The organism is Sandarakinorhabdus sp. FBCC-B8862, assembly GCF_059745315.1.
The window spans coordinates 1,855,071-1,908,648 of record NZ_CM185574.1; the positions used below are offsets into that span (position 1 = coordinate 1,855,071).

The window sequence follows — 53,578 nt, forward strand, 5'->3', positions numbered from 1 at the left end:
CGGCCAGCCGGCGGCGCATCCACCGTCACGCCGGGCAGGGCGGCAGCGCCATCGGCAAACAGATGCACCAGCGCGCGCGACTTGGCCTCGGCCTGCGCCAGATCGATGCCGGCAAAGCTTGCCACCCCGGCATCCAGCGCGCGCATGGCGAGGATCGGCGGCGTGCCGGTGAGCAGGCGGCGGGCACCGGCCGCCGGCACATAATCCCCGGCAAAATCAAAGGGCGCCGCGTGCCCCATCCAGCCGGTGAGCGCCGGCAGCGCCGCATCCCAATGCCGGCGCGCCAGATAGGCAAAGGCCGGGGCGCCGGGGCCGCCATTCAGATATTTGTAGCCGCAACCGACGGCAAAATCGGCACCATCCGCATCCAGCCGCACCACCAGCGCCCCGGCCGAATGCGACAAATCCCACAGGGTCAGCGCCCCTGCGGCATGGGCCGCCGCGCTCATCGCCGCCATGTCATGCACATGGCCGGTCACATAATGGGCGTGGGCCAGCAGCAGCAGCGCCACATCATCGTTCAGGGCGGCCAACAGATCGGCGCGCGCCACCCGTTTCAGCGTCACGCCGGCCAGCGTGCCGAGCCCCTGCATCACATAGGCATCGGTGGGGAAATCATCCGCCTCCATCAGGATGGTGCGCCGGCCCGGCCGCAGGCCAAGCGCCGCGCTGGCCAGCTTGAACAGGTTGAGGCTGACCGAATCGCAGGCCACCACGCTGTCCGGCTCTGCGCCGACGATCGGCGCGATGGCCGCGCCCAGCTGCACCGGCAGATCGATCCAGCCGGCATCATTCCAGCTGCGGATCAGCCCATCGCCCCATTCCCCCGCCACGGTTGCCGCCAGCACATCGGGCAGGGCGGCCGGCAATGGCCCCAGCGAATTGCCATCAAGATAGACGAGGCCATCGGGAAGCCGGAACCGGCCACGGGCGTGGGCCAGGGGATCAGCCGCATCAAGGGCGGCAAGCTGTGCGGGCGTGGGCTGCATATCGGCCGCCCTTGCGCCACAGCCCGCCCTCCATTACAAGTCCCCCTGTCCAGCCGTCCCCCCCGGGGCGGCTGTTTCCATTTCCGGGCCCGCGCCCGCCGAACCAGGAGCCACGATCATGGCCGCTGCCAACCTGCCGCTGATGCCCCACGCCACCGCCGCCTGGCTGGTCGACGAAACCGGCCTGACCTTCTCGCAGATCGCCGAATTCTGCGGCCTGCACATCCTGGAAATCCAGGCCATCGCCGACGACACCGCCGCCACCAAGCTGAAGGGCCGCGATCCCATCCGCGCCGGCGAGCTGACCAAGGAAGAGCTGGCCAAGGGCGAAGCCAATCCGGATCATGTGCTGCGCATCTCGCGCCTACCGGAACAGGCCCGCCGCACTTCGGGCCCGCGCTACACCCCGGTGTCGAAGCGGCAGGACAAGCCGGACGGCATCCTGTGGATCATCAAGAATCACCCGGAAATCACCGATGCGCAGATTTCCAAGCTGATCGGCACCACCAAGACGACGATTGCCGCCATCCGCGACAAGAGCCACTGGAACTATGCCAATCTGCAGGCGCGCGATCCGGTGACTCTGGGCCTGGCCAGCCAGCGCGAGCTGGACGCCATGGTCGCCACCGCCGCCAAGAAGGCCGGCATCGATACCAGCGTGGACCCGGAAAAGGCCGAAGCCCAGCGCGCCGCCCTGATCAACCAGCTGCAGGCCGAACGCCACGCCGTTGGCACCATCCCGACCGAAGCGCTGACGGCGGAAACGCTCTTCAAGAAGTAAGGCTGCGATCCTCCCCCCACTGGGGGAAGTGGCACGCGAAGCGTGACGGAGGGGGCCGGCAAGCACGACCCTCTCCGGCGGCGCATTAGCTTCCTATTCCTCGCGCCCGCCCAGCGGCAGCGGCAGCTCGCGCGGCGGCTCACGATCCAGCAGGCCGGCTGCCTTCAGATCAGCCAGGCCGGGCAGATCGCGCCGGGTGGCGAGGTTGAAATGCGCCAGAAATTCCGGCGTGGTGGCATATTGCAGCGGCCGCCCCGGCGTTTCGCGGCGGCCGGCCGGGCGCACCCAGCCCGCCTCCATCAGCACATCGATGGTGCCACCTGAGACCGCAACGCCGCGAATCTCCTCGATTTCCGGGCGCGTCACCGGCTCGTGATAGGCAATCACCGCCAGCGTCTCGACCGCGGCGCGGGAAAGCTTTTTCACGGTTTCGCGGGACGTGCGCAGATAATGGCCCAGATCAGGCGCGGTCTGGAACTGCCAGCGCCCGCCGCGCTCCACCAGGTTGATCCCGCGCGGGGCATAGGATTCGGCCAGCGCCCGCAAGCTGGGCAGCAGATCGCCGCGCTCACCGACATGCCGTGTCAATTCGGCCAGCGTCATCGGCGCTTCGGCGGCAAACAATATCGCCTCCAGCGCGCGGGTCAGCGCCAGATCGCCAGTTTCATCCATCAGTCCGGGCCTTCAGCAGGATGGGGGCAAAGGCAGCGCCCTGGCTCAGGGTCGCCTTGCCTTGCCGCGTCAGTTCCAGCGCGGCGACAAAGCTGGATGCCAGCACCGACCGGGCATAGGATTCGTCCACCAGGTCGCTGGGCAGGAAGCGGGACAGCTCGGTCCAATCGAGGCTGCGGCCCAAGAGATGCTCCAGCCGCTCCATCGCCTCATCCAGCGCCATCACCGGCCGCCGCCGCACCACATGCACCGATTTCGTCCGCCGCGCGGTGATGGCGCCATAGGCGGTGATCAGCTCGTAATAGCTGCAGTCATACACCGCGCGCCGTTCCTCGGCCAAACCTTCCGGGTTGGGCCGGCGGAACATGTCCCAGCCCAGCTGCGGGCGGGCCAGCAGCTTTTGCCCGGCCTCGCGCATCGCCTCCAGCCGCTGCAGCTGGAACTGCAGCTTCAGCGCCATCTCGGCCGGATCGGGCTCGGCCTCCGGGTCCTTGGGCAGCAGCAGCAGGCTTTTGAGGTACGCCAGCCAGGCCGCCATGACGAGGTAATCGGCGGCCAGCTCCAGGCTCAGCGCCTTGGCCTCGCGGATGAAATCCAGATATTGATCGACCAGCGCCAGGATCGAAATCTGCGCCAGATCAACCTTTTGCGCCCGCGCAAGGGTGAGCAGCAGGTCAAGCGGGCCTTCCCAGCTGCCCAATTGCAGGATCAGCGTGCCCGGCGCCACGGCGGCGCGCACCGGCTCGCTGAAATCCTCCGCCTCGCTCATGCAAGCGCCAGCAGCGCATCGCGCGCGGCGGCCCATTCGGCCACCGGCGTGTCATCCCCGCTGCCGATCCAGGCCATGGCGGCGGCCAGCCGCGCGGCGGCCGCCTCCCCCATCACCGGCGCGGCTTCGACAATCGAGCGCATTTCGGCGAAATCGCCCGAACAATGCAGGGCGATGTCACAACCGGCATCGATGCTGGCCAGCGCCCGGGCGCCAAAATCGGCCAGCGCGTTGCTGCCCGGCGGATGCCCACCCGATTGCGGATTGCCCAGCGCGTGCATGCCCAGATCGTCCGACATCAACAGCCCACCAAAGCCGATATCCTGCCGGATGAAATCGATCACCGCCGGTGACAGCGTTGCGCAGCGCTCCGCATCCAGCGCGGTGTAGGTGATGTGCGCCGTCATCGCCATCGGGGCGTTCGCCAGCCGGCGGAAGGGGATGAAATCCCGCTCCAGCTCTTCGCGGCTGGTCGTCACAACCGGCAGTTCCAGATGGCTGTCCGCCCGGGCGCGGCCATGGCCGGGGATATGCTTCACCACTCCGCAGATGCCGCCGGCCTGAAAGCCATCCAGCACCGCCTTGCCCAGCGCGGCGACCACCAGCGGCTCGGTGCCAAAGCTGCGGTCGCCGATGATGTCGTGGCCGCCGGGGTCGCGCACGTCGAGCAGCGGCAGGCAATCGACATTGATGCCCAGATCCCGGAGCAGCGCCGCCAGCGCCAGCGCGTTCAGCCGGCACGCCTCGATCGCGGTGATCGGCGCCTTGTCATACAGGCGGCCAAACACCTCGCCGGGCGGAAATTCCGGCCAGTGCGGCGGCCGCAGCCGCGCCACCCGGCCGCCTTCCTGATCGATCAGGATCGGCACATCGCGCCCGGCCAGATCGCGCAGCGACGCGGTGAGCGCCCGCACCTGGTCGGGCGTGTCGATGTTGCGCTTGAACAATATATAGCCGGCCGGGTCCGCCGCCTTGAACAGTGCCACCTCATCGGCCGACAGCGTCAGGCCAGTCAGGCCGAAAAACACCGGCTGCATCATTTCTTCACCACTTCACACGCGCCCTTGGCGGCAAGGATCGCCTTGCACGCCTTGTCGGCATCGGCCGCCTGGCCGCGCACGCGCCACAGCGTCTTGCCGGCGCTGTTGGTCAATTTCTGCACCTGTTTGCCGGTCAGCCCGGCCTTGCCGGCCACCCGCGCCCATTCCTCGTCGGCCTTGGCCTCGCTGGAAAAGGCCCCGATCTGCACGGTCACCGCACCCGTGGCCGGCTTGGCGACGGCAGGCGGCGGCACGGCCGGCTTGGGCGGCGCGGCCGCCGGTTTGGTCGGCACCGGCACCACCGGCTTCACCACAACCGGCGCGGGCTTTGCCGCCGGCGGGGCAGCCGGTTTCGCCACCGGCGCGGCTGGCCGGGCCCCGGCGGGCGGCAGCATCTGCACCTGCACCGGCTGCCCGGCGGGCGCCGCAGCCGGCGAAGCAGCAGGCGGCTGGGCCAGCGGCGGGGCCGATGGCGGCGGGGCGGGGCCGGTTTCGGGCGGCAACAGATCACGCGGGCGGCCGATCGGTTCTTCCGGCACGGCGCTCATATCGATCACGCTGCCCAGATCCTGGCCGCGCACCGCCTCGTGAATCACCTCGCCGTCGCCTTCCACCTCCATGCCGGCACGGTCGGCCGGCGGCACCTTCCACGGGCCGGGATCGGCTTCGATCAACGGGGCCTGGTCAGGCTCCATATAGCCTTCGCTGCTGCCATTGTCCTTGCGGCCCAGCAGCATCAGCAGCGCCACCGCCGCCACCGCGCCCAGCGCCAGCACGGCAATCGCGATGTTCAGCCAGCCGCGTTTCGGCGCCGGCCCGGCGTTCAGCGGGGCGGCCTCCGCCAGCCAGGGGGCATCCTCATCGCGATTCGCCATCTCAGTGCAGCTCCTCGGCAGCGGCAACACCAATCACGCCAAGGCCGGTGCGGATCACCTGGCCCACCGCCCGCGCCATCGCCAGCCGCGCCGCCGTCAGGTCCGGCCGCTCGGCCAGCACGAAGCGTTTGGCGGGATCATCATTGCCGGCATTCCACTGGCTGTGGAAGGCGGCGGCCAGATCGCCCAGCCAGAAGGCGATGCGGTGCGGTTCGCGCGCCTCGGCCGCCTGCTCGACCAGCCGCGGGAAGGTCGCCGCCAGCTTCACCACCGCCAGTTCGTCGCCGTCCAGCAGCGCCAGGTCCGGTGCCGGCAGGGCGATGCCCGCTTCGGCCACCTTGCGGCCCAGGCTGGCGATGCGGGCATGGGCATATTGGACATAGAAGACCGGGTTGTCGCGGCTCTGCTCCACCACCTTGGCGAAATCGAAATCCATCAGCGATTCGGGCCGCTTGGTCAGCATGACAAAGCGCACCACATCCTTGCCGACTTCCTCCACCACCTCGCCCAGCGTCACGAAGGTGCCGGCCCGCTTGGACATTTTCACCGGCTCCCCGGCGCGCAGCAGCTTCACCAGATTGACGATCTTGATGTCGAGCGGAACCTTGCCGTCCGACAGCGCCTTCACCGCCGCCGTCATCCGCTTCACATAGCCGGCGTGATCGGCGCCAAAGATGTTGACCAGCGCATCGAAACCCCGGGTCAGCTTGTCCCAGTGATAGGCGACATCGCCGGCAAAATAGGTCCAGCTGCCGTTCGATTTCATCATCGCCCGGTCCTGGTCGTCGCCGAAATCGGTCGAGCGGAACAGGGTCTGCGGGCGCGGCTCCCAATCGTCGGCGGCCTCGCCCTTCGGCTTTTCCAGCACGCCTTCGTAAATCAGACCCTTGCCCTTCAGCGAGCCCAGCGCTTCGCCCACCTTGGCGCCCAGCGACGCTTCGGAGAAGAACATATCCTGTTCGATTCCCAGCAACGCCAGATCGGCGCGGATGCGCTCCATCATCAGGGCGACAGTGCGGGTGCGGAACAGCGCCAGCCATTCGGATTCGGGCGCGGTCACATAGGCATTTCCGAATTCGGCGGCAAAGGCTTGGCCGACGGGGACGAGATAATCGCCCGGATAAAGACCTTCAGGAATTTCAATGGTTTCGCCCAGCGCCTCGCGATAGCGCAGATGGGCAGAGCGGGCGAGCGTATCGACCTGGCCGCCGGCATCGTTGATATAATATTCGCGTGTCACATCCCAGCCGGCAAAGGCCAGCAGCCCGGCCAGCGCATCGCCCACCACCGCGCCGCGGCAATGGCCCATGTGCATCGGCCCGGTTGGATTGGCCGAGACATATTCGACATTGATGCGCTTGCCGGCACCCGCCGTGCTGCGGCCATAATCGGCCCCGGCGCCCAGCATCGCGTTGATCTGATCATGCCACACGCTGTCAGCCAGCTTCAGGTTGATGAAGCCCGGCCCGGCGACCTCGGCGGCCAGGATCCCCGGCGCGCTGCGCAGCTCCGCCGCCAGCGCTTCGGCCAGGGCGCGCGGGTTGGTGCCTGCCGGCTTGGCCAGCACCATGGCGGCATTGGTGGCCAGATCGCCATGCGACGCATCACGCGGCGGCTCCACCGCGACATTGGCAAACGACAGGCCATCGGGCAGCGTTCCAGCCGCCACCAGACGGCCGAGCGCGGCGTGGACGATGGTGGTGAAATGGGCAAACAGGTTCACGGGCAGGGGCGCAATCTTCGCTGGATACAGGTTTGCCGTTCCCTAACGCGGGCGGGGGGCGGCGTCCATGGGGGTGACGATCCTCCCCCTCTGGGGGAGGTGGCGCGACAAGCGACGGAGGAGGCCGTGCGTGGGCTTCACAGCACGAGCCAAGCCGCCGAGTCCGTTTCAGGGGGACACGAAAAGGAAGGAAGGGCGCGGCAAAGCCGCGCCGTCAGACGAGTCAAAAAAAGCGGCCCGAAGGCCGCTTTTTTCGCTCGCTGTCCGAGCTTGATCGATTCTGGCTGCGGCACGCAGCCAGCCGATCTGCGCAGCGACTGGAGCGGGTGAAGAGATTCGAACTCTCGACTTCAACCTTGGCAAGGTTGCGCTCTACCCCTGAGCTACACCCGCTCACCCGTCGCCGGGAAGCGCGCCTCTAGCACCGGCCTTCGCGGACTTGCAAGCCCCTTTTTTCCAGATATCTGCGCCCAAGCGCCGTCTTGGCAAACCACCCCTGCCGCCCCCATATGGCAATCACGTCATCCAACCGGAGCATCCTCTTGGCCAGCATTCCCAATCCGGCCGCCGAAAAGGCCAGCATCGAAGCCTTCCGCCGCGACGTGATCGAGGCGTCGAAGGGCGCGCTGGTGCTGGTGGATTTCTGGGCCGAATGGTGCGGCCCCTGCAAGACGCTGGGCCCCCTCATCGAAAAGGTCGTCGCCGCCCGCGCCCCCAAGGTGAAGCTCGTCAAGATCGATGTCGACAAGAACCAGATGCTGGCCGCGCAGTTCCGCATCCAGTCCATCCCCACCGTCTATGCCTTCTTGGACGGCCGCCCCGTCGATGGCTTCCAGGGCGCGCTGGGCGAACGCGAGCTGACCGCCTTTGTCGATCGCCTGCTGGCCGGCGTGCCCGCCAGCGAAGACGAAGCCGCGCTGGAAGAACAGATCGCCGCCCTGATCGCCGCTGCGGCCGAAGCCACCGCGGCCGGTGCCCATGATGATGCCGCCGCCATGCTGGGCGCCCTGGTGCAGGAACTGCCGGAGCGGGAAGATCTGGCTGGCCACTATGCCCTGGCGTTGATCGCCGCCGGCAAGCTGGATGGCGCCACCGCCGCGCTCGCCGCCGTGCCCGAAACCTCGAAGGACGAGGTGGTGGCCCGCGCCCGCGCCGCCCTTGCCCTCGCCGCCGATGCGCCGGCCGATGACGAACTCGCCCCGCTGATGCAGGCGGTGGAGGCTGATCCGGCCAATCACGAGGCCCGCTTCGAGCTGGCCAGCGCGCTGGCCGCCCGCGGCGACCGCGATGCGGCGGCCGATCACTTGCTGGTCATCATCAAGGCCGATCGCACCTGGAACGAGGGCGCGGCGCGCGAGAAGCTGCTGAAGATGTTCGAGGCGGTGGGCCTGGCCGATCCGTGGAGCGTCAAGACCCGCGCCGCCCTGCGCGCCATCTGGTTTGCATGACCGAGAGCGAAGCCTTTGAGCCGTTGCCGGCCGCGGTACCGGTCTTCCCCTTGACCGGCGCTGTGCTGTTCCCGCGCGGCGTGCTCCCGCTCAACATTTTCGAACCGCGCTATCTCGCCATGGTCAAGGATGCCATGGCCGCCACCGGCGCCGCGCACCGCATCATCGGCATGATCCAGCCGAAAGGCGGCGGCAAGAATGGTGCGCCGCCGGCGCTCTACAAGGTGGGGTGCCTGGGGCGCATCACCGAATATCGCGAAACCGATGATGGCCGCATCCTGATCGCGCTGGTCGGCGTCAGCCGCTTCCGGGTGGGGGCCGAGCTGGAGCGGGACACGCTCTACCGCCAGGTGATGACCGATTATCACGGCTTTGCCGATGATCGCCACGAACCTGCTGCGCTCGATCCCGCCACCCGCGCTGGCCTTGAAGAGGCGTTGCGCCCCTATCTCGATGCACGCGGCCTGTCCGCCGATTGGGACGCGGTGCAAAGCGCCGATGACGAGGCGCTGGTGACGACGCTGGCCAGCGTGCTGCCGTTCGAACCGGCGGAAAAACAGGCGCTGCTGGAAACCATCACGCTGGCCGAACGCGCCCAGACGCTGGCCACGCTGATGAGCTTTGCTGCCTCCAGCGGCCCGACCGGATTGCAATGATGAGCAGCACCGCGCTTGATCCCCGGCTGCTGGCCATCCTGGTCTGCCCCGTCACCCGTCAGCCGCTGCGTTACGACGCATCCGCCCAGGAACTGGTCAACGACACCGCCGGCCTCGCCTACCCCATCCGCGACGGGGTGCCGATTCTGCTGGCCGACGAAGCGCGGGAATTCCTGCCGCCCACCGGGTGATCATGCCTGATCCTCCCCCTCTGGGGGAGGTGCCGACCGCAGGGAGGCGGAGGGGGCGCGCACGCCGACACATTTGAGCCCCCTCCGCCCTGCGGGCACCTCCCCCAGAGGGGGAGGATCCGAAGGTTGCGGGGTCAGCCGAACCGCAGCCCCTTGAACTGGCCGCCGCTGCGCCAGCCCTTCATGTAACTGAAAAATGCATTCGGCCCGGCCGGATAGCCCACGGCATATTTCGCCCGCTCGTCCACGGGCAAGCCTTCGTTGTTGTAATATCCGGGCGTGCAATCCGGATTGTTGATCATCATGCCGGGCCCCTGCAACAGCAGCTGCACCCAGGCGGCCTGGGCGTCTGCCTCGGCCTCGACGGTGGCAAGGCCGGCGTCGGTCATGTGGCGCACGATGCTGGCCACCGTGGTGCCGGTTTCCATCCAGTTGTGCGGCACATTCACGATGAAATTGGCGGCCTGTGCAAACTGGATCAGGAACAGGTTGGGAAAGCCCGCCGTGTTCAGCCCGTGCAGCGTGCGCATGCCGTCGGCCCAGGCCTGCGACAGCGTCTGCCCGCCAATGCCCACCGGATCAAAGCCGGCGCGCTCCTCGGTGGGGGTGCCGACTTCAAACCCGGTCGAATGGATGATGCAGTCCACCGCATAATGCTGGCCGCCGGCCCAGATGCCGGTTTCATCGATGCGTTCCACCCCCTGGCCATCGGTGTGGACCAGCGTCACCGTCGGCCGGTTGAACGCCTGCAGATATTGATCGTGGAAGCACGGCCGCTTGCACAGCTGGCGGTACCAGGCCTGCAGCGCCTCGCCGGTGGCACGGTCCTCCACCACCGTCACCGCCCGCTCGCGGATCTCGCTCATCTTCTCATGATCGGCCATTTCCCAGACCTTCATGATGTTATCCGGCGTCCATTCGGTGGGCGGCAACTGCATCACCCGGGCGCGGATGCGGCGCGACAGGTCGGTCCAGCCATCCTGCACCCAGTCCTCGGCCGCGCCGCCCATGCCGACATTGGCAGCGAAATTCTCCAGCCAGCGGGTCTGCCAGCCCGGCGTGGCGATGGACTGGAACCAGTCGGGGTCAATCGGCGCGTTGGCGCGCACGTCCACCGATGAGGGCGTGCGCTGGAACACGAACAACCGGCCGGCATCGCGCGCCAGGTGCGGCACGCACTGCACCGCGGTCGCCCCGGTGCCGATGATGGCGACCCGCTTGGCCGCCAATTTGTCCATCGGCGCGCCCTCGGCACTGCCGCCGGTATAGCCATAATCCCAGCGGCTGGTGTGGAACTGGTGGCCCTTGAACGTTTCGATGCCGGGGATGCCCGGCAGCTTGGGCACGTTCAGCGGCCCGGTGCCGACGCCGACAAAATCGGCGGTGAACTTGTCCCCCCGATCCGTCTCGATCAGCCAGACCTTGCGCGCCGCATCCCAACTCAGCCGCTCCACCTCGGTGTGGAACAGCGCCTTGTCATACAGGTTGAAGGTCCGTGCGATCTTCTTCGCCTGCGCCAGGATCTCGGGGGCATGGGCATATTTCTCGGTCGGCACATGCCCGGTTTCCTCGAGCAGCGGCATGTAGATGATCGAGGCCGTGTCACACTGCGCGCCCGGATAGCGGTTCCAATACCAGGTGCCGCCGACATCGCCGCCGGCCTCGATGATGCGCACATCGGTGATGCCGGCCTGGGCCAGCCGCGCCCCGGTGCACAGCCCGGCAAAGCCGCCGCCCACCATGGCAAAGCGCACATGGTCGGTCACCGGCGCCCGCTCAGCGCGCGGCGTGTAGGGATCGTCCAGCATGTGCGGAAAATGCGTCGCCACCCGCACATATTGCGCGTTGCCGTCGGGCCGCAGCCGCTTGTCCCGCTCAAGCCGATATTTCGCAAGGAGTGCGTCGCGGTCGATCATGGCCGCACCCTGCGAGCACCAGCACCTGCCGACAACGCTGCAATCTGTTAGACCAGTTCGCCCTTCAACAGCGCCGGCAGCTTGCCGGTCTCGCCGCGCGCCTGGTTCATGAAGAATCGCTTCAATGGCGGCAGCCGTTCCACCGCCGACAGGCCGATACGCCGCACCCGGCTGGGCACCCGGCCGGGAATGGCAAACAGGCGGTTCAGATTGTCGGTCACCGCGCACACCAGGCTGTTGTCAAACATCCGCCACGCCGAAACCTGGGCCAGCACATCCGGGCTGCCCAGATCAAGGCCGGAGCGGGCAGCGTTGGTGATCACCTCGGCCGCCGCCGCCACGTCGCGGAAGCCCATGTTGAGGCCCTGGCCGGCAATCGGGTGGATGCCGTGCGCCGCATCGCCGAGCAGCAGCAAGCGGTCATCGGTGTAGCGCGCGGCGTGGTGGAAACCCAAAGGCCACACCGTCTGCGGCGCGATCACCTCGATCTCGCCCATGGTGCCGTCGCAGCGGGCGGCAATCTCGGCGGCGAGCGCCTTCGGCCCCAGCTTCTTCGCGGCGGCCATATGCTTGCCGTCCACCGTCCACACGATGGCGGTGCGCGGCCGGCCATCATCGGTGTCGGTCATCGGCAGCAGCGCCAGCGGCCCTTCCGGGTAAAACAGCTCACACGCCACATTGCCGTGCGGCACCGTGTGGGCGACCATGGTGATCAGCGCGGCATGCGGATATTGCCACTGGGCAATCGGAATGCCCGCCGCATCGCGCGTTGCCGAACGCCGGCCATCACAGGCCACCACCAGCGCGCTGCGGAACACCCGGCCATCAGCCAGCGTCAGCGTCGCGGCATGCTCGCCGCGTTCCAGCCCTGCCACCGTCACCGGCGCCAGCAACTGCACGTTGGGCTCGGCCCGCACCGCGCGCAGCAGGCCGATGCGCAGCATGCGGTTTTCCAGCATGGTGCCCAGCGGATCATTGCCCTCGCCGGCATCGAAATGCAGGAACTGCGGGTGGGTGCCGTCGGTCACGCGAATCTCGCGGATCGAGCAGCCATGGGCATCCAATATGTCGCCCAGCCCCAGTGCCCGCAGCATGCGGCCAGAGGCGCTGGCAATGGCGCTCGCCCGCCCGTCAAAGGCCGGCAGCGTGGTTGAATCCAGATCCTGCGCATCAACCACGATGCTCGTCACATCGCCCTTGGCCAGGGCCAGCGCCAGCGTGGCGCCCACGAGGCCGCCACCAATGATGATCACATCGGCATCATGAGTCTGCATAAGCACGGCTTTAGACCACAGCAGCCCTTCCCCCAAGCGGGACATGATGTCATCCGCATTGAACCGGGTGCCACCTTGACCAAAAGCCCGGCTTGATTCACACTTTGTTCGCTTTGTCCGCTCCGATTCAACCGGCCAAACCCCAGCGAAAGGCACCGCACGCATGGCTTCCAGGGCGACTGCCGCCGCCGCTCCCCGCCGCAGCCCCGCCCCCGCCGGCCGGCTGGCGGCCGGATCGGCGCTGCTCACCCGGGCCCGGGTCGCCGCGGCGCTGGCGCTGCGCACCGCCGTCCGGCTGTGTGGCGGCGGCCTGATTGCCGCGGCCGGCGTCACGCTCGCCATCGCCATCGTCAGCTACTCGCCGCGCGATCCGTCGTTCAACACCGCCACCGCCCGCGTGGCCGGCAATGCGCTGGGCGATGTCGGCGCGCATCTGGCCGATCTGCTGCTGCAACTGGCCGGCTGGCCGATGCTGCTGCTGGTGCCGGCCATCGTCATCGCCGGCTGGCGTGTCGCCACTGAATCGGCCGTGCCGGTGCTGCGCATGATGGGCGGCACACTGGTCGGCGCGCTGTGCCTGGCGGGGGCGGCCGGCGGCTTTGATCTGCCGGCGCTGGGTGCCCCGGCCGGGCCCGGCGGCCTGATCGGCCATGGCCTCGCCGGTGCGGCCAGCGCGCTGGAAACCCTGCCGGGTTTTGACAGCGTGCCCGCCGGCGCGGTGCTGGCGCTGCTGCTGTTGCCGCTGGGGCTGGCGCTGATCGCCTGGGGCACCGGGATCAGCCGCGATGGCTTTGCCGATGGCATGGCCACCCTGCGCGGCCTGTGGCCCGGCCAGGCGGACGACAATGATGATGGCAGCCTGCCCCTGCCGCAGGCGCCCGCCGCCGGCCTTGGCCGCCGCCGCCGCACCGCCGAGACAGAGGACGACAGCGCCGAAGAGATTGTCCTGCCCGGCCCCACCGTGGTGGAACCGGTGGCTGCGCCCGTCGCCAGCAAGCGCGTGCAGAAGGCGAAACAGCAATCGCTCGATCTGGGTGATGCCGCCATCCTGCCCGGCCTTGATCTGCTGCGCCCGCCGCCATCGGCGCCGCGCGCCCGCATCGATGCCGCCGCCCTGGAACAAAATGCCCGGCTGCTCGAAGGTGTGCTCGAAGATTTCGGCGTGCGCGGCCGCATCGGCGAAGTGCGCCCCGGCCCGGTTGTCACCATGTATGAACTGGAACCGGCGCCGGGCATCAAGGCCAGCCGCGTGATCGGCCTGGCCGACGACATTGCCCGCTCCATGTCCGCCCTGTCCGCCCGTGTCGCGGTGGTGCCGGGCCGCAACGTCATCGGCATCGAACTGCCGAACCAGACGCGCGAAACCGTGTCGCTTTCGGAACTTCTGGCCAGCGCCAGTTTCGACAGCCGCAATGTCACCCTGCCGCTGGTGCTGGGCAAGGATATCGCTGGCGAGCCGGTGGTGGCCGATCTCGCGCCGATGCCGCACCTGTTGATCGCCGGCACCACCGGTTCGGGCAAGTCCGTCGGCCTCAACGCCATGATCCTGTCGCTCCTGTATCGCATGACGCCGGCCGAATGCCGGCTGATCATGATCGATCCCAAGATGCTGGAGCTGAAGATGTATGACGGGATCCCGCATCTGCTGGCCCCCGTCGTCGTTGATCCGCCCAAGGCCATCCGCGCGCTGAAATGGGCGGTGGAGCAGATGGAGGACCGCTATCGCAAGATGAGCGAGCTGAACGTCCGCTCCCTCGCCAGCTTCAACCAGAAGGTGCGCGATGCCAAGGCGGCGGGCAAGCCGTTCATCCGCCGCGTGCAGACCGGCTGGGATCCGGAAACCGAACTGCCGATCATCGAGGAGGAGTTGCTCGATTTCGAACCGCTGCCGCTGGTGGTGGTGGTGGTGGACGAGCTGGCCGATCTGATGATGACGGCCGGCAAGGAAGTGGAATTCCTGATCCAGCGGCTGGCGCAAAAGGCCCGCGCCGCCGGCATCCACCTGATCATGGCGACGCAGCGCCCGTCGGTGGACGTGATCACCGGCGTCATCAAGGCCAACCTGCCCACCCGCATCAGCTTCCAGGTCACCAGCAAGATCGATTCGCGCACCATCCTCGGCGAACCCGGCGCCGAACAGCTGCTGGGCAAAGGCGACATGCTGTGGATGGCCGGCGGCAAGCTGGTGCGCGTGCACGGCCCCTTCGTGTCGGACGACGAGGTGGAGGCCGTGGCCGATTTCTGGCGCGCCCAGGGCGAGCCCGACTATGTCGAAGCCGTCACCGAGGAACCGCCCGATCTCGACGGGCAGCTGGATCTGGCCAACGCCGGCCTGTCGGGCGGCGGCGGCCGCGGCGATGACGAAGCCGACAGCTATGCCCAGGCCATCGACGTGATCGCCCGGCATCAAAAGGCCAGCACCAGCTTCCTGCAGCGCCACCTGCGCATCGGCTACAACAACGCCGCCCGCCTGATCGAGCGCATGGAGCAGGACGGTTTCGTCTCCCGCCCCGACCATGTCGGCCGCCGCGAGGTGCTGATCGACGAGAATGGCCAGCGGCGGTGAGCCCCGCGTCTTAGTGTCAGTGGTGGGCCATTGCCGCGACCGCTACAGCTGAACCGCCGGTGGGGGAGCGCCGGCGCGTGGCGGGAGCAGCGGGGATGAGCATCACCCCAGACCATCAGGCCATCTGGGCGGCCGTGCGGGCGCAGCGCGAAGCGGTGCCGGCGCTGTGGGGCGATTTCGATTTCGACGCCCCGGCAGAGCGTTTCACCACCGATCCCGACGCGCCCTCCACCATCCCGCCGGCCCATGCCCACAAGCGGGCGCGAATCCTTGCCAATGATGATCTCGTCGAACGCTTGCGCGCCTATGCGATGATGGGCGATCCGCCGGCCGATGCCTATGCCGCGCTGATGGCCACCACCAAGTTCCGCACCCTGATCGACCTGCTGGAAGCCGCCTGTGACCGGGGAATTGACGCGGTGCCGGATGCACCGCCGGAGCTGGCCGCCTTCATCGCCGATATGGAACAGACGCCCGACTGGCTGGACATGGCGCTGGTGGAACGCGGCGCCAGGCTGGAGCGCAACGGCACCGCGCACATCGCGCCCTTTGCCGTGCGCGGCGCCTTCATCGCCACCTTCATGAACGAATATGCCGCGCTGCCGATGGCACTTACCGGCACGCTTTCCGATCATGCCGCTGCCCGCCGCGTGAAGGAAACCGCCAATTTCTTCGCCGTCACCACCCTGCCCGGCGCGCTGGAACGCTTTGGCCCTGGCTTCAAGGCGGCAGCGCTGGTGCGGCTGATGCACTCGATGGTGCGCTACAACATTGCCCGCCGCCCGCAGCTGTGGGACCGGGCCAAATATGGCTTCCCCATCCCGCAGGTGGATCAGATGCCGGCCGGCCTCATCAACATCTTCCTGCTCTCCTATCGCCTCATCGCCGAAGGCCGCACCCAGTTCACGCCCGACGAACGTGCCATTGTCGAATTCGCCCGCTATCGCTGCCGCCTGCTCGGCCTGCCCGAAGCGCTGCTGCCAACGACACCGCAGGGCATTGTGGACATCATGAACGTGCGGGCCGCCACGCTGCGCGCCGGCTTTGACGATCGCACCTGCGGCAGCCTGGTGCGCGCCACCATGGCGGCCAAGCTTTGGGAAGGCGATGGCCTTGCCATCCGGCTGTTCCGCCGGGTGGAAATCAGCTTCAGCCGGGTGTTCTTCCTCAAGAATTTCATGAACAATGATCGTGCAGCCGCCGCAGCCGTGGGGGTGCGGATCAGCGCGGGCGATCTGGCGCTGGCCGGCCTGGCCGGGCTGTGGATCGCTGCCACCATGACCGCCTATCGCCTCGCGGCCCGCATCCCCGGCCTGTCAGCGCTGGCGGACCAGCGGCTGATCCGCAAGATCGGCGGCCTGCTCAAGCATTATGGCCACGCCGAGTTCGTGGTTTATGAACATCGGCCGGCCAACGCACAGCCGGCGACGGCCTAACCGCGCAGGAACAGGCCAAGGCTGAGCGCCAGGCCAATGAAGATCACCGCGATCTTCAGCGCCTTTTCCGGCACCACGGTCAGCGCGCGGGCGCCCAGCCAGCCTCCAACGATGGCCCCGATGCCGACCACCAGCGCATGCCCCCAGGCCACTGTGCCGGTGAAGGCGAACAGCAGCGCCGCCGTGGTGTTGGAGAGCGCCAGCAGCACATTCTTGGTGCCGGCGGCGTTGCGCACCGGCATGCGGGCGATGGTCAGGCTCGCCATGGTCAGGATGCCGGCACCGCCACCGAAAAAGCCGGCATAAAGCGCAATCAGCGACTGGCTGGTCACCGTCATCCAGCGCGCCGGCGGCGGCCGGTCAGCCGATCGCTTGGGCCCGAACACCCCCCAGGCAAAGGCCAGCGTGGCCAGCAGCACCAGCCAGGGCACCAGCGCCGCAAAGACCCGGGTTGGCGTGGCATTCAACAGCGCCGCGCCGGCCACCCCGCCGACCAGCGCAATCCCCGCCAGCCAGCGGAAGCTCAGCCGCTCCGCCCCGGCCACCAGCTTGCGCCCGGCAATGCCGGTTGTGATCTGGCCCGGAAACAACGCCATGGTGGAGGTGATGTTGGCCAGCTTGGGATCCAACCCGGCGGCAATCAGCGCCGGCAACGTGATGAAACTGCCGCCGCCGGCCAGGGCATTCTGGGCGCCCGCCCACAGCCCGGCCCCGGCCAGAAGCGCCATCATCGCGGGTTCGGGAAACATCATCACAATCGGCCACCAATTCCCAGGGCGCGGTCACCGGCGGCCTTTGTGCGGTCACCGCGCGGACGCGTGCGGGCACCGGACTGCGCCGAATTGGCACGATTTTCCATCTTTTTTCACATGGCTCAGCCTTGGCGCTGTCACCATTTGCGGGTAGCGTGGCCATGCATGCAATTATCGCGCCAGTTGCCGGAGTGTTGAATCCCATCATGAGCAGCACCGAAACCCTGCCCCGCACCGACACCGCCGCCCCGCTGCGCGGCCTGTCGGTGGACGGCATTGGCAAGCGTTACGACAAACGGGTTGTCCTGCGCGATGTCTCCCTGTCGGTCAGGCGCGGCGAAGTCGTTGGTTTGCTTGGACCAAATGGCGCCGGCAAGACGACCTGCTTCTATTCGATCATGGGCCTCGCCATGCCGGATTCGGGCCGCATCCTGCTCGATGGCCACGATATCACCGGCCTGCCCATGTATCGCCGGGCTGCACTGGGTCTGGGCTATCTCCCTCAGGAAACAAGCATTTTCCGCGGGATGACGGTGGAACAGAACATCATGGCCGTGCTGGAAGTGGCCGAACCCGATGCCGCCGCCCGCGCCGCCCGGCTGGAAGAATTGTTGAGCGAATTCAACATCGCCCGCCTGCGCGCCGCCCCGGCCATGGCGCTTTCCGGCGGCGAACGGCGCCGCGCCGAAATCGCCCGGGCGCTGGCCGCCAACCCCTCCATCATGCTGCTGGACGAGCCGTTCGCCGGCATCGATCCCATCTCCATCGCCGATATCCGCGCCCTGGTCGTGCAGCTGCGCGCCCGCGACATCGGGGTGCTGATCACCGATCACAACGTCCGCGAAACCCTTGAAATCGTTAACCGCGCCTGCATCATCTATGATGGCCGCGTGCTGTTTGAAGGCACGCCGGAAGCGCTGGTGGCGGATGAAACCGTGCGCCGCGTCTATCTGGGCGAGGATTTCAGCCTGTGATGCAGGGCGGCTGACATGGGTTTGGGGCCCCGCCTCGAAATCAGGCAGTCCCAACAGCTGGTGATGACGCCCCAGCTGCAGCTGGCGATCAAGCTTCTCACCCTCACCAATGTCGAGCTAGAAGGCTGGATCGGCGAGGAACTTGAACGAAATCCGTTGCTTGCCAGCGGCGGTGACGCCGAGCCGGCTGAACCCGTGGCCCAGTCCAGCATCGATGACAGCCGCGAGCCGCTGCCAGCACCGGTGGAGGCCAGCAGCGCCGGGCTTGAACAATTGCTGCGCGATGGCGTCCCGTCGGGCGACGGCACGCCGCTGGAAGCCGATTACACCGGCGAACGCTTCCACCACGACTGCGCCAGCGACCAGCCCGCCGACTGGAGCGAGCGACCCGGCATCGGCAGCGACGAGGAAGGCTTTGATTTCGATCGGGTTTCCGGCAGCGGACCGACATTGGCTGAGGTGCTGGAACAACAGGCCGCCAGCCGGTTTGACGGCCTGGATCTCGCCATCGCCCGCTTCATTATCGATGGGCTGGACGAGTGTGGTTACCTGGTGGAACCAGTGGACGAGATCGCCGACCGGCTCGACATCAGCCCCGCCGCCGTGGAGGTTGTTCTGGCTGAGGTGCAGATGTTTGACCCGGTTGGAGTCGCGGCGCGCACCTTGTCGGAATGCCTGATCGCCCAGGCCCGCGCCGCTGACCGCTGCGACCCGGCCATGCACAAGCTGTTGATGAATCTTGATCTTGTCGCTCGCGGCGACATGAACGGCCTGATGCGGCTGATCCGGCTGGATCGGGAGGATATCGTGGACATGATCCGCGAGCTGAAATCCTATGACCCCAAGCCGGGCCTGCGCTACAGCGGTGAGCCGGCAACACCGGTGGTGCCCGACGTGTTCGTGACACGCGGTGCCGACGGCGCCTGGCAGATCAGCCTGAACCAGGCCACCCTGCCCCGCCTGATCGTTGATCGCGACTATCATGCCGAGCTGGCCAGCGGCGCCGACAAGGCGACCAACAGCTTCCTCAACGAATGCGTGTCCAGCGCCAACTGGCTGCTCAAGGCATTGGATCAACGTGCAAAAACCATCGTGAAGGTGGCCACCGAAATCGTGAAGCTGCAGCAGGGCTTCTTTGAGAACGGGGTCAGCCATCTGAAACCGCTGACTCTGAAGACCGTCGCGGATCTGGTCGAAATGCATGAATCGACCGTGAGCCGGGTGACCAGCAACAAGTATCTGCTGTGCGAACGCGGCCAGTTCGAGCTGAAATATTTCTTCACCTCAGGCGTTGCCAGCGGCGACGGCGAGGCCGCTTCGGCGCTGGCCGTGAAGGACCGCATCGCCAGGCTGATCGCGGCTGAAGGCGATGATGTCCTGTCTGACGACAAGCTGGTCGAGCTGCTGCAGGATGAGGGTTTTGACATCGCCCGCCGCACCGTCGCCAAATATCGCGAGGCGCTGGGCCTTGGGTCATCGGTGCAGCGGCGGCGGGCCAAGGCGATGCGGGCGGCGTGATGCCCGCTTCACCCAGGGTTAAACCATGATGGGACAGGGCTGGCGCATGCCCCGGTTCATTCTTGCCTTGCTGGCACTGGTGCTGCTGGCCCTCCCCCGGCCGGCGGCGGCACAATCCATCCTGCGCGATGCCGAGACCGAGGCATTCCTGCGCGATATCAGCCGCGACATGGTGGTGGCCGCCGGGCTCGACCCCCGCAATGTGCAGTTCGTGCTGGTGGGCGATCCCAGCATCAACGCCTTTGTGACGGGTGGGCAGAATGTGTTCATCCATTCCGGCCTGTTCATCGCGGCCGACAATGTGAACGAGCTGCAGGGCGTGATCGCCCACGAACTGGGCCATATCACCGGCGGCCATGCCGTGCGCTTTGGGGAGGGCGCCACCCCGGCCAGCCGCATTTCGCTGCTCAGCCTGCTCGGCGCGGCGGCCGCGGTGGCAGCCGGCGCGGGTGAGGCGGGCATGGCCATTCTGGGCCTCGGCCAAACCGCAGCACTCGCCAAGTTCTTAAGCTTCACCCGCGATCAGGAAAGCCGGGCCGACCAGGCCGGTGCCAGCTTCCTGGCCAAGGCTGGCTTGTCGGGGCGCGGCTCCATCGCCTTTTTCCGCAAGCTGCAGGGGGAAGAATATCGCCTCGCGATCCCGCAGAATAACGAATATGCTCGTACCCACCCGCTTTCCAGCACCCGCATCAACAATCTTCAGGCCGTCTATGAGAAGGACAAGGCCTGGGATGCGCCGTTGAACCCGGCGCTGCAGGCGCGCTTTGAACGCATCAAGGGCAAGCTGACCGGCTATGTCGAAGAGCCACGCATTGTCATGCAGCGGTATCCGGAAGGCACCAACACCGCCGGGGCACTCTATGCCCGGGCCTATGCCTGGCACCGGTCTGGGTATCCGGACCAGGCCATGGCCGAGGCCGCCAAGCTGGTGGCGCTGGCGCCGAATGACCCCTATTTCCTTGAGCTGGAAGGGCAGATCCTGCTCGAATCAGGCAAGGTCGAGGATTCGTTGCCCGTACTACGCCGCGCGGTGAGTGCTGCGCCAAACGAACCAATGATCCTGACGCTGTTGGGCCATGCCCTGGTGACCAGCGAGGACAAGATCCTGCAGGCTGAAGCCGAACCGCTGTTGCGCCGGGCGGTTGCGCTGGACCGGGAAAACCCGTTCACCTGGTATCAGCTTGGCGTGATCTATGACCGGCGCGGCGACAAGCCCCGTGCCGCGCTGGCCGCCGCCGAACGCTTCAGCCTGGAAGGCAACGCCATGGGCGCCATGATGAATGCCCAAGTGGCGCACGCCGGCTTGCGGCCGGGCACCCCCGACTATATCCGGGCTGACGACATCATGCTGATCGCCGGCGACGCGGTGGAACAGCAGCGCAAGAAGAAGAGGTGACCATGGCCAGTTTCTGGAGCCGCCGGTTGAGCATGGGTGCGGCCCTGCTGCTGGGCCTTGCCGGGGCCGGGGTTGGCGCGGGCACCGCCATGGCGGCGGGCCAATCCGGACAGCCAGCCAACCGCGCCGAGATCGAGGCGATTGTTCGCGACTATATCCTGAACCATCCCGAGATCATCCCCGAAGCCGTGGCCCGGCTGGAGCAAGCCGAAGCCCGCAAGGCGCTGGCGGCCAACCGCACCGCTGTCGAAACCCCCTTCCCCGGCGCCATCGCCGGAAATCCCAAGGGCGACGTGAAGCTGGTGGTGTTCTTTGATTACGCTTGCCCCTATTGCCGGCAGGGCCATGCCGATGTGCAGAAGCTGATCGCCAGCGATCCCAAGCTTATGGTGGTGTATCGCGATTTCCCCGTGCTCTCCCCGGCCAGCACCGAGGCGGCAATGGCCAGCCTGTCGGCTGCGAGCCAAGGTGGTTATGGCAAGTTCCACAACGCCATGTTCGAAAGCCCCGGCCGGGTGAGCCTGGCGCGCACCATGGGCATCGTGAAAGGCGTTGGCCTTTCGGAAGACAAGGTGACCGCCGATCTGACCAATGCCACGCTGCGCGCCGAGCTGGACCGCAACCTGGCCCTGGGCCGGGCGCTGGGCCTGACCGGCACCCCCAGCTACATCATTGGCGACAAAATCCTGTCGGGCGCGGTGGGCTTTGATCAGCTGAAGGCCGCTGTCTCCGCCGCCCGCGCCGAAGCCGGGCGCTGATCCATGCAACGCTTCGCCGGGTTTGACGGGGCCGAACTGGCGGTGACCGAGATCGGCACCGGCCGGCCGATCATCCTGCTGCACGGACTGTTTTCTTCGGGAGAGATGAACTGGCGCCGTTATGGTGCCGCCGCCGAGATTGCGGGCGCCGGATACCGTGTGATCATGCCGGATTTTCGGGCCCATGGCCTCAGCGCGGCGCCGCATGATGCCGCGGCTTATCCCGCGGATGTGCTGGCCATGGATATCGAGACGCTGATCGGCCAGCTGGGCCTGACCGATTTCGACATTGGCGGCTATTCGATGGGTGCCCGCACGCTGGTGCGACTTCTGGCGCGCGGCCTGAAACCGGGCAAGGCCATAATTTCCGGCATGGGGCTGGAAGGGTTGATCGGCGGCACGGCACGGGCAGATTTCTTCAAGCGGGTGGTCGCCCGGCCCGATGGCTGGCCCGCCGGCAGCCCGGAAGCCTTTGCTTCCGCCTTCATGAAACAGAACAAGGTGGATGGCATCGCCGTGGGCCATCTGCTTGACAGCTTTGTGTCAACGCCGCTGGAGGTGCTGCGCAGGCTGGACACGCGCTGTCTGGTGCTGTGCGGCCGCAGCGACCAGGACAATGGATCGGCCCCGGCGCTGGCGCTGGAACTGCCGAATGCGGCGCTGGTGGAGATTGACGGCAACCACATGAGCGCGGTGACCAAGCCGGATTTCGGCACCGCCATTACGGCCTGGCTGGGCCACCCGTTGTAACGAAAAAATTGGGGGACGATCGATGAAGAGTTCGCATCTGGCACTGGCCTTGGCCCTGTTGTTGCCCACGGCGGCGCAGGCCGCCGAACCCGATGTGGCGGAGGCCAAGGCCCTTGTTGCCAGTGCCGAGGCGCAGCTTTCGGCCTATGCCGACCGGGCGCAGCGGGTGGCCTGGGTGAACGCCACCTTCATCACCGACGATACCGATGCCATGGCGGCCGAAGCCGGCGCCGAAGGCACGTTGCTGCAGGTGAAGCTGGCCAAGGAGGCGGCGCGGTTCAACAGCGTGACCGGGCTGGATGCCGACACGGCGCGCAAGCTGTTCCTGCTGCGCCAGGCCATCGTGCTGCCCGCGCCTGACACGCCGGGTGCCGCCAAGGAACTGGCCGAAATCGCCACCCGCCTGCAGAGCACTTACGGCAAGGGCAAGGGCACAGCGCGCGGCAAGGATACCGTGGGCAATGATCTGGAAGCGCTGATGGGCACGGAGCGTGACCCCAAGGTGCTGCAGGAAATGTGGGAAAGCTGGCACAAGGTGGGAACGCCGATGGCGGCCGATTATGCCCGGCTGGTCGAGATCGCCAATGCCGGCGCCAAGGAACTGGGCTTTGCCGACACCGGCGCCATGTGGCGGGCCGGATACGACATGCCGGCCGCCGACTTCGAAAAGCTGATCGACCGGCTGCTGGCCGAGGTGATGCCGCTCTATGTCGATCTTCACTGCTACACCCGCGCCAAGCTGAACCAGAAATATGGCGATGCGGTGCAGCCGAAGACCGGGCCGATCCGCGCCGATCTACTGGGCAATATGTGGGCGCAGGAATGGGCCAGCATCTATGATGTGGTGGCGCCGCCCGGAGCCGGCGAGGTGGGCTATGACATTGGCGATCTGCTCACCGCCAAGAAGGCCGGCCCGCTCGACATGGTGAAATATGGCGAGAATTTCTATTCCTCGCTGGGCTTTGCACCGTTGCCGGGCACGTTCTGGACGCGCAGCCAGTTCACCAAGCCGGCGGACCGCGAGGTGGTGTGCCACGCATCGGCCTGGGACATCGACAACAAGGATGACCTGCGCATCAAGATGTGCATCAAGGTGAATGCCACGGATTTCGTGACCATCCACCACGAGCTGGGGCACAATTACTACCAGCGCGCCTACAAGGCGCAGCCGTTCCTGTATCTGAACAGCGCCAACGATGGTTTCCACGAGGCGATTGGCGATTGGGCGGCCCTGAACGTCACGCCGGAATATCTGGTGAAGGTGGGCCTGCTGGATACGGCCAAGGTGCCTGATGCCAGCCGCGACGTAGGCCTGCTGCTGCGCCAGGCAATGGAAAAGGTGCCCGGCATGCCGTGGACCGCACTGGTCGACAAATGGCGCTGGGGTGTGTTTGCCGGCACCACCAAGCCGGCCGATTACAACAAGGCTTGGACCGATCTGCGGCTGAAGTATCAAGGCATCATTCCGCCGGGCGAGCGGCCGGCCGATGCCTTTGATCCTGGTGCCAAGTTCCACATCCCTGGCAACACGCCCTATGCCCGTTATTTCCTGGCCCGCATCCTGCAGTTCCAGTTTTATGAGGCCGCCTGTGCCCAAGCCGGCTGGACCGGGCCGCTGCACCGCTGTTCGGTGTTTGGCGACAAGGCGGTGGGCACCAGGCTGAACGCCATGCTGGAAATGGGCATGTCAAAGCCGTGGCCGGACGCGCTGGCCGCCTTCACTGGCACCAGGGAGATGAGCGGCAAGGCCATGCTGGCCTATTTCGCGCCGCTGCACGCCTGGTTGAAGCAGCAGAACAAGGGCCAGAAGTGCGGCTGGGGCGCCGCCAAATCCTGATCCGGTGATGAGAAGGAGCACCCCGCCGGTTTTGACACAATTGACGATTCTTGCGGGATTCAGCGTTGTTTTTGCTCGGTTCGCCGCGCCGGATGCGACACAAATGACACATCTCGCGGGTGTGAGACGGCTGGCGTTGCCGCGCGCCTGAGCCGTCGACTGCAGCATGATGACAGGCTTTGCCCGTGTAGGACAGGATTAGAGCGGACGGCCGACCCAGTGGAGGGCGGCGCCGTGGCGGGCCAGCCAGCGGCGGGCATCCTGGGCGCGCGGATCGAGCGCGCGGTTGAGGGCGTGGAAGGCCGGCGAGTGATTGGGGTGGACAAGGTGCGCCGCCTCGTGCGCGGCGATGGCGTGGCGCACGAAGGCCGGCGCCAGGATCAGCCGCCAGCTATAGGCGATGCGCGCGCCTTCCGGCCGGTTCCAGCCGGCGCAACTGCCCCAGCGGGTGGCGGGATCGCCGACAGAGACACGGGCCACCGTGCGGTCCAATTGATCAGCAAAGCGCTGCGTCGCGGCCTCCAGATCGGCTTTGGCCCGCGCCTTCAGCCAGCGTTCCAGCCTGGGGCCAAGCGATTCCGCCGGCCCGCCCAGCCGCAGCCGGTCGGCCAGGAGCACGGGCGGGCGCGGGTGGCCGGCCTGCCAATCGATCAGCACCGGGGCGCCATCGATGGGGATGATGAAGCCCGGCGCGAACGGGATCGGGCGCGGCCAGGTCGCCACCCTGGCGGCAATCCAGTCGTGGTGGGATTTCAGCAGCGCCAGCGCCGCCGCCTCCCCACCGCGCGGCGGCAGGCTGATTTCGATCGCGCCCGAGACACTGTTGGCCTTCAGTCGCACCATGCGGGCGGTGGTGCGGCGGGTGGCGACCAGTGGCACACGGCGGCCGGCGATGTCCAGCACGTCGGGCAGGGTGGGGCGCAGGCGCAGCATGGAGTGCGAACTAGCTTCGATTGCGTTCTCGTGGAATCCCAAACCCGCTCATCCTGAGCCCGCCGAAGGGCGAGCTTGTCGAGGCAGGTTCCCAGGGCAGTGCGTGCCTCGACAAGCCCGGCATGAGCGGTTCAGTCCAGGGGCGATGGAACCCAGGGCGGCCCTTCAGAGCGGCTTGTCGATGATATGGTCTTCCAGATCGCCGACCTGATCCTCGCGCACCACCCGGCCGGCAACCGATTGGCCGGCGCGGTGGATGGCGTCGCGATCGCCGCTGATCAGATGGTGCCACGGCGCCAGCCCCTGGCCGCGATGGACGCGCAGATAGGAACAACTGTCGGGCAGCCAGTCGATCTCGTCCAGCCGGTGCGGGGTGAGGCGCACGCATTCCGGCACCAGCGCTTTCCTGTTGCGATAATCCGAACAGCGGGCGGTGGCGGTGTCGAGCAGGCGGCAGCAGACATTGGTGGGGAAAATCTCCCCCGTCTCCTCGTCCTCCAGCTTGTGCACGCAGCATTTGCCGCAACCGTCACAGATGCTTTCCCACTGTTCGCGGCTCATCCGCTGCAGCGGGATCACCTCCCAGAAGGGTTTAGCGGACATGGGTGGCCAGCATTTGCGTGATGGCTTCGGCGGTCAGGCCCTGGTGGGCGAGAAAGGCGATGGGTTTGCCATCCGGACCATAGAGATAGACCATGGCGCTGTGGTCCATCAGATAATTTTCCGGATCGCCGGTCTCCATGCGCTTGGCATACACGCCATAGGCTCTGGCAACCGCAGCAATCTGGTCTGGCGTGCCGGTGAGGCCAACAAGGCGGCGGTGGAAGGCGGCGACAAAGGGCTTCAATGCGGCCGGCGTGTCCCGCTGGGGATCGATGGTGATGAAGATCGGTGCCACCCTGGCGCTCCGGGCGGCATCGCTGGCTTCAAAGGCCTTCAGGCCGCGGCCCAGCAGCGCCAGATCAGTGGGGCAGACATCGGGACAGAAGCCATAGCCGAAATAGATCAGGCGATAGCGGCCAGCGAAATCAGCCTCGCGCACGCTTTGGCCGTTCTGATCAGTGAGGGTGAAGGGCCCGCCCAGGCTGGCACCCGCCAGATTGCCCTGGGGTGCGGGCGGGGTGGCAAAGCGCATCCAGCCGAGCAGGCCGGCCAACGCCACTGCGATGGCCAGCACCAGCCACAGGCGGATATTCTTGCCTCTGTTCATTGGCGGCTCAACTGGTTATTCGCTATCATCCAGTCACGCATAGGGCGAAAGGTGGGCGCTTGTCGATGAAAAGCCAGATGATGGCCGTGATGGTGATGCTGGCCCTGGCCAGCCCGGCCGCGGCACAATTTTCCGACAGCTACAACTTCATCAAGGCGGTGAAGGAGCGCGACGTCAACAAGGCGATCGAGCTGGCCGACAAGCCGGGCACCACGATCGTCAATGTGCGCGATGGCGACACCGGCGAGGCGCCAATCCACATTGTCACCAAGCGCGCCGATCTGGGCTGGCTGGGCCTGCTCTATCAAAAGGGTGCCAACCTCAACGCCAAGGATCGCGATGGCAACACGCCGTTGATCCTGGCCAGCATCAGCCGCTGGTCGGAAGGTGTGGCGACGCTGGTGCGGTTGAAGGCGCAGGTGAATCTGCAGAACCGGCTGGGCGAAACCGCGCTGTTGAAGGCGGTGCAGGCGCGCGATACTGATACCGCCAAGCTGCTGATCGATGCAGGCGCCAATCCCGACCTGGCAGACAACAGCGGGATTTCCGCCCGCGTCGCCGCCGAAGCGGATCCGCGCGCCGGGGCGATTGCCAAGTTGATGAAGGATGTGGCGGTGAAGGCGCCGGCCAAGATGCAGGGGCCGATGTAAGGGCCAAGTGGCTGGAACCATGCGCCGCATGGGCATGGGTGGGGCAAAGGACTAGGCGATGGCGATGGAACGGCCATCGATTGCGGCAGCGGCGTTTGATCGCCCCAGTGTGCGGGTGCGCACGCTGGCCAATATCCGCTGGATTGCGATTTTCGGGCAGTTCATCACCTTGCTGGTGGTGGGGCTGTGGTTTGAATTCCCGCTGCCGTGGGGATCGCTGCTGGCCGCGGTTGGCGCGTCGATGATCCTCAACATCGGGCTTTCAACCCTGTATGAACGCACCGACCGGATGACCGGCCGGGAATTGAGCCTGCATCTGGCCTTTGACCTGATCCAGGCCGGGGTGCTGTTGTTCCTCACCGGCGGGTTGGCCAATCCCTTTGCGCTGCTTCTGATCGTGCCGGTGACCATTGCGGCCACCTTGCTGCGCGCGCGCGACATGGGGCCGCTGGTGGCGCTGGCCTGCGGGGTGCTGATGGTGGTGTGGCTGTGGGCGCAGCCGCTGCCCTGGGCGGGGCCGCCGCCGGACTTTCCGCTGGTGTACCGGGTGGGCATGCTGATCGCCTATGCGCTGGCGATCGGCTTTCTGGCGACCTATCTGTGGATGGTGTCGGCCGAGGCGCGCGACCGGGCGCGGGCGCTGGTGGCCACCGAAGCGGCGTTGACCCGCGAAGCCCGCATGAACGCGCTGGGCAGCCTGGCGGCGGCGGCCGCGCACGAGCTGGGCGGGCCGCTGGGCTCGATCAGCCTGATTGCCCACAGCCTGGAAGAACAGTTGGGCGATGATCCGGATTTTGGCGACGATATCCGCCTTCTGGGCGAAGAGGCCAAGCGCAGTCGCCGCATCATGAAGGAGCTTTCGACCCGGGCCGAGGCGGAGGACCCGTTTGCAGTGCTGACGCTGGACCTGCTGTTGCACGAGGTGTCGCAGAGCGTGAAGCCGACGCGGGTGCCGGTGAAGGTGGTGGCCGGGCCGCCACAGCCGCTGGTGCAGCGGTCCCCGGAATTGCTGCACGCGCTGAACAACCTGGTGTCGAACGCGGTGCGCCATGCCGGCACCGAAGTGCGGATGGAAAGCATCGTGACGCCATCGGAAATCCGCATCGCCGTGCTGGATGACGGCTTTGGCTTTCCGCCCGATCTGCTGCCACGGCTGGGCGAGCCGATGCTGGGGCCGTCGCGATCGAAATCGGATTCGACTGGGCTGGGTGTGTTCATCGCGACGACGCTGATCGAACGCACCGGCGGCCGGCTGGCCTTTTCCAACCGGCCCGAGGGCGGGGCCCGCGTGGACGTGCGCTGGCCAAGGGAAGTATTTGAGGTTAATGAACCTGTTCAGGGGCAAGAGGAGTATTGACGATGGCAACCGAGCCTGAAGCCGAAGGCCGCCCGCTGCTGCTGGTGGATGATGATGCTCCGTTCCGTCAACGCCTGTCGGTGCTGCTGGCGCGTAAGGGCTTTGCTGTCACCTCCGTCGGCAGCATTTCCGAAGCCCGGGTGGAAGCCGCGCGGCTGAAGCCAAGCCACGCCGTGGTGGACATGCGGCTGGAGGATGGCAACGGCCTCGACCTCGTCGCCGAGATGCGCGCGATGAGCCCGGATGTGCGCATCGTGATGCTGACCGGCTATGGCAATCTGGCCACGGCAGTGGCGGCAGTGAAGGCTGGCGCCATCGATTATCTGGCCAAGCCGGCCGACCCGGAAGACATTGTGCGGGCGCTGTCAGCCGATGGCGGCACCCGCCCGGAAGCGCCGCCGGAGCCGATGTCGGCCGACCGGGTGCGCTGGGAGCATATCCAGCGCGTGTATGAACTGTGTGACCGCAACGTGTCGGAAACCGCGCGCCGGTTGAAGATGCACCGCCGCACGCTGCAGCGCATCCTGGCCAAGCGGTCCCCGAAATAGTCGGGCTCAATCGATCCCGAAGGCCAGGCTTTCGGGATCGGTGAGCGCCAGCCAGCGCTGCGCCCCGCGCCGGGCGAGATTGAGGGTGATGGCCTTGCGTCGGCTGGCGTTGAGCGGGCGCCAGGGGGCATCCCGCACGCCTTCCGCATCGAAGCGATCCGCGATGATCAGGCCGGTCTCCTCTGGGCGGAAGGATGGCGTGTGCAGATCATCCAGCGGCAGGCCGGCGGGGACGGCCCAGAAATAGCGGTCACAATGATCGAGATAGTCGGTCCATTTCCGGTCGCCGCGCAGATCAGCAAGGCTGACCTTGATTTCAACCAGCGTCAGCCGGCCGGCGGCATCGACGCCCAATAGGTCGGCGCGGCGGCCGCCGGACAGCGGCACTTCGGCCAGCGGCGCAACCCCGGCGCGCAGCAGCCAGCGGCAGGTGCCGCGCAGCACGTCAGCAGCGGTGAGATGATGGGCCATGCCGCCATCTTGGCGGAACGCATGGGGAACAGCAAGCCCTGGCGGGCCAGTGCTTCAGCGATAGAAGACGTGGTTGCCGATGCGGGCGACGCGGGTCAGGCGCCAGCGCGGGTTGAGGCGGGCGGCGTGGAAGCTGTGGGCGCCTTCGGCCATGTCGTGCCACAGGCCCTGCATGGCGATGCGGGCCACGGCGAGCGCGGTGGTGAAGGTGGCGGTGCCACGCTGCACCTTGGCGGCGATGAAGTTGAACTGGCGCGGGGCCTTGATGACGCCGCACACACCCTTGCCCCAACGGCCGGACTGGGCGCGGTTGACGACGGCCTGGGCGACGGCGAGCTGGCCTTCCAGCGCCTCACCCCGGCTTTCGAACCAGACGGCGGTGGCGAGGCAATCCAGTTCGGCATCCGTGGCAGCCGGCGCCGTGGAGACCATCTGCACCAGATTGGCGAGGCCGGAGGTGCCGGCAGCCGGCTGGCCAGCGGCAGCGGCGACCACGCGGTCATCCTCACCGGGCAGGATCGGCAGGCTGGTTTCGGCCAGCGCCGGGGCGGCAACGGCCATCAGCATGGCCGCCGCGATCAACCGCGCCGCCTGGCTTTTGATGTTCCGGATCGCCCCTGCAACCATGGCAAGGGTTACAGCGTAGCTAGGGGTTGGCAATCAACCGGGCGACAGTATTTGCGCGACGAGTTGAGCCGCCTGCGGGATATCCAGTTCGATCACCCACAAATCCGGGTCGCGCCGACGCGCCCGTTCGATCCAGCCGGGCACGGCATCGCCGCTGGCCATCACCGCCATTTCATAGCCGGCGGCGCCGAGCACCGGGGCCAGCAGCTCTTCGTTGCCGCCACTGCGGGCGACCACGGCAATGGCGCCGGCTTCGGCATCGCCGCGCGCCAGCACGGCGCCAAAGCCGCCCCGGGCCGCGACCTGGCGCAACAGCCAATCAACCCGCAGCCGGCTGACCAGCCGCGGCAGCTCAGCCTCGCTCATGCTGAAACGCGGGTGTCGCCGGTGATGATGGCGCGGATGGCGGCGGCATCGGCAGCGGCGCGGATGGCCGGCAGCGTGGCCGGATCGCGCAGGGTGCGGCTGATCCGGGCCAGCGCCTTCAGATGATCGCTGCCCGCCGTTTCGGGGGAGAGCAGCAGCACCACGACATCAACCTGTTCGCCATCGCTGGATTGCCAGTCGATCGGCTGCGGCAGGCGGGCCAGCGCCGCCTGGCATTGGTCCAGCCCGGCCAGCCGGGCGTGCGGAATCGCGACGCCGCCGCCAAAGCTGGTCGAACCCAGCGCCTCGCGGGTGCGCAATGCCTCGTTAACGATGATCGCCGGGATGCCAAGTTCAGCCTCGGCATGGCGGGCCAGCGCCATCAGCACGGCATCACGGGAAAACGCCGCCAGGCCGGGGATGATCCCGTTGGCGAGCAGCAGGCCGGCAAAACCGGCAGACTGGGCGGCGCTTCCCACGATGGTTCCGGTCAGCCGGCCATCACCGCGCGGCGTGGCGCTCCGGCCGACTGGGCCCGGGGCTCGACCCAGCCGATGGTGCCATCCTCGCGGCGATAGACCATGTTGTGATCGCCGGTCGCGCTGTTGACGAACAACAGGGCGGTGGTGTTCCTGAGATCGAGCATCATCACCGCATCGCCAACGCTGGCGGTGGGAATGTCCACCCGGGTTTCGGCGATGATCAGCGGGGCGTCACCGGCCGGCTCCACATCATCGGGCGCGGCAGCGAAAATCTTGTATTCGGCATTGTCGAGTGGCGGCAGCTCTGCCACTTCCGGCGCGGTGCGGCCGGCGGCGGGGGAATGGCGATCCTTCAGGCGGCGCATGTAGCGCCGCAGCTGTTTGTCGATGCGATCGGCGGCGCCATCGAAGGCGACATGCGCATCGGCGGCGCGCGCCGAGCCCTTCAGGATCAGATCGGCCATCACATGCATGACGATGTCGCATGCGAAATGCCCATAAGGCGCCGGCCCGAGCGTGACATGGGCGGACAGGGCGCGGGGGAAATATTTCGCCACCATCGCACCAAGCCGTTCGTGCACATGTTCGCCAAAGGCGGCCCCGGTATCGACCTGGTGCCCTGAAATGCGGATATCCATGCCTTGATTCTCCTTGTGCGCTGCTGACCAGCGACTACTGCCGGTCACGACAGCCAGAGCGGGTCTTTCAGGCCGGCCACAAAGGTGGCGTGGGCTGCCAGCTCCTCCGCGCTGGCATGGTGAACACGTGGCGCCAGACTCACCCGCTCGTATTCAGTCTCTTCCTGTGCGGCCCCGGTGGCAAGGTCGAATCCGATCTGCCGGCCTCCGGTCAACTCGATATAGACACGGGCCAGCAGCTCGGCATCGAGCAGCGCGCCGTGCTTGGTGCGAGCCGAAAGATCAATGCCATAGCGGGTGCACAGCGCATCCAGCGTGTGCTTGGCACCGGGGTTGGCCTTGCGGCTGATCTCCAGCGTGTCGATGGCGCGGCTGATCGGGATGATCGGCATTCCGGCGCGCTTCAGTTCCCAGTTCAGGAACTCCATGTCGAAGGCGGCATTGTGCGCCACCAGCGGTGCATCGGCGATGAAGGCGAGGAAATCATCGATCACCTGTTCGAAGATCGGCTGGCCGGTGAGAAAGTCGCTCGACAGGCCATGCACCCGCTCGGCATCCTTGGGCATCGGGCGCTGCGGATCGAGATAGGTGTGGAAGGTCCGCCCCGTGATGGTGCGGTTGATCATTTCCACTGCGCCGATTTCGACGATGCGGTGGCCATCACCGGGCATGATGCCGGTGGTTTCAGTGTCCCAGACAATTTCGCGCATGGACCCCATGTAATGCAAAGGGGCCGAAGGGCAAGCGCTACAGTCCGTCCACCAATGATTTCACCGCGGTCCATGTTTCGTGGCGGCCGCGGCCGGTTTCGATCACCACATCGGCCAGCGCGCGTTTCTCGCGGTCGGGCATCTGGCCCTTCAATATGCCGGCGAATTTTTCGCGCGTCATGCCCGGCCGGGCCAGCACGCGGGCGCGCTGCACGCGATAGGGGGCGGAGACAACGACCGTCAGGTGGCAGCGCCGCCAGCCGCCCTTTTCGAACAGCAGCGGCACGTCGAGCACGATGGCGGGCGTGAGCCGATGGGCGCTTAGGAAGCTGCTCTGTGCTTCGGCGACCAGCGGGTGCAAGATCTGTTCGAGCTGGCGCAATTTGGCATGGTCGCCAAACACCGCCGCGCCGAGCTTTTCGCGGTGCAGGCCGCCTGCATGGGTGGTGCCGGGGAACAGCGCCTCGATGGCCGACAGCGCACGGCCGCCGGGCCCCTGCACGCGCCGCACCTCGGCATCGGCATCGAACACCGGCACGCCCAGTTTGCGGAACATGGCCGCCACGGTGGACTTGCCCATGCCGATCGAGCCGGTGAGGCCGATGATGGTGGTGCGGCTCATCGCGTCAGCAGGCTCCTCAATTCATCATCATATTGGCGCGGGGCTTCGGCGCCAAAGAACAGCCCGAAGGCTTCCGCCGCCTGGCCGATCAGCATGGCCAACCCATCGATGGTGGCAAGGCCACGGGCGCGGGCGGCGGCGAGCAGCGGGGTTTCGAGCGGGGCATAGACGGCATCAAACACGGTGGCATCGGCCGGCAGCGGCGCCAGATCGAGATCGAGCGGCGGGTGGCCCGCCATGCCGAGGCTGGTGGCATTGAACAACAGCCCGATATCGCCGGGCAGCACCGCATCCATCGCCAGCACGCCGCCGGGCAGGCCGCTGGCGGCCAGCAGGTCAGCGGCGGCCTCTGCATTGCGCGCCATGATCCACAGCGCGGAGGCGCCTCCCATGCGCGCGGCCGCCGCCCCGGCTCGGGCCGCACCGCCACTGCCGATCAACAGCATCGGCCGGCCGGCGATGGCGCTGCCGGCCGGGCCGGTGATGCCGGCAACGTCGCTGTTGTGGCCGGTCAACCGGCCATCGGGGCCAATGGTGATCGTGTTGACCGCACCCACGGCGGCAGCGGCCGGCGCGATGGCATCGAGATGGGGCATCACCGCCAGCTTGTGCGGGATGGTGACGTTGATGCCGCGCAAACCCATTGCCGGCAGCGCCTTCAGGAATTCGCCCAGCCGCTCCGGCGCGACGGGAAAGCGGCTGTAATCGCCATCAAGGCCGAGCTTGCCGAGCCAGAAGCGGTGGATCAGCGGCGATTTCGAATGTTTGATCGGCCAGCCGATGACGCCAGCGACGGCGGGTTCGATCATGATGGCATCACCCCCCGCACGCGCAGATAATCCAGCACGGCGAGCAGCGGCAGGCCGCGGATGACGAACTGATCGCCTTCGATCCGGTTGAACAGCTGCGCGCCCAGGCCCTCGATGCGGTAGCAGCCGACGCAGCCCAGCACGGCATCGCCTTCGGCATCAAGATAACGGGCGATGAAGGCGTCAGACAGGGTGCGCATCGTCAGCCGCGCCGCGCCGCCCTGCCGCCACACCGGCTTGCCGGCTTCACAGATGACCGCGGCCGAAATCAGCCGGTGGGTGGTGCCGGCCAGCTGCCGCAGTTGGGCTTCGGCGCGCGGCCGGGTTTCGGGCTTGTTGACCAGGCTGCCGTCGGCGGTGACGACCACGCTGTCTGCGCCCAGCACCAGGGCGCCGGGATGCTGGCGGCTGATCTTCAGCGCCTTCACTTCGGCCAGCGCATCGGCGATGCGTTCGGGGCTGGCCTGCTCGGCAATCAGGCCGGCGGTGATGCCCTCTTCATCAACATGCGCCGGCAGCGCTTCGTGGGGCACCCCGGCAGCGCTGAGCATGGCGCGGCGCGCGGCCGACTGGCTGGCGAGGACGAGCATCATGAGGCGCGCTCGATCCGGGCCTGGTGCAGGTTGATGATGGCGGCGGCCGTTTCCTCGATGCTGCGGCGCGAGACATCGATGACCGGAATGTCGTGATCGGCAAACAGCCGGCGGGCAAAGGCCACTTCGGCATCGATGCGTTCGGCGTCGACATAGTCGGTGTCGGGAGTCTGCCCCAGGGTGAGCAGGCGGTTGCGGCGGATCTGCACCAGCCGGTCGGTGGCGGTGGTGAGGCCGACGAGCAGCGGGCCCCTGACCTGCCAGACATGCGGCGGCGGCGGCGATTGTGGCACCAGCGGGATATTGGCGGTCTTGTAGCCGCGGTTGGCGAGATAGATGGAGGTGGGGGTTTTCGACGTGCGCGACACACCGAGCAGGACGATGTCCGCCTCTTCCAGATCCTCAGATCCAGCCTGGGCACCATCATCATGCACCATCGTGTAGTTGATGGCATCGACCCGGCGGAAATAGGCCTCGTCCATCACATGCTGGCGGCCCGGGCGGCGGGTGGCGGCCTGGCCCAGAAGTTCGGACAGGGCCGAGATGGTGGGATCGAGTGGGGAGACCATCGGCAGGCCCAGCGTGGCGCAGCGCTGTTCCAGCCGGTCACGCACAGCGCCATCGACCAGTGTGTAGATGACGAGGCCGGGCTTTTTCGCCACTTCGGTGATGATCCGGTCAAGATGGCCTTCGCTGCGCACCATCGGCCAGAAATGCTTCACGGCTTCTGCGCCTTCGAATCGCGCCAGGCTGGCCTTGGCCACCGATTCCAGCGTTTCACCGGTGGAATCGCTGATCAGATGCAGGTGCAGGGTCTCGCCACTGGTCATGCGGCAGCCCCAGACCGGCAGGGTCGCACAAAAACCGGTGGCATGACTCTGTGGATAAGCATCAGGGCAAAGCGTTAATGCCGGTGTGGACATGGGAGCAAGCGGCTTTTCGCCGGTATCGCCCACGGCCCGCACCCGGAGTCACACCCAGAGGCAAGAATCCACAGACGGGGGTGTGGATAATGGGGACAACGGCCACGACTCGCCGGATTCCGGCAGAATCTTGCCGCCGCAGGCTGTGGATGGATGCGGGCACGAACTTTGATCCCCAGGATTCACGCCGCCACTATCATCTGCAACCTTTCATATAGTTTTTTCGATATTGGCTGTGTGTCTCCACTCTTGACCGGCGATGCGCCTTGCCGCCAAGGGGAGCGATGGCCGAAGAGACCCACATTGACCCGCCGCTGCTCGCCGTTCTGAAGGGTGAGCGCCGTGATCCGCCGCCCGTCTGGCTGATGCGCCAGGCTGGCCGCTACCTGCCGGAATATCGTGCCCTGCGCGCCGAAAAGGGCGGGTTTCTGGAGCTGGTCTATGACAGCGATGCGGCTGCCGAGATCACCATCCAGCCGCTGCGCCGCTTTGGCATGGATGGCGCCATCCTGTTTTCCGACATCCTGATCGTGCCGCACGCCATGGGCCAGGGCCTGACCTTTGGCCCCGGCGAAGGCCCGCAGCTGACCCCGGCGCTCAGCGATGGCGACTTCTCGATGCTGGAGCCCAACCCGCTCCACTTCGCGAAAATCTATGAAACCGTGGCCAAGGTGCGCAAGGCCATCGATCCCAAGGTGACGATGCTGGGCTTTGCCGGCAGCCCCTGGACGATCGCCACCTATATGGTGGCCGGCCATGGCAGCAAGGACCAGGCCGAAACCCGCCGCCTCGCCTACAAGGACCCCGCTCGCTTCCAGGCGCTGATCGACAAGATCGTGGCGGTGACGGTGGATTATCTGTCGGGCCAGATCGAGGCGGGCGCGCAGGCCATCCAGCTGTTTGACAGCTGGGCCGGCACGTTGAGCCCGGCGCAGTTCGAACGCTGGGTGATCGCGCCCAATGCCGATATTGTTGGCCGGCTGATGGTGCGTCACCCGGATGTGCCGATCATCGGTTTCCCCAAGGGTGCCGGCGCCAAGCTGGCGGCCTATGCCGCCGAAACCGGTGTCGATGCCGTGGGCCTGGATGAAACGGTGGATCCGGCCTGGGCCGATGCCATGCTGCCGCCGGGCATGCCAGTGCAGGGCAATCTTGATCCGCTGGCGTTGATCGCCGGCGGCGAGGCGCTGGAGCAGGCGGTGACGCGCATCCGCCACGCGCTGTCGGGCCGCCCGCACATCTTCAACCTGGGCCATGGCATTTTGCAGGACACGCCGATCGCCCATGTCGAGCATCTGTTCGATCTGCTGCGCAGGCCGCTGTAAGTGATCGATTTCGGCGTCGGCTGGCTGGGGGAGGCCTATCTCTGGGTCAAGGCCCTCCATGTCGCCTTCGTGATCTTCTGGATGGCCGGGCTGTTCATGATCCCGCGCTTCCTCGTCTATTGGCATCCGGTCGCGCCGGGTGCACCCGAAGCGCTGTTGTGGGATGAGCGCTGCCGCCGCTTGCGCCGCATCATCCTGTCACCCGCGATGGTGGTGAGCTGGGCGGCCGGGTTGAGTCTGGCCTTCCATCTCGGCTGGCCGCTGTGGCTGGTCACCAAGTTCGTGTTTGTGCTGGGTCTCACCTGGTTCCACCACTGGATGGTGGCCATGGTGAAGCGCTTTGCCGCCGGCGAGCGGCCGGTGAGCGAGAAGGGCCTGCGGATGGCCAATGAAATCCCCTCGCTGGTGACGCTGGCGGTGGCGGTGCTGGTGATCGTCAAGCCGTTCTGATGCTGCCGGTTCTGGCCGTGTTGGCCGAGGTGCAGGCCGCCCTGGCCGCCAACCGGCCATTGGCCCTGATTGCCCCGCCCGGTGCGGGCAAGACGACGGCGCTGCCGCCCGCCCTGTTGGGGGAAGATTGGGCGCAGGCAGGCAAGATCATCCTGCTCTCCCCACGCCGGCTGGCCGCCCGCGCCGCCGCCGAACGCATGGCCGAGCAGCTGGGCGAGCCGGTGGGCCGCAGCATCGGCTATCGCACCCGGCTGGACAGCAAGACGTCGGCCGCGACCCGGATCGAAGTGGTGACGGAGGGCATTTTCACGCGGATGCTGGTGGCCGATCCCGAACTGCCCGGTGTGGCCGGCGTGTTGTTCGACGAAGTGCACGAGCGCAGCCTGGAAAGCGATTTCGCCCTGGCGCTGACACTGGAGGCACGCGACGCATTGCGGCCCGATCTGCGGCTGGCGCTGATGTCGGCCACGCTGGATGGCGGGGGCTTTGCCGGCATCATCCCCGATCTGGCCGTGGTGGAATCGGCCGGGCGCATGTTTCCAGTCGAGCACCGGCACGTCGGTCGTGATCCGGCGCTGCGGCTGGAGGATGCGATGGCCAGTGCCATCCGCAAGGCCGTGGCGGAGGAAGCGGGATCGATCCTGGCCTTTCTGCCCGGCGTTGCCGAGATCGAGCGGACCGCCGAGCGGCTGGAGGGGCGGCTGCCGCCGGATGTGACGCTGTTCAGCCTGCACGGTGCGCGCGAGGGCGCGGACCAGCGCGCCGCCATCGCCCCGGCGCCGGCCGGCACCCGCAAGATCGTGCTGGCGACCAGCATCGCCGAAACCAGCATCACCATCGATGGCGTGCGGGTGGTGGTGGATTCCGGCCTCGCCCGGCGGCCGCAGCTCGATCGCGCCGTGGGGTTGCAGCGGCTGGTGACGGTGCGGGCCAGCCAGGCGGCGGTGACCCAGCGCGCCGGCCGTGCCGGCCGCACGGCGCCGGGTGTGGCCATCCGCCTGTGGGAGGCCGCCGAAACCGCCGGGCGTGCGCCCTTCGATCCGCCAGAGATTGTGGAGGCGGATCTTGCCGGGCTGGTGCTGGAATGCGCGCGCTGGGGGGTGGCCGATCCGGCCCAGCTGAAGTGGCGCGATCCGCCACCTGCGGCCGGCGTTGCTGATGCCCGCGCCCGGCTGCTCGCATTGGGTGCGATCAGCGCGGATGGCCGGGTGACAGCGCATGGCGAGGCGATGGCGGCGCTGCCCCTGCCGCCGGCGCAGGCCCATATGCTGATTGCGGCGGCCGGGCAGGGGCTGGGCCTGTTGGCCGCGCGCATCGCCGTGCTGATGGGCGAGCGCGGGCTGGGCGGGCGCAGCGATGATGTGGAACAGCGGCTGCGCGGCTGGGCGCGTGAGGGCGGCCAGCGCGCGGAAGCGGCGCGCAAATTGGCTGCACGCTGGGCGAAGGCCGTGGGCGCGCATGAGACGGAGGCGCCGCAGGAGCGGGCCGGCGAGGTGCTGGCCTTGGGCTATCCCGATCGGGTGGCGAAGCGGCGCGGCGAGGCCTTTCTGATGGCCAATGGCCGGGCAGTTGCGGTGCCCCAGGAATCGCCACTGGCGCGGGAGAGCTGGATTGTGGTCGCCGATGCCAGTGGCAGTGCGGCGGGTGCGCGGCTGCTGCTGGGCGCCAGCCTGCACGGCGATGTCGAGCGGCAGCTGGTGGACCGCATCGAGAGCCGGCCGGTGTTTGGTTTTGATCCGGCCACCACCGGGGTGACGGCCGAGACCCAGCGCCGCTTGGGTGCCATCGTGCTGGCCCGCCAGCCGGTGGAACGGCCGGACGCGGCGCGGGTGAAGCAGGTGTTGCTGGCCGCCGTGGCGGAGCGCGGGCTGAGCCTGCTGCCCTGGGGTGATGCGGCCCGCATGCTGCGCGCCCGGTTGGCCTTTGCTGCGCAGCAAGGGCTGGCTCTGCCGGCCAGTGATGATGCCGCACTGCTCGCCAGTCTGGACGATTGGCTGGCCCCGATCATGGGCCGGCGCCTGTCGGACATTGGTGACGCACAGCTGGTGGACGCACTGCTGAACCGGTTGGACTGGCCGCAGCGTCAGGCGCTGGACCGGTTCGCGCCGCAGCGCCTGGAAACCCCGGCGGGCAGCAGCCATGCCATTGATTACACGGCCGATGGCGGCCCGGCGGTGGACGTGCGCTGTCAGGCGCTGTTTGGCCTGGCGCGCCACCCAATGGTGGCGGATGGCCGCGTGCCCATCACCTTGCGCCTCACCTCCCCGGCCGGGCGGCCGATCCAGGTGACCAAGGATCTGCCCGGATTCTGGGCCGGCAGCTGGGCCGAGGTGCGCAAGGAGCTGAAGGGCCGATACCCGAAGCATCCCTGGCCGGACAATCCGCTGGAGGCGCCGCCAACCTTGCGCGCCAAGCGGCCGGGGCAGGCAGGATAGCGGGGTGGCAGCCACGGCAAGGGGTTGGAGATCGGCCGCGCGCTGGCGACCACAAGAACGTGCACCCGGCAGGATTCGAACCTGCGACCTGCGGTTTAGGAAACCGTCGCTCTATCCTGCTGAGCTACGGGTGCGCGGGGATTTCACAGCCATGGCCGGCGGCGAGATTCAAGCGGAAACTTGCACCCGTCGGCGGCGGCTGATGGCACCGGTCAGGCCAAAGCCGGCGAGCAGCATGGCCCAGCTGGCCGGTTCGGGCACGCCGGATACGGTTGACGGCAGATCGAGCACGCTGGTGGCCCGATCGAACGACACGCCGCTGATGATCATGCTCCCCGTGCCACTGGGGCTGGAGCCACTGCTGTCCCCCACCAGCAGGAAGGTCGTACCACCGGCTGCCAGCGCCGTGCCGGAATAGCGCTGGCCGTCGATCCGGTAGATCACATCGCTGTTGCGCACGAGGATTTCATAGGTGCGGAACAGGGTGGTATCGAGCGGGATGAAGGTGGAGCTGCCATTGAAAAAGATGGTGGCCCCTGGCGTGCCGTTGAAATTGTAGCAGTTGGTCGTGCCGGGATTGCAGGGCGTCGCGTTGAAATAGATCGCGCCGCCGGCAGTGCCATCGTAAAAATAGGCCTGCCAGTCATCAGCGCCCGAGGAGAAGGCTGCTGTGAGGCTGAGCAGATTGCCCTGGCTGTTCGGCGCAATCGACCATGACGGTGTGTTGGACGATGGTGACCAGCCGAACCACACCCCGCGGATCGGGGCGGTTGTCAGGGTCGCTACTCCGCTGTTGACCGTCATTGAGGTGCCGGAGAACACCACATCAGACCAATCTGGGGTGTTCTGATAGGGGAGGCTGGACGCGACAACGGCTGCACAAGCCGGCGATGTGAGCAGCGCAGCCGTAACTGCAGCGGAAAGCAAGCGCATCGATGGTCCCCCGATATCGACAGACACGGCAAGACTAACCGGCAGTGGCAGACCGCGTATTGTATAAATCGGACAGTCAGGCGTCAGATCGGGCGCGCGGGCGGAACGGCAGGGGCAGCAGCGGCACCCCCTCCTCGCGCAGGGCCTTCACCTCGTCAGCAGTGGCTTCGCCATGGACGCTGCGGGTTTCGCCATTCTGGTGGATGGCGCGGGCCTCTTCGGCAAAGCGGTCGCCGACATAGTCGCTCTGCGCCTCGAACTGGCGTTGGAGCTGCAGAAGCCGGGCCATGGGATCATCATTGGCGAGGCTTTGGCTGCCGGCCTTGTGGTTGGATTTGGCCGGCACGGCGGGCGCCATCACCGCTTTGCCCACCGATTTTGATGCGCACAACGGGCATTCGAGCAGGCCGCGCGCCTGCTGATCATCGAAATCGGCGCTGGAGCCGAACCAGGCTTCGAAGCGGTGGGCCCGGTCGCAGACCAGATCATAGACGATCATGGCGCCACCAGCCGGAACGGGCGGGCGTGATCGAGCGCCGGCACCTTGCCGCGCGCCACCGCGACCTGATCGAGATCCAGCGTGGCAAGGCCGATGCCCGGTGCTTCGCCCATGTCGAGCAGCACTTCCCCCCACGGCGCCACCACCAGGCTGTGGCCATAGGTGGCGCGGCCATCCTGATGCTCACCGGTCTGGGCGGCAGCGACGACGAAGCAGCCGGTTTCGATGGCGCGGGCGCGCAGCAGCACATGCCAGTGGGCCTGGCCGGTGGGCCGGGTGAAGGCTGCCGGCACCGACAGGATCGACGCGCCGGCGGTGGCCAGCGCCCGGTGCAGCGCCGGGAAGCGCAGATCATAACAGATGGTCAGGCCCAGCCCGCCCCACGGCGTGGCGGCGACAACAGCCTCCTCCCCGGCCTCGTAAGCCGCGGATTCCCGCCAGCTTTCGCTGCCGAGCGCCACATCGAACAGGTGGATCTTGGCATAGCGGGCGGCAATGCCGCCATCGGGCGCGATCAGGAAGCCGCGGTTGACGAACTTGTCCCCTGTGCCCTTGAGCGCGAGGCTGCCGAGATGCACCCACACGCCGGCCTTTGCTGCCGCGTCGCGCACGGCGGCGAGCACGGGATCATCGGCTTCGTGGCGGATGGCAGAGGCGGCGCGGGCCCGGTCGCGATCGAGCAGGCCGCTCATTTCGGGCGTGAAGATCAATTGTGCGCCCAGTGCGGCGGCTTCGGCGATGCTGGCCGACAGCGTTCTGGCCTCGACCGCCGGGTCGATGCCGGTTGTGGTCTGGATGAGGCCGATGGGCAGGCTCATGCGGCGAGCAGCGGGTCCAGCTTGCCGGCGCGATCGAGGGCGTGGATATCGTCACAGCCGCCGACATGGGTGCCGTTGATGAAGATCTGCGGCACCGTCTGGCGGCCGCCGGAGCGTTCCAGCATTTCCGTGCGGCGCGGGCCGCCGGTGGAAATGTCAATCTCTTCAAAGGCAACGCCCTTGCCCGTGAGCAGCGCCTTGGCGCGCGTGCAATAGGGGCAGAGGAATTTGGTGTAGATTTCGACCCTGGCCATATGCCCACCACCCTTCATGAAAACGCAAAATTCCCCTGCCCCTCGCGCAAGGTGCGGGCATAGGTCAAGACCTCGACATGTCGCGCCCCGGCTTTTGCCAGTTTCGCGGCACAGGCTGACACGGTTGCGCCGGTTGTCATCACATCATCGATCAGGATCACGGCCCGGCCGGCAATGGCGTGCGTGCGGGCGACGCGGAAGGCGCCGCTGACATTGCGGAGCCTGGCCTGGCGGGTGAGACCCTTGGTGCTGGGGGTTGGCTTGATACGATCAAGCGCGTCCACCACCAGCGGGCGGCCGGATTGGCGCGAAATTTGGCGAGCGATTTCAGCGGCCTGGTTGAAGCTGCGCTGCCACAGGCGCCATCGGTGCGACGGCACCGGCACGATCACCGCATCATCGGGCAGCGGGCCATTGCTGCGCAGCATGGCGCGCGCCATCAGCCGGGCCAGGTGCAGACGGCGGCCATGTTTGAGCGCCAGCACCACGCTGCGCGCCGGGCCGCCATAGGCCAGCGGCGCGCGGGCGCGGGCAAAGGCCGGCGGATCGGCCAGGCAGGCGCCGCACCGGGCCGCCGCATCGCCTTCGTGGGGCAGCGGCACGCCGCAGCAGGCGCATTGGGGCGGGCCGATAAAGGCCAATTGGTTGAAGCAGTTGGCGCAGAAGCGATCATCGCCGTCAACGATTTCACCACAGCCGGGGCAGCGCGGTGGCAGCACCAGATCGACCAGACCGGCAAGCGGCGCAAGGAGCAGGGTGGCCATGCCCAAGCTTGCGCCCATGGGCGGCTGCCGTAAAGGGTGCGCATGGCCAATCCCCAGCCTCCTGCTGCATTGCCCTTTGATGCCGCGCTGCGCCGCCGCCGCCACGCCCGCGCCGCGCCGGGCTTTGCCGCGGTGAATTTCCTGCACCAGTTCATGGTGGAGGAGCTGCGCGAGCGCGTGGCATTGGTGGCAAGAAACTTCACATCCGTGCTTGATCTGGGCGGCCCGGTGCCCGCCTGGCCGGACGCGGTGGCCGCCAGCCTGTCGCCGGTGACGGGAACCGCCGTGGTGGCCGACGAGGCCGCCCTGCCCTTTGCCGATGCCAGTTTTGACCTGGTGGTGTCGGCCTGCGCGCTGACGACGGTCAATGATCTGCCCGGCGCGCTGGCTGGCATCCGCCGGGTGCTGCAGCCCGATGGCCTGTTCCTCGCCAGCTTTGTGGGCGGCATGAGCCTGGTGGAATTGCGCGCCTGTTTGCTGGAGGCCGAAGCCGCGATCAGCGGCGGGGCGGGCAGCCACACCGCGCCGATGGTGGAGGCGAGTGCTGCGGCCGGCCTGTTGGGCCGCGCCGGCTTTGCCATGCCGGTGGCCGATGTGGAGCGCCTGCAGCTGCGCTATGCCACCCTGTTCGGCCTGATCGATGATCTGACCGCGATGGGCGCGCGGTCGGTGCTGGCGGAGCGGCGGCCGCTGCGCCGCGATGTGCTGATGGAGGCGGCCCGCCGCTTTGCCGCGATGGCCGACGGCGGCAAGACGGCGGTGACGGTGGAGATCATCCATGTCGCCGGCTGGGCGCCGGGGCCGGGCCAGCCTACGCCCAAGGCACCGGGCAGCGCGACGACCAGCCTGGCGGCGGCCTTGACGCGCCGCGTCTGAGGCCTAGGCTTCCCGCATGCATGAGGCTGCCACCTATCTGGTCGTCATCGACGACAGCCCGGAAAGCCGGGTGGCGCTGCGCTTTGCCGTGCTGCGCGCCGCGCACGTGGGCGCCGATGTGCGGCTGGTGAGCGTGGTTCGCCCCACCGAGTTCATGCATTTCGGCAGCCTGCAGAGCGTGATGGCCGCCGAGGCGCGGGACGAGGCGCTGGCGCTGCTGGAGCAATTGGCCGGCGAAGCGGAGGCCGAGGCCGGCGCCCGCCCGGCCATCACCGTGCTGGAGGGCGAGCCGGCCAGCGTGATCCTGGGGCATGTAAAGGAAAATCCCGGCATCCGCGCGCTGGTGCTTGGCACGGCCAGCCGGGGCACGCCGGGGCCGCTGGTGAGTTTCTTCACCGGGGAGCGCGCCGGCAGCCTGCCGTGCGTGCTGATGCTGGTGCCCGGCGGGCTGGAGCCGGAGCGGCTGGCGACAATTGCCTGAGCGGACTGCTTCAAGACCACTCGTCATGCTGAGCTGTTTCAGCATGACGAGGTCGGGCTTGGGGGCGTGCACCGATATAGGACGGTTCCCGTCTGAATTGACTTGAAGCCATGGCGGCGCTGGGCCATATCGGCGGCGCAACCAGCAGGATACCAGCCGATGTTCATCGAAACCGAACATACCCCCAATCCGCTCACCCTGATGTTCCGGCCCGGCCAGAAGGTGACCGGCGGCGATGGGGTTGATCTGCCGACGGCCGAGGTGGCGGACGCCTCGCCGCTGGGCAAGGCGCTCTATGCGCTGGGCGATGTGACGCGGGTGTTCTTCGGTTATGATTTTGTCTCGGTCACCCGCGATCCGGCCGGTGCCGACTGGCCGGAACTGAAGCCGCAGATCCTGGGGGTGCTGGTGGATCATTTCACCAGCGGCGCGCCGCTGTTCACCGATACGGTGAAGGAAGTGGCCACCGATGATGATCCCGCCGATGCCGAGATCGTGCTGCAGATCCGCGAGCTGATCGAAACCCGCGTGCGCCCGCAGGTGGCGGAGGATGGTGGCGACATCGTGTATCGCGGTTTCCGCCAGGGCACGGTGTTTCTGGAAATGCAGGGCGCCTGTTCCGGCTGCCCGTCGAGCACGATGACCCTGAAGATGGGCATTGAATCGCTGCTGAAATATTATGTGCCCGAAGTCACCGACGTGCGGGCGGTCTGATCATGGCCGGCCCTGCCCTTGATGGCGCCGCGCTGGCGCAATTGTTCACCGAAGCCCGCACCCATTACACGTGGGATGACACGCCGGTTTCGGAAGCGGATCTGCGCCAGCTTTATGATCTGGTGAAGCTGGGGCCGACATCGGCCAATGGCTCGCCGGCGCGCTTCATCTTCTGCCATTCGGCCGATGCGCGCGAGAAGCTCGCCGGGCTGGTGAGCGCCAACAACGCCGCCAAGGTGCGTGCCGCGCCGGTGACGGTGATCATCGGCTTTGATCCCAAATTCTATGACCGGCTGCCCGAGCTGTTCCCGCATGTCGATGCGCGGCCGTGGTTCAGCTGGAGCGCGGAGTTTGCCCGCGAAACCGCCTTCCGCAATTCGTCGCTGCAGGGCGGCTGGCTGATCATGGCGGCGCGGGCGCTGGGGTGGGACACCGGGCCGATGTCAGGCTTTGACAAGGCGGGCGTGGATGCCGCCTTCTGGGGCGATACCGGGATCGAGACCAACTTCATCTGCTCCATCGGCAAGGGCACGGCCGAGGGCCTGTTCCCGCGCCTGCCGCGCCTGTCGTTCGAGGACGCTGCCCGCATCCTGTGACCACGCTTTCAATCTCCACATCATCGCCCGCCCTGTCCATCGCGCTGGTGGATGGGGCGGCGGTGCTGGCGCGCCGCCACGAACTGATCGGGCGCGGCCATGCCGAGGCGCTGGTGCCGGCGGTGCAGGCGCTGCTGGCAGGCCGTGTGCCGGGCCGCATTCTGGTGGATGTGGGCCCCGGCAGCTACACCGGCATCCGCATCGGCATTGCCGGCGCCCGCGCGCTGGGCCTGGCCTGGGGCGTGCCGGTGCATGGGATTTCGGCGCTGTCGCTGGTGGCGGCGCAGGGCTTTGCCGCCGATGCCGGGCTGGGCCAGATGTGGGCGCTGATCGATGCCGGGCGCGGCCAGGTGGCGGGCGCGCGGCTGGGCCGCGATCTGATGGCCGGTGGCCATGGCTTATTGGCTGGGCCGGCCGATGATGGGGTGGCGCTGGCTGGGGCCGGGGCGCTGTTGTGGGGCCGGCCGGCCGTGCATGGTGATCATCCCGATGCCGGCTTTGCCGGACTGGTGCCTGATGCGGCGCTGCTCAGCACCCAGGCGCTTTACGCCGGCGATTGAGCGGCATAATCCTGGCCCGTGCAGCCCATTCCGGCCTTTTCCATCGTTCCGGCTGATCTGCGCCATCTGGATGCGATGATGGCGGTGATGCACGCCGCTTTTGATCCGGCCTATGGCGAGGCCTGGTCGGCCCCGCAGCTGGCCGGCACCTTGACCATGCCCGGCTGCTGGGCGCGGCTGGCCATGGCCGGGGCGGTGGCGACGGGGTTCAGCCTGTGCCGGTCGCTGGGGCCGGAGGTGGAATTGCTGCTGATCGCGGTGGACCCGGCGCAGCGCCGGCAAGGCATCGCAGCGCGGTTGTTGGCCCGCGTGCAAGAAGATGCGTCGGCGCGCGGCGCCAGCGCGCTGTTCCTGGAAGTGCGCGAAGACAATGCGGCGGCGCTCAACCTGTATGCCAGAGTCGGATTCAGCGAGGTTGGTCGCCGACGGGATTATTATACTGGCAAAGATGGCAGCAAACGCGCTGCAGTAACCATGAAAGCAGCATTGCACGAATAAAGTGCAGAAATTTTTTATTGCAAAAATATGTTGAGGCGTTCAGACCCGCACAACACGGTGAAGGGATCCGTGTGAGTGTTCAAGGGTCAAGGAATTCAACATGACAGAAAATTCAGGAAACCACACAGAATTGCTGGCATTGACCGCCGATATCGTCGCTTCGCATTTTGCCAACAACACGGTTGCACCGGCCGATGTCGCGGGCGTGATTGAAAATGTCTATGCCACGCTGTCGCGCCTGGGCACCCCGGCCGCACCGCCGGCGCCGAAGCAGGAACCGGCCGTTTCCATCCGTTCGTCGATCAAGCCCGATTACATCGTGTGCCTGGAAGACGGGAAGAAGCTGAAGATGCTGAAGCGTCACCTGATGACGCATTATGGCATGACGCCGGATGATTATCGCGCCAAGTGGGGCCTGCCGGCCGATTATCCGATGGTGGCGCCCAACTATGCCGAACAGCGTCGCACGCTGGCCAAGTCGATTGGCCTGGGCACCAAGAAGACCTCCAAGCCGCGCGGCCGCCCGCGCAAGAACCCGGCCTGATCGGCCTGGTTCGGGCCTGCCGGCACGGGAACACCCGGCCAGTGGCTTGATGATTGAAATGCCGCCCCCGGGTTGGTCGCCTGGGGGCGGCATTTGCATTTCGGGCCATTCGCCCCAGCCGTTGCCGGCGGCGCTTGCCCCGCTGGTGCATCCGCCGTATTTGATGGTGTGGGCAGATGGCGATTTCGGCTTTGGGCGCGTTGGCGCTGGAAGCCTGTGGGGCAAGAGAGGCAAGGATGGGCGTTGCCATCGATATCGAGGCGCTGTGCCTGAAAAAGGGCCTGCGCATCACCGAGCAGCGGCGGGTGATTGCCCAGGTGCTGGGCGAGGTGACCGATCACCCCGATGTGGAATCCCTGCACCGCCGCGTGGCGGAGGTGGATCCGCGCATTTCGATTGCCACCGTTTATCGCACCGTGAAGCTGTTTGAAGAGGCCGGCATCCTGGAGCGGCACGAGTTTCAGGGCGGCCGTTCCCGCTATGAAACGGTGAGCGAGGAGCATCACGACCATCTGATCGATATCGACACTGGCGACGTGATCGAATTCCACGATCCCGAAATCGAGGAGCTGCAGCGCCGCATTGCCGAGCGTTTGGGCTATCGCCTGGTGGATCACCGCATGGAGCTTTATGCCCAGGCCATCAAGAAGCCGGCCTGACATCGGGTGGTGAGCCCCCGCCCGATCCAGACCCGCACCCCGGTGCCGCAGCGGCGGCTGGGCCCGCTGCGTTCGGCGGTGGGCGCGGTGGCAACCGTGGCGGCGACCGTGCCGCTGGAGGTGCTGCTGCGCGCCGTCACCCTGCGCAACCGGCCCTATATCCCGTGGATCTTTCACCGTGGCCTGTCGCGGTCGCTGGGCATGGTGATCCACACCCACGGCAAGCCACCGCCAGACGGCCCGGTGCTGTATGTGGCCAACCATCTGAGCTGGGTGGATATTCCGGTTCTGGGCGCCCATATCAAGGCCAGTTTCGTCGCCAAATCGGAAGTGCGCGGCTGGGGCCCGGTGGGCTGGTTGGCCAGTTTTGCCCACACCGTCTATGTGGCGCGCGAGCGGCGGCAGACGGCGGCGGCGCAGAAGAACGAGCTGGCCGAGCGGCTGCGGGCCGGCGGCAGCATCATCTTGTTTCCCGAAGGCACCAACAGCGACGGGCAGAGCGTGTGGCCGTTCAAATCATCGCTGTTTGCCGTGGTGGCCGATGTGCCGGGCATCCGCGTGCAGCCGGTGACGCTGGCCTATACGCGGGTGAACGGCCTGCCGGTGACGCGGCGGCAGCTGCCCGATCTGGCCTGGGTGGGCGATACCGAGCTTGCCCCGCACGCGCTGGCCTTCATGAAGCTGGGCAAGGTGCGCGCCGACATCTGGTTCCATGATCCGGTGGACCCGGCCGATTTTCCCGACCGCAAGGCGCTGGCCCGGCATTGCCACCAGGTGATCAGCCAGCGTTATCGCCGGCTGATGCGCGGCGAAGCCTGATGACCGGTGCGGCCAAACCCGCTATGGCCGGCGCCGTGAGCACGAACGACCCGACCCAGACTCCAAAGCGTTTCCATGTGAAGAGCTTTGGCTGCCAGATGAATGTCTATGACAGCGAGCGCATGGGCGACTTGCTGAGCGCTGAAGGCATGACCGCGGCCGACAGCCCGGATGATGCCGATGTGGTGGTGCTGAACACCTGCCACATCCGCGAAAAGGCGGCGGAGAAGCTCTATTCCGACATCGGCCGCCTGCGCCAGCCGCGCGCCGATGGCAGCCGGCCGACGATTGTTGCCGCCGGCTGCGTGGCACAGGCCGAAGGCGCCGAAATCGCGGTGCGGGCGCCGGCAGTGGACGTGATTGTTGGCCCGCTCGCCTATCACCGGTTGCCGCAGTTGCTGGAACAGGCGCGCCAGCAGCGGGCGATCGATATCGACATGCCGCCGGTGCCCAAGTTTGATGCGCTGCCGGCCCGCAAGGTGACCCAGGCCAGCGCCTTTCTGACCGTGCAGGAAGGCTGTGACAAATTCTGCACCTTCTGCGTGGTGCCCTATACCCGTGGGCCGGAAACCAGCCGGCCGGCGGCCGATCTGCTGCGCGAGGCCGAAGCGCTGGTGGCGCGCGGGGTGAAGGAAATCACCCTGTTGGGGCAGAATGTGAATGCCTATCACGGCGGCATGAACCTGGCGGGGTTGATCCGCGAACTGGCCGCCATCGATGGCCTGGCCCGCATCCGGTACACCACCAGCCATCCGCGCGACATGGACGATGAACTGATCCGCGCCCATGCCGAGGTGGACAAGCTGATGCCCTATCTGCATCTGCCGGTGCAGGCGGGATCAAGCCGCATCCTGAAGGCGATGAACCGGGCGCACACCCGCGAATCCTATCTGGCCAGCCTGGCGCAGCTGCGCGCCGCGCGGCCGGACATTGCATTGTCGGGCGATTTCATCGTGGGCTTCCCCGGCGAGACGGAAGCCGATTTCGAGGAGACGCTGAGCATCGTGCGCGAGGTGCGCTATGCCGCCGCCTTCAGCTTCAAATACAGCATCCGCCCCGGCACGCCGGCCGCCACCATGGCCGATCAGGTGCCCGAAGATGTGAAGGATGAGCGGCTGCAGCGGTTGCAGGCGATGATTGCCGAGGAAAGCCTGGCCTTCAACCGCTCCACCATCGGCCGGCGCTGCACCGTGCTGCTGGAACGGCCTGGCCGCAAGCCGGGGCAGCTGATCGGCAAGACGCCGTGGCTGCAATCGGCCATCGTCTCCCTGCCCGGCGCCAGGATTGGCGATCTGGTGGAGGTGGACATTGTCGGCGCGATGCCCAACAGTGTGGAAACGGTTCCGGTTTCAACCAGGGAAGGCACAGCGGCCTGATGTCGAAGAAGCACCAGCGGGGAACGGTTACGGCAACAGACCGGGTGAAGCTGGAGATCTTGTTCGACAAGGTGCAGTTGCTGGGGCCGCTGTTCGGCCAATATGACCAGAATCTGATCGAGCTGGAGCGGCAGCTGGGCGTGTATATCAGCGCGCGCGGTAACCGCGTGGTGGTGGAGGGCGAGGCCGAAGCCGCCGCCCGCGCCCGCGATGTGCTCACCAGCCTGTATCAGCGCCTGCTGGGCGGCGGCGATATAGAGCCGGGCGATGTGTTGGGCGCGGTTGCCATCATGTCCGAACCGATGCTGGATGGGCTGGTGCACGCCGAATCCGGCCCGGCCCCCACCGCCGCCATCCGCACCCGCCGCAAGACCATCGTGGCGCGCAGCCCGACGCAGGTGCGCTATATCGAGGCGCTGGGCCGGTCTGATGTGATCTTTGCGCTCGGCCCGGCCGGCACCGGCAAGACCTATCTGGCGGTGGCGCAGGCGGTGAGCCAGCTGATTTCCGGCAGTGTGGACCGGCTGATCCTGTCCCGCCCGGCCGTGGAGGCCGGCGAGCGGCTGGGTTTCCTGCCCGGCGACATGAAGGAGAAGGTCGATCCCTATCTGCGTCCGCTCTATGACGCGCTGTATGACATGCTGCCCGCCGAACAGGTGGAGCGGCGGCTGGCATCGGGCGAGATCGAGATTGCGCCGCTGGCCTTCATGCGCGGCCGCACGCTGGCCAATGCCTTCATCATCCTGGACGAGGCGCAGAACACCACGCCGCTGCAGATGAAGATGTTCCTCACCCGCTTTGGCGAGCGCAGCCGCATGGTGATTTGCGGCGATCCCAACCAGGTCGATCTGCCCACGCCCGGCGCTTCGGGCCTGGCCGATGCGGTGCGCCGGCTGGAGGGGGTGGAGGGCATTTCCTGCCTGCGCTTCTCGGCCAAGGAGGTGGTGCGCCACCCGATCGTGGGCCGCATTGTCGAGGCCTATGAAGGCCCGGCGCAGGATGCCTGAGGGCACGGCCAATGCTGCAGGTTGAAACCGATATCATCGCCGGTGACTGGCCGGCGCTGGACTGGCCGGCGCTGGCCCAGGCCGCCGTGGCCGCGGCGCTGGCGCAGACGCCCAATGGCGATCTGGCCGAAGCGCCGATGGCCGTGGAAGTGGCGGTGCGGCTGACCGATGATGCGGAGGTGCACGCCCTCAACCGCCAGTATCGCCAGAAGGACAAGCCGACCAACATCCTGAGCTTTCCGATGCTGGCGCCCGACATGCTGGTGACACTGGCCAACAGCGATGATGGCGAGGTGCTGTTGGGCGATCTGGTGCTGGGGTGCGAGACCGTGCTGCGCGAGGCGGTGGAGAAGGCCTGGCCGATCGAGGCCTATTGTCAGCATCTGATTGTCCACGGCACCCTGCACCTGCTAGGCTATGACCATGAGGATGACGAGGCCGAGGCCGAGCATATGGAGGCGCTGGAACGCGCCGCCTGTGCTGGCCTGGGCCTGGCCGATCCCTATGAAGGATGAGTGACACCAATGCCCGAGGGCGACAGTAGCGGCGAAGGCCGATTGCGAACCAGCCGCTGGTGGCGGCAATTGAAATCGCTGGTGGGCCGCGATCATGAGCCCACCCTGCGCGAAAGCCTGGAAGAGGCCATCGACGAGGCCGAGGACGCCGGGCCATCGGGCAGCCTGGTTGATGACCTGGGCCCCGATGAGCGCGACATGCTGCGCAACATGCTGCACATGGGCGAACGCCGCGCCGGCGATATCGCGGTGCCGCGCAGCGACATGGTGATGTTCGATATCGATGAAGGCTTTGCCGCCCTTGTCGCCCGCTTTGCCGAAGCCCGGCACAGCCGCATGCCGCTGTGGCGCGGCAGCCGCGACGACATCATCGGCATGGTGCATGTGAAGGATGTCTATGCCCGCATTGCCGACACGTTCAGCGATGCCGTCTCCTCCGCCCCGCTGCACGATCTGCCCATCGAACCGTTGATGCGCCCGGTGCTGTTCGTGCCGGCCTCCATGCGGCTGATGGGCCTGCTCACCAAGATGCGCGCCGACCGCACCCACATGGCGATCATCATCGATGAACATGGCGGCGTCGATGGCCTCGTCACCATCGAGGATCTGATGGAAGAAATCGTGGGCGACATCGCCGACGAGCATGACGAGGAGGAAACCGCCCTCATCACCTCCACCGGCCCCGACCGCTGGGACGCCGACGCCCGCCTGCCCATCGACGATCTGGAAACCACGCTGGGCGAGCCCCTCGCCGACGCCGAAACGCTGGAAGAGGTCGACACGCTCGGCGGCCTCGTCTTCATGCTCGCCGGCCGCGTGCCGGCACCGGGCGAAACCGTGGTCCACCCGGCAGGCTGGACCTTCACCGTGACCGAAGGCGACCCGCGCATGGTGAAGCGGCTGGCGATTGGGCGCGGGGCGGGGGTGGAAGGGTAAAGGGGGGCCTCCGGCGGGCAGGGTCGCAGACCCTGCACCCGTTTGTTTTTTTGGCGGTGCTTTACCGCCGATTTGGGGTGGTTAGCCGCCTTTTCCCCACATCGTCGCCCCGTGCTTGACACGGGGCTTGGCTTGTCGTTCGCGGCGTCTTCAACAAGGCTCAGCGAATGCTTTTGCCCCTGATCCAAGCTGATGATCCCAATTGGGATGATTTGTGGGACAAATGGTTCGGGTGGGACGGGGAAGGAGGCGAGCCAAGCCCCGTGTCAAGCACGGGGCGACGGGGATGTGGGACGACCGCAATAGGGCCGCAAGCGGACGCGCTTCCCGCGCTGCACAAGCGAAAACCAACGGGTGCAGGGGCCTCGCCCCTGCCCGCCGGAGGCCTTTTTACCTGTTCCCGAACAATGCGCTGCCCACCCGCACCACGTTGGAACCGAGCAGCGTGGCGGTCTCGTAGTCGCTCGACATGCCCATGGAGAGGCCGGGCAACCCCAAGCGGCGGGCGTGTTCGGCAAGCAGGGCGAAATAGGGGGCGGGTTCGACTGACGCCGGCGGCACGCACATCAGGCCGATGATGTTGAGGCCGGCGCTGCGGGCCTGATCGAGCAGGGCGGGCAGATCGGCGAGGGCGCAGCCGCCTTTTTGGGCTTCGTCGCCGATGTTGACCTGCAGGTAGCAGCTGGGGCGCTTGCCGGCGGCGGTTTGGGCCTTGGCCAGCGCGGTGACCAGCGACGGGCGGTCGACGCTGTGGATGACGTCGAATAGCGCTACGGCGTCGGCGGCCTTGTTGGATTGCAGCTGGCCGACCAGGTGCAGCGTGATGCCGGGTGTTTCGGCCAGCAGGGCCGGCCATTTGCCCTGGGCTTCCTGCACGCGGTTTTCGCCGAAGTGGCGTTGGCCGGCGGCGATCAGCGGGCGGATGGCATCGGCATCGAAGGTTTTGGAGATGGCGACCAGCAGCGGCGTGTCGCGGCGGCCGGCATCGCGGGCGGCGCGGGCCATGCCGGCCTGCACGGCGGCGAGGCGTTCGGCGGCGCCCGAGATTCCAGCGCTGCTCACGCGATCAGAAGGCGATGCTGGTGCCGAAATAGACGGCCTGATCATCCCGGTTGGGGAAGAGCAGGCTGGGCGGTTCCGGCGCGATGCGATAGCGCAGGCCGCCGTTCAGCGAGAAGCGCGGCGCCAGGCGATACTGGCCGCCCAGTTCCAGCGAATAGCGGCGCGAGAGCGGCGACAGCGCCAGGGTTTGCGTTTGT

Annotated in this window: 60 protein-coding genes and 2 tRNA genes (2 of these 62 only partly in view); 31 read left to right on the forward strand and 31 right to left on the reverse strand. The window is 67.1% G+C overall.

The features are described 5' to 3' along the window. On the reverse strand, nt 1-989 hold the 5' portion of the coding sequence (locus tag AC6BOR_RS09035; protein WP_498058140.1) for an aminotransferase class V-fold PLP-dependent enzyme. It extends 232 nt beyond the left edge of the window; only the first 989 of its 1,221 coding nucleotides appear in the window; the start codon lies at nt 987-989; the stop codon falls past the left edge of the window. Between the two features lie 118 nt (nt 990-1,107). Here AC6BOR_RS09035 and AC6BOR_RS09040 point away from each other — a divergent pair, with 118 nt between their 5' ends. Next, nucleotides 1,108-1,770 carry a cell cycle transcriptional regulator TrcR gene (locus AC6BOR_RS09040; protein ID WP_498058141.1) on the forward strand — a complete coding sequence of 221 codons (663 nt, stop codon included), beginning with the start codon at nt 1,108-1,110 and terminating at the stop codon, nt 1,768-1,770. Between the two features lie 93 nt (nt 1,771-1,863). On the opposite strand, the gene scpB is transcribed toward AC6BOR_RS09040, so the two are convergent. From scpB to AC6BOR_RS09070, 6 genes are all read right to left on the reverse strand, one after another. Continuing rightward, nucleotides 1,864-2,442, reverse strand: coding sequence for an SMC-Scp complex subunit ScpB (gene scpB / locus AC6BOR_RS09045; RefSeq protein ID WP_094474251.1), 579 nt, complete (start codon nt 2,440-2,442; stop codon nt 1,864-1,866). After that, complete coding sequence (locus AC6BOR_RS09050) at nt 2,435-3,211, reverse strand: segregation and condensation protein A (protein ID WP_094474250.1); 777 nt, start codon at nt 3,209-3,211, stop codon at nt 2,435-2,437. The genes scpB and AC6BOR_RS09050 overlap by 8 nt, the downstream gene beginning before the upstream one ends. Continuing rightward, nucleotides 3,208-4,248 carry a glycoside hydrolase family 3 N-terminal domain-containing protein gene (locus AC6BOR_RS09055; protein WP_498060638.1) on the reverse strand — a complete coding sequence of 347 codons (1,041 nt, stop codon included), beginning with the start codon at nt 4,246-4,248 and terminating at the stop codon, nt 3,208-3,210. The genes AC6BOR_RS09050 and AC6BOR_RS09055 overlap by 4 nt, the downstream gene beginning before the upstream one ends. Next, nucleotides 4,248-5,126: an SPOR domain-containing protein gene (locus AC6BOR_RS09060; RefSeq protein ID WP_498058142.1), complete on the reverse strand. Its 879-nt coding sequence runs from the start codon at nt 5,124-5,126 to the stop codon at nt 4,248-4,250. Before AC6BOR_RS09060 ends, AC6BOR_RS09055 begins: the two co-directional genes overlap by 1 nt. 1 nt (nt 5,127) lies before the next feature. Beyond that, on the reverse strand, nt 5,128-6,849 hold the full coding sequence (argS, locus tag AC6BOR_RS09065) for an arginine--tRNA ligase (protein ID WP_498058143.1): 1,722 nt from the start codon (nt 6,847-6,849) through the stop codon (nt 5,128-5,130). A gap of 318 nt (nt 6,850-7,167) precedes the next feature. After that, a tRNA-Gly gene (locus tag AC6BOR_RS09070) sits at nt 7,168-7,242 on the reverse strand. 116 nt (nt 7,243-7,358) lie between these two features. Between AC6BOR_RS09070 and AC6BOR_RS09075 the strand changes: the two genes are divergently transcribed. The 3 genes from AC6BOR_RS09075 to AC6BOR_RS09085 are packed head-to-tail and all read left to right on the forward strand — an operon-like array spanning nt 7,359 to nt 9,144. Further along, entirely contained in the window at nt 7,359-8,297 is a 939-nt protein-coding gene (locus tag AC6BOR_RS09075; protein WP_498058144.1) for a tetratricopeptide repeat protein, read from the forward strand. Then, a complete protein-coding gene (locus AC6BOR_RS09080) occupies nt 8,294-8,953 on the forward strand; it encodes an LON peptidase substrate-binding domain-containing protein (RefSeq protein ID WP_086115356.1) in 660 nt (219 codons plus the stop codon). Before AC6BOR_RS09075 ends, AC6BOR_RS09080 begins: the two co-directional genes overlap by 4 nt. Next, complete coding sequence (locus AC6BOR_RS09085) at nt 8,953-9,144, forward strand: Trm112 family protein (protein ID WP_086115357.1); 192 nt, start codon at nt 8,953-8,955, stop codon at nt 9,142-9,144. Before AC6BOR_RS09080 ends, AC6BOR_RS09085 begins: the two co-directional genes overlap by 1 nt. Before the next feature lie 134 nt (nt 9,145-9,278). Here the strand turns inward: AC6BOR_RS09085 and AC6BOR_RS09090 are convergent, their stop codons facing one another. Both AC6BOR_RS09090 and AC6BOR_RS09095 read right to left on the reverse strand, forming a co-directional pair. Further along, nucleotides 9,279-11,060 (reverse strand): flavin-containing monooxygenase, encoded by a 1,782-nt coding sequence (locus AC6BOR_RS09090; RefSeq protein WP_498058145.1) that lies wholly within the window; start codon nt 11,058-11,060, stop codon nt 9,279-9,281. Nucleotides 11,061-11,107: 47 nt separating this feature from the next. Beyond that, nucleotides 11,108-12,334, reverse strand: a complete 1,227-nt coding sequence (locus AC6BOR_RS09095) for a UbiH/UbiF/VisC/COQ6 family ubiquinone biosynthesis hydroxylase (RefSeq protein WP_498058146.1) — start codon at nt 12,332-12,334, stop codon at nt 11,108-11,110. Nucleotides 12,335-12,497: 163 nt separating this feature from the next. Between AC6BOR_RS09095 and AC6BOR_RS09100 the strand changes: the two genes are divergently transcribed. Together AC6BOR_RS09100 and AC6BOR_RS09105 are read left to right on the forward strand one after the other, a co-directional pair. Continuing rightward, nucleotides 12,498-14,900, forward strand: a complete 2,403-nt coding sequence (locus AC6BOR_RS09100; RefSeq protein WP_498058147.1) for a DNA translocase FtsK — start codon at nt 12,498-12,500, stop codon at nt 14,898-14,900. A 95-nt stretch (nt 14,901-14,995) separates the two neighbouring features. Then, the gene (locus tag AC6BOR_RS09105; RefSeq protein ID WP_498058148.1) at nt 14,996-16,336 is read left to right on the forward strand and encodes an oxygenase MpaB family protein; all 1,341 of its coding nucleotides are present in this window, start codon (nt 14,996-14,998) and stop codon (nt 16,334-16,336) included. On the opposite strand, the gene AC6BOR_RS09110 is transcribed toward AC6BOR_RS09105, so the two are convergent. After that, nucleotides 16,333-17,088: a sulfite exporter TauE/SafE family protein gene (locus AC6BOR_RS09110; RefSeq protein ID WP_498058149.1), complete on the reverse strand. Its 756-nt coding sequence runs from the start codon at nt 17,086-17,088 to the stop codon at nt 16,333-16,335. The genes AC6BOR_RS09105 and AC6BOR_RS09110 overlap by 4 nt on opposite strands. A gap of 206 nt (nt 17,089-17,294) precedes the next feature. Here AC6BOR_RS09110 and lptB point away from each other — a divergent pair, with 206 nt between their 5' ends. Genes lptB through AC6BOR_RS09140 form a run of 6 tightly spaced genes read left to right on the forward strand, consistent with a single transcriptional unit; the run spans nt 17,295 to nt 24,321 of the window. After that, on the forward strand, nt 17,295-18,062 hold the full coding sequence (lptB, locus tag AC6BOR_RS09115; protein WP_498058150.1) for an LPS export ABC transporter ATP-binding protein: 768 nt from the start codon (nt 17,295-17,297) through the stop codon (nt 18,060-18,062). Nucleotides 18,063-18,077: 15 nt separating this feature from the next. Next, on the forward strand, nt 18,078-19,580 hold the full coding sequence (rpoN, locus tag AC6BOR_RS09120; protein ID WP_498058151.1) for an RNA polymerase factor sigma-54: 1,503 nt from the start codon (nt 18,078-18,080) through the stop codon (nt 19,578-19,580). Nucleotides 19,581-19,626: 46 nt separating this feature from the next. After that, the gene (locus AC6BOR_RS09125; protein WP_498058152.1) at nt 19,627-20,976 is read left to right on the forward strand and encodes a M48 family metalloprotease; all 1,350 of its coding nucleotides are present in this window, start codon (nt 19,627-19,629) and stop codon (nt 20,974-20,976) included. A gap of 2 nt (nt 20,977-20,978) precedes the next feature. Next, entirely contained in the window at nt 20,979-21,734 is a 756-nt protein-coding gene (locus AC6BOR_RS09130; protein WP_498058153.1) for a DsbA family protein, read from the forward strand. A 3-nt stretch (nt 21,735-21,737) separates the two neighbouring features. Further along, entirely contained in the window at nt 21,738-22,484 is a 747-nt protein-coding gene (locus AC6BOR_RS09135; RefSeq protein ID WP_498058154.1) for an alpha/beta fold hydrolase, read from the forward strand. Between the two features lie 22 nt (nt 22,485-22,506). Beyond that, entirely contained in the window at nt 22,507-24,321 is a 1,815-nt protein-coding gene (locus AC6BOR_RS09140) for a M2 family metallopeptidase (protein WP_498058155.1), read from the forward strand. A 198-nt stretch (nt 24,322-24,519) separates the two neighbouring features. Here the strand turns inward: AC6BOR_RS09140 and AC6BOR_RS09145 are convergent, their stop codons facing one another. The 3 genes from AC6BOR_RS09145 to AC6BOR_RS09155 all read right to left on the reverse strand — a co-directional run bounded on the left by AC6BOR_RS09145 (nt 24,520) and on the right by AC6BOR_RS09155 (nt 26,464). Further along, nucleotides 24,520-25,254 (reverse strand): M48 family metallopeptidase, encoded by a 735-nt coding sequence (locus AC6BOR_RS09145; RefSeq protein ID WP_498058156.1) that lies wholly within the window; start codon nt 25,252-25,254, stop codon nt 24,520-24,522. A gap of 165 nt (nt 25,255-25,419) precedes the next feature. After that, complete coding sequence (locus tag AC6BOR_RS09150) at nt 25,420-25,857, reverse strand: YcgN family cysteine cluster protein (RefSeq protein ID WP_086115372.1); 438 nt, start codon at nt 25,855-25,857, stop codon at nt 25,420-25,422. Continuing rightward, on the reverse strand, nt 25,847-26,464 hold the full coding sequence (locus AC6BOR_RS09155; protein ID WP_498058157.1) for an SCO family protein: 618 nt from the start codon (nt 26,462-26,464) through the stop codon (nt 25,847-25,849). The genes AC6BOR_RS09150 and AC6BOR_RS09155 overlap by 11 nt, the downstream gene beginning before the upstream one ends. Nucleotides 26,465-26,529: 65 nt before the next feature. On the opposite strand from AC6BOR_RS09155, the gene AC6BOR_RS09160 reads away from it, so the two are divergent. The 3 genes from AC6BOR_RS09160 to AC6BOR_RS09170 are packed head-to-tail and all read left to right on the forward strand — an operon-like array spanning nt 26,530 to nt 29,019. Further along, nucleotides 26,530-27,114, forward strand: coding sequence for an ankyrin repeat domain-containing protein (locus AC6BOR_RS09160; RefSeq protein ID WP_498060639.1), 585 nt, complete (start codon nt 26,530-26,532; stop codon nt 27,112-27,114). A 58-nt stretch (nt 27,115-27,172) separates the two neighbouring features. After that, nucleotides 27,173-28,471 carry an ActS/PrrB/RegB family redox-sensitive histidine kinase gene (locus AC6BOR_RS09165; RefSeq protein ID WP_498058158.1) on the forward strand — a complete coding sequence of 433 codons (1,299 nt, stop codon included), beginning with the start codon at nt 27,173-27,175 and terminating at the stop codon, nt 28,469-28,471. A 2-nt stretch (nt 28,472-28,473) separates the two neighbouring features. Next, entirely contained in the window at nt 28,474-29,019 is a 546-nt protein-coding gene (locus AC6BOR_RS09170; RefSeq protein ID WP_086115374.1) for an ActR/PrrA/RegA family redox response regulator transcription factor, read from the forward strand. Between the two features lie 6 nt (nt 29,020-29,025). Here AC6BOR_RS09170 and AC6BOR_RS09175 read toward each other — a convergent pair whose 3' ends face one another. The 10 genes from AC6BOR_RS09175 to AC6BOR_RS09220 are packed head-to-tail and all read right to left on the reverse strand — an operon-like array spanning nt 29,026 to nt 35,167. After that, the gene (locus AC6BOR_RS09175) at nt 29,026-29,490 is read right to left on the reverse strand and encodes an MmcB family DNA repair protein (RefSeq protein WP_498058159.1); all 465 of its coding nucleotides are present in this window, start codon (nt 29,488-29,490) and stop codon (nt 29,026-29,028) included. Between the two features lie 54 nt (nt 29,491-29,544). Continuing rightward, nucleotides 29,545-30,117, reverse strand: coding sequence for a cell wall hydrolase (locus AC6BOR_RS09180; RefSeq protein ID WP_086115376.1), 573 nt, complete (start codon nt 30,115-30,117; stop codon nt 29,545-29,547). A 33-nt stretch (nt 30,118-30,150) separates the two neighbouring features. Then, on the reverse strand, nt 30,151-30,483 hold the full coding sequence (locus AC6BOR_RS09185; RefSeq protein ID WP_498058160.1) for a DUF1491 family protein: 333 nt from the start codon (nt 30,481-30,483) through the stop codon (nt 30,151-30,153). Next, nucleotides 30,480-30,962, reverse strand: a complete 483-nt coding sequence (locus AC6BOR_RS09190) for a PTS sugar transporter subunit IIA (protein WP_498058161.1) — start codon at nt 30,960-30,962, stop codon at nt 30,480-30,482. Before AC6BOR_RS09190 ends, AC6BOR_RS09185 begins: the two co-directional genes overlap by 4 nt. An 11-nt stretch (nt 30,963-30,973) precedes the next feature. Next, entirely contained in the window at nt 30,974-31,603 is a 630-nt protein-coding gene (gene hpf, locus AC6BOR_RS09195; protein ID WP_498058162.1) for a ribosome hibernation-promoting factor, HPF/YfiA family, read from the reverse strand. 44 nt (nt 31,604-31,647) lie between these two features. Next, nucleotides 31,648-32,313 carry a DNA polymerase III subunit epsilon gene (gene dnaQ, locus AC6BOR_RS09200; RefSeq protein WP_498058163.1) on the reverse strand — a complete coding sequence of 222 codons (666 nt, stop codon included), beginning with the start codon at nt 32,311-32,313 and terminating at the stop codon, nt 31,648-31,650. A 37-nt stretch (nt 32,314-32,350) separates the two neighbouring features. Beyond that, on the reverse strand, nt 32,351-32,935 hold the full coding sequence (gene coaE, locus AC6BOR_RS09205; RefSeq protein WP_498058164.1) for a dephospho-CoA kinase: 585 nt from the start codon (nt 32,933-32,935) through the stop codon (nt 32,351-32,353). After that, nucleotides 32,932-33,744, reverse strand: coding sequence for a shikimate dehydrogenase family protein (locus AC6BOR_RS09210; protein ID WP_498058165.1), 813 nt, complete (start codon nt 33,742-33,744; stop codon nt 32,932-32,934). The genes coaE and AC6BOR_RS09210 overlap by 4 nt, the downstream gene beginning before the upstream one ends. Beyond that, nucleotides 33,741-34,337, reverse strand: coding sequence for a Maf family protein (locus AC6BOR_RS09215; protein WP_498058166.1), 597 nt, complete (start codon nt 34,335-34,337; stop codon nt 33,741-33,743). Before AC6BOR_RS09215 ends, AC6BOR_RS09210 begins: the two co-directional genes overlap by 4 nt. Next, a complete protein-coding gene (locus AC6BOR_RS09220) occupies nt 34,334-35,167 on the reverse strand; it encodes a pyruvate, water dikinase regulatory protein (RefSeq protein ID WP_498058167.1) in 834 nt (277 codons plus the stop codon). The genes AC6BOR_RS09215 and AC6BOR_RS09220 overlap by 4 nt, the downstream gene beginning before the upstream one ends. Before the next feature lie 377 nt (nt 35,168-35,544). Here AC6BOR_RS09220 and hemE point away from each other — a divergent pair, with 377 nt between their 5' ends. Genes hemE through hrpB form a run of 3 tightly spaced genes read left to right on the forward strand, consistent with a single transcriptional unit; the run spans nt 35,545 to nt 39,470 of the window. Then, nucleotides 35,545-36,585: a uroporphyrinogen decarboxylase gene (gene hemE, locus AC6BOR_RS09225; RefSeq protein WP_498058168.1), complete on the forward strand. Its 1,041-nt coding sequence runs from the start codon at nt 35,545-35,547 to the stop codon at nt 36,583-36,585. Beyond that, a complete protein-coding gene (locus tag AC6BOR_RS09230) occupies nt 36,586-37,035 on the forward strand; it encodes a CopD family protein (protein WP_498058169.1) in 450 nt (149 codons plus the stop codon). After that, nucleotides 37,035-39,470: an ATP-dependent helicase HrpB gene (gene hrpB / locus AC6BOR_RS09235; RefSeq protein WP_498058170.1), complete on the forward strand. Its 2,436-nt coding sequence runs from the start codon at nt 37,035-37,037 to the stop codon at nt 39,468-39,470. The genes AC6BOR_RS09230 and hrpB overlap by 1 nt, the downstream gene beginning before the upstream one ends. 60 nt (nt 39,471-39,530) lie before the next feature. Here the strand turns inward: hrpB and AC6BOR_RS09240 are convergent. The 6 genes from AC6BOR_RS09240 to AC6BOR_RS09265 form a co-directional block, all read right to left on the reverse strand. Then, nucleotides 39,531-39,604, reverse strand: a tRNA-Arg gene (locus tag AC6BOR_RS09240). Nucleotides 39,605-39,638: 34 nt separating this feature from the next. Next, entirely contained in the window at nt 39,639-40,403 is a 765-nt protein-coding gene (locus AC6BOR_RS09245; RefSeq protein ID WP_498058171.1) for a PEPxxWA-CTERM sorting domain-containing protein, read from the reverse strand. A 76-nt stretch (nt 40,404-40,479) separates the two neighbouring features. Then, nucleotides 40,480-40,902: a DUF1178 family protein gene (locus AC6BOR_RS09250; RefSeq protein WP_498058172.1), complete on the reverse strand. Its 423-nt coding sequence runs from the start codon at nt 40,900-40,902 to the stop codon at nt 40,480-40,482. After that, entirely contained in the window at nt 40,899-41,714 is an 816-nt protein-coding gene (locus AC6BOR_RS09255) for a carbon-nitrogen hydrolase family protein (RefSeq protein ID WP_498060640.1), read from the reverse strand. The genes AC6BOR_RS09250 and AC6BOR_RS09255 overlap by 4 nt, the downstream gene beginning before the upstream one ends. Before the next feature lie 2 nt (nt 41,715-41,716). Next, complete coding sequence (grxC, locus tag AC6BOR_RS09260) at nt 41,717-41,974, reverse strand: glutaredoxin 3 (protein WP_086115402.1); 258 nt, start codon at nt 41,972-41,974, stop codon at nt 41,717-41,719. A gap of 14 nt (nt 41,975-41,988) precedes the next feature. Next, nucleotides 41,989-42,738, reverse strand: a complete 750-nt coding sequence (locus AC6BOR_RS09265) for a double zinc ribbon domain-containing protein (protein ID WP_498058173.1) — start codon at nt 42,736-42,738, stop codon at nt 41,989-41,991. Nucleotides 42,739-42,780: 42 nt separating this feature from the next. Here AC6BOR_RS09265 and AC6BOR_RS09270 point away from each other — a divergent pair, with 42 nt between their 5' ends. The 13 genes from AC6BOR_RS09270 to AC6BOR_RS09330 all read left to right on the forward strand — a co-directional run bounded on the left by AC6BOR_RS09270 (nt 42,781) and on the right by AC6BOR_RS09330 (nt 52,319). Beyond that, nucleotides 42,781-43,614 carry a class I SAM-dependent methyltransferase gene (locus AC6BOR_RS09270; RefSeq protein WP_498058174.1) on the forward strand — a complete coding sequence of 278 codons (834 nt, stop codon included), beginning with the start codon at nt 42,781-42,783 and terminating at the stop codon, nt 43,612-43,614. Between the two features lie 16 nt (nt 43,615-43,630). Continuing rightward, complete coding sequence (locus AC6BOR_RS09275; protein WP_498058175.1) at nt 43,631-44,095, forward strand: universal stress protein; 465 nt, start codon at nt 43,631-43,633, stop codon at nt 44,093-44,095. A 159-nt stretch (nt 44,096-44,254) separates the two neighbouring features. Continuing rightward, nucleotides 44,255-44,809 (forward strand): NifU family protein, encoded by a 555-nt coding sequence (locus AC6BOR_RS09280; protein WP_498058176.1) that lies wholly within the window; start codon nt 44,255-44,257, stop codon nt 44,807-44,809. A 2-nt stretch (nt 44,810-44,811) separates the two neighbouring features. Next, nucleotides 44,812-45,405: a malonic semialdehyde reductase gene (locus tag AC6BOR_RS09285; protein WP_498058177.1), complete on the forward strand. Its 594-nt coding sequence runs from the start codon at nt 44,812-44,814 to the stop codon at nt 45,403-45,405. Further along, nucleotides 45,402-45,965, forward strand: a complete 564-nt coding sequence (gene tsaB, locus AC6BOR_RS09290; RefSeq protein ID WP_498058178.1) for a tRNA (adenosine(37)-N6)-threonylcarbamoyltransferase complex dimerization subunit type 1 TsaB — start codon at nt 45,402-45,404, stop codon at nt 45,963-45,965. The genes AC6BOR_RS09285 and tsaB overlap by 4 nt, the downstream gene beginning before the upstream one ends. A gap of 18 nt (nt 45,966-45,983) precedes the next feature. Beyond that, nucleotides 45,984-46,463: a ribosomal protein S18-alanine N-acetyltransferase gene (rimI, locus tag AC6BOR_RS09295; RefSeq protein ID WP_498058179.1), complete on the forward strand. Its 480-nt coding sequence runs from the start codon at nt 45,984-45,986 to the stop codon at nt 46,461-46,463. 100 nt (nt 46,464-46,563) lie between these two features. Next, nucleotides 46,564-47,007 (forward strand): Ros/MucR family transcriptional regulator, encoded by a 444-nt coding sequence (locus tag AC6BOR_RS09300; protein ID WP_498058180.1) that lies wholly within the window; start codon nt 46,564-46,566, stop codon nt 47,005-47,007. A gap of 236 nt (nt 47,008-47,243) precedes the next feature. After that, a complete protein-coding gene (locus tag AC6BOR_RS09305) occupies nt 47,244-47,666 on the forward strand; it encodes a Fur family transcriptional regulator (RefSeq protein WP_086115409.1) in 423 nt (140 codons plus the stop codon). Between the two features lie 9 nt (nt 47,667-47,675). After that, nucleotides 47,676-48,485 (forward strand): lysophospholipid acyltransferase family protein, encoded by an 810-nt coding sequence (locus tag AC6BOR_RS09310; protein WP_498058181.1) that lies wholly within the window; start codon nt 47,676-47,678, stop codon nt 48,483-48,485. Between the two features lie 35 nt (nt 48,486-48,520). Then, nucleotides 48,521-49,861 carry a tRNA (N6-isopentenyl adenosine(37)-C2)-methylthiotransferase MiaB gene (gene miaB, locus AC6BOR_RS09315; RefSeq protein ID WP_498058182.1) on the forward strand — a complete coding sequence of 447 codons (1,341 nt, stop codon included), beginning with the start codon at nt 48,521-48,523 and terminating at the stop codon, nt 49,859-49,861. Continuing rightward, a complete protein-coding gene (locus AC6BOR_RS09320) occupies nt 49,861-50,868 on the forward strand; it encodes a PhoH family protein (RefSeq protein WP_498058183.1) in 1,008 nt (335 codons plus the stop codon). The genes miaB and AC6BOR_RS09320 overlap by 1 nt, the downstream gene beginning before the upstream one ends. An 11-nt stretch (nt 50,869-50,879) precedes the next feature. Next, nucleotides 50,880-51,383, forward strand: coding sequence for an rRNA maturation RNase YbeY (ybeY, locus tag AC6BOR_RS09325; RefSeq protein WP_498058184.1), 504 nt, complete (start codon nt 50,880-50,882; stop codon nt 51,381-51,383). Nucleotides 51,384-51,392: 9 nt separating this feature from the next. After that, nucleotides 51,393-52,319 carry a hemolysin family protein gene (locus AC6BOR_RS09330; RefSeq protein WP_498058185.1) on the forward strand — a complete coding sequence of 309 codons (927 nt, stop codon included), beginning with the start codon at nt 51,393-51,395 and terminating at the stop codon, nt 52,317-52,319. Between the two features lie 390 nt (nt 52,320-52,709). Here AC6BOR_RS09330 and AC6BOR_RS09335 read toward each other — a convergent pair whose 3' ends face one another. Next, nucleotides 52,710-53,381 carry a YggS family pyridoxal phosphate-dependent enzyme gene (locus tag AC6BOR_RS09335; protein WP_498058186.1) on the reverse strand — a complete coding sequence of 224 codons (672 nt, stop codon included), beginning with the start codon at nt 53,379-53,381 and terminating at the stop codon, nt 52,710-52,712. Nucleotides 53,382-53,385: 4 nt separating this feature from the next. Further along, nucleotides 53,386-53,578, reverse strand: the 3' portion of a protein-coding gene (locus AC6BOR_RS09340; protein WP_498058187.1) for a hypothetical protein. 569 nt of this gene lie beyond the right edge of the window; the window shows 193 of its 762 coding nt (coding positions 570-762); its start codon lies off the right edge, out of view — the gene reads right to left on this strand; it ends in the stop codon at nt 53,386-53,388.

What these genes read in the sequence shown, in the direction of transcription:
- AC6BOR_RS09220 (WP_498058167.1), bottom strand. Translation starts at nt 35,167, where the DNA reads ATGACCAGTGGCGAGACCCTGCACCTGCATCTGATCAGCGATTCCACC.
- hemE (WP_498058168.1), top strand. Translation starts at nt 35,545, where the DNA reads ATGGCCGAAGAGACCCACATTGACCCGCCGCTGCTCGCCGTTCTGAAG.
- AC6BOR_RS09175 (WP_498058159.1), bottom strand. Translation starts at nt 29,490, where the DNA reads ATGGCCCATCATCTCACCGCTGCTGACGTGCTGCGCGGCACCTGCCGC.
- AC6BOR_RS09250 (WP_498058172.1), bottom strand. Translation starts at nt 40,902, where the DNA reads ATGATCGTCTATGATCTGGTCTGCGACCGGGCCCACCGCTTCGAAGCC.
- AC6BOR_RS09245 (WP_498058171.1), bottom strand. Translation starts at nt 40,403, where the DNA reads ATGCGCTTGCTTTCCGCTGCAGTTACGGCTGCGCTGCTCACATCGCCG.
- AC6BOR_RS09050 (WP_094474250.1), bottom strand. Translation starts at nt 3,211, where the DNA reads ATGAGCGAGGCGGAGGATTTCAGCGAGCCGGTGCGCGCCGCCGTGGCG.
- scpB (WP_094474251.1), bottom strand. Translation starts at nt 2,442, where the DNA reads ATGGATGAAACTGGCGATCTGGCGCTGACCCGCGCGCTGGAGGCGATA.
- dnaQ (WP_498058163.1), bottom strand. Translation starts at nt 32,313, where the DNA reads ATGCGCGAAATTGTCTGGGACACTGAAACCACCGGCATCATGCCCGGT.
- AC6BOR_RS09215 (WP_498058166.1), bottom strand. Translation starts at nt 34,337, where the DNA reads ATGATGCTCGTCCTCGCCAGCCAGTCGGCCGCGCGCCGCGCCATGCTC.
- AC6BOR_RS09165 (WP_498058158.1), top strand. Translation starts at nt 27,173, where the DNA reads ATGGCGATGGAACGGCCATCGATTGCGGCAGCGGCGTTTGATCGCCCC.
- AC6BOR_RS09105 (WP_498058148.1), top strand. Translation starts at nt 14,996, where the DNA reads ATGAGCATCACCCCAGACCATCAGGCCATCTGGGCGGCCGTGCGGGCG.
- lptB (WP_498058150.1), top strand. Translation starts at nt 17,295, where the DNA reads ATGAGCAGCACCGAAACCCTGCCCCGCACCGACACCGCCGCCCCGCTG.
- AC6BOR_RS09160 (WP_498060639.1), top strand. Translation starts at nt 26,530, where the DNA reads ATGAAAAGCCAGATGATGGCCGTGATGGTGATGCTGGCCCTGGCCAGC.
- AC6BOR_RS09170 (WP_086115374.1), top strand. Translation starts at nt 28,474, where the DNA reads ATGGCAACCGAGCCTGAAGCCGAAGGCCGCCCGCTGCTGCTGGTGGAT.
- AC6BOR_RS09150 (WP_086115372.1), bottom strand. Translation starts at nt 25,857, where the DNA reads ATGTCCGCTAAACCCTTCTGGGAGGTGATCCCGCTGCAGCGGATGAGC.
- AC6BOR_RS09060 (WP_498058142.1), bottom strand. Translation starts at nt 5,126, where the DNA reads ATGGCGAATCGCGATGAGGATGCCCCCTGGCTGGCGGAGGCCGCCCCG.
- AC6BOR_RS09040 (WP_498058141.1), top strand. Translation starts at nt 1,108, where the DNA reads ATGGCCGCTGCCAACCTGCCGCTGATGCCCCACGCCACCGCCGCCTGG.
- AC6BOR_RS09285 (WP_498058177.1), top strand. Translation starts at nt 44,812, where the DNA reads ATGGCCGGCCCTGCCCTTGATGGCGCCGCGCTGGCGCAATTGTTCACC.
- AC6BOR_RS09320 (WP_498058183.1), top strand. Translation starts at nt 49,861, where the DNA reads ATGTCGAAGAAGCACCAGCGGGGAACGGTTACGGCAACAGACCGGGTG.
- AC6BOR_RS09095 (WP_498058146.1), bottom strand. Translation starts at nt 12,334, where the DNA reads ATGCAGACTCATGATGCCGATGTGATCATCATTGGTGGCGGCCTCGTG.
- hrpB (WP_498058170.1), top strand. Translation starts at nt 37,035, where the DNA reads ATGCTGCCGGTTCTGGCCGTGTTGGCCGAGGTGCAGGCCGCCCTGGCC.
- hpf (WP_498058162.1), bottom strand. Translation starts at nt 31,603, where the DNA reads ATGGATATCCGCATTTCAGGGCACCAGGTCGATACCGGGGCCGCCTTT.
- AC6BOR_RS09265 (WP_498058173.1), bottom strand. Translation starts at nt 42,738, where the DNA reads ATGGCCACCCTGCTCCTTGCGCCGCTTGCCGGTCTGGTCGATCTGGTG.
- AC6BOR_RS09135 (WP_498058154.1), top strand. Translation starts at nt 21,738, where the DNA reads ATGCAACGCTTCGCCGGGTTTGACGGGGCCGAACTGGCGGTGACCGAG.
- AC6BOR_RS09305 (WP_086115409.1), top strand. Translation starts at nt 47,244, where the DNA reads ATGGGCGTTGCCATCGATATCGAGGCGCTGTGCCTGAAAAAGGGCCTG.
- AC6BOR_RS09100 (WP_498058147.1), top strand. Translation starts at nt 12,498, where the DNA reads ATGGCTTCCAGGGCGACTGCCGCCGCCGCTCCCCGCCGCAGCCCCGCC.
- AC6BOR_RS09090 (WP_498058145.1), bottom strand. Translation starts at nt 11,060, where the DNA reads ATGATCGACCGCGACGCACTCCTTGCGAAATATCGGCTTGAGCGGGAC.
- AC6BOR_RS09210 (WP_498058165.1), bottom strand. Translation starts at nt 33,744, where the DNA reads ATGATCGAACCCGCCGTCGCTGGCGTCATCGGCTGGCCGATCAAACAT.
- AC6BOR_RS09055 (WP_498060638.1), bottom strand. Translation starts at nt 4,248, where the DNA reads ATGCAGCCGGTGTTTTTCGGCCTGACTGGCCTGACGCTGTCGGCCGAT.
- AC6BOR_RS09110 (WP_498058149.1), bottom strand. Translation starts at nt 17,088, where the DNA reads ATGATGTTTCCCGAACCCGCGATGATGGCGCTTCTGGCCGGGGCCGGG.
- AC6BOR_RS09300 (WP_498058180.1), top strand. Translation starts at nt 46,564, where the DNA reads ATGACAGAAAATTCAGGAAACCACACAGAATTGCTGGCATTGACCGCC.
- AC6BOR_RS09155 (WP_498058157.1), bottom strand. Translation starts at nt 26,464, where the DNA reads ATGAACAGAGGCAAGAATATCCGCCTGTGGCTGGTGCTGGCCATCGCA.
- AC6BOR_RS09085 (WP_086115357.1), top strand. Translation starts at nt 8,953, where the DNA reads ATGAGCAGCACCGCGCTTGATCCCCGGCTGCTGGCCATCCTGGTCTGC.
- ybeY (WP_498058184.1), top strand. Translation starts at nt 50,880, where the DNA reads ATGCTGCAGGTTGAAACCGATATCATCGCCGGTGACTGGCCGGCGCTG.
- AC6BOR_RS09125 (WP_498058152.1), top strand. Translation starts at nt 19,627, where the DNA reads ATGCCCCGGTTCATTCTTGCCTTGCTGGCACTGGTGCTGCTGGCCCTC.
- grxC (WP_086115402.1), bottom strand. Translation starts at nt 41,974, where the DNA reads ATGGCCAGGGTCGAAATCTACACCAAATTCCTCTGCCCCTATTGCACG.
- AC6BOR_RS09145 (WP_498058156.1), bottom strand. Translation starts at nt 25,254, where the DNA reads ATGCTGCGCCTGCGCCCCACCCTGCCCGACGTGCTGGACATCGCCGGC.
- AC6BOR_RS09330 (WP_498058185.1), top strand. Translation starts at nt 51,393, where the DNA reads ATGCCCGAGGGCGACAGTAGCGGCGAAGGCCGATTGCGAACCAGCCGC.
- rpoN (WP_498058151.1), top strand. Translation starts at nt 18,078, where the DNA reads ATGGGTTTGGGGCCCCGCCTCGAAATCAGGCAGTCCCAACAGCTGGTG.
- AC6BOR_RS09080 (WP_086115356.1), top strand. Translation starts at nt 8,294, where the DNA reads ATGACCGAGAGCGAAGCCTTTGAGCCGTTGCCGGCCGCGGTACCGGTC.
- AC6BOR_RS09185 (WP_498058160.1), bottom strand. Translation starts at nt 30,483, where the DNA reads ATGAGCGAGGCTGAGCTGCCGCGGCTGGTCAGCCGGCTGCGGGTTGAT.
- AC6BOR_RS09275 (WP_498058175.1), top strand. Translation starts at nt 43,631, where the DNA reads ATGCATGAGGCTGCCACCTATCTGGTCGTCATCGACGACAGCCCGGAA.
- AC6BOR_RS09140 (WP_498058155.1), top strand. Translation starts at nt 22,507, where the DNA reads ATGAAGAGTTCGCATCTGGCACTGGCCTTGGCCCTGTTGTTGCCCACG.
- AC6BOR_RS09270 (WP_498058174.1), top strand. Translation starts at nt 42,781, where the DNA reads ATGGCCAATCCCCAGCCTCCTGCTGCATTGCCCTTTGATGCCGCGCTG.
- AC6BOR_RS09130 (WP_498058153.1), top strand. Translation starts at nt 20,979, where the DNA reads ATGGCCAGTTTCTGGAGCCGCCGGTTGAGCATGGGTGCGGCCCTGCTG.
- AC6BOR_RS09075 (WP_498058144.1), top strand. Translation starts at nt 7,359, where the DNA reads ATGGCAATCACGTCATCCAACCGGAGCATCCTCTTGGCCAGCATTCCC.
- AC6BOR_RS09180 (WP_086115376.1), bottom strand. Translation starts at nt 30,117, where the DNA reads ATGGTTGCAGGGGCGATCCGGAACATCAAAAGCCAGGCGGCGCGGTTG.
- coaE (WP_498058164.1), bottom strand. Translation starts at nt 32,935, where the DNA reads ATGAGCCGCACCACCATCATCGGCCTCACCGGCTCGATCGGCATGGGC.
- AC6BOR_RS09280 (WP_498058176.1), top strand. Translation starts at nt 44,255, where the DNA reads ATGTTCATCGAAACCGAACATACCCCCAATCCGCTCACCCTGATGTTC.